Annotated in this window: 38 protein-coding genes and 1 other RNA gene; 34 read left to right on the forward strand and 5 right to left on the reverse strand. The window is 40.7% G+C overall.

Going from position 1 to position 57671, the window contains the following annotated elements:
- The first annotated feature begins 230 nt into the window (after positions 1 to 230).
- The 5 genes from HWQ44_RS14345 to queF all read left to right on the forward strand — a co-directional run bounded on the left by HWQ44_RS14345 (position 231) and on the right by queF (position 2080).
- On the forward strand, positions 231 to 497 hold the full coding sequence (locus HWQ44_RS14345; protein ID WP_292719591.1) for a YciI family protein: 267 nt from the start codon (positions 231 to 233) through the stop codon (positions 495 to 497).
- A 37-nt stretch (positions 498 to 534) separates the two neighbouring features.
- Positions 535 to 631, forward strand: an RNA gene (ffs, locus tag HWQ44_RS14350) — signal recognition particle sRNA small type.
- Between the two features lie 25 nt (positions 632 to 656).
- Positions 657 to 1043 carry a phasin family protein gene (locus HWQ44_RS14355; RefSeq protein ID WP_292719593.1) on the forward strand — a complete coding sequence of 129 codons (387 nt, stop codon included), beginning with the start codon at positions 657 to 659 and terminating at the stop codon, positions 1041 to 1043.
- A gap of 156 nt (positions 1044 to 1199) precedes the next feature.
- On the forward strand, positions 1200 to 1601 hold the full coding sequence (locus HWQ44_RS14360) for a hypothetical protein (protein ID WP_292719595.1): 402 nt from the start codon (positions 1200 to 1202) through the stop codon (positions 1599 to 1601).
- A 65-nt stretch (positions 1602 to 1666) separates the two neighbouring features.
- Entirely contained in the window at positions 1667 to 2080 is a 414-nt protein-coding gene (gene queF, locus HWQ44_RS14365; RefSeq protein WP_292719597.1) for a preQ(1) synthase, read from the forward strand.
- A gap of 174 nt (positions 2081 to 2254) precedes the next feature.
- On the opposite strand, the gene HWQ44_RS14370 is transcribed toward queF, so the two are convergent.
- Positions 2255 to 4420, reverse strand: coding sequence for a polysaccharide biosynthesis tyrosine autokinase (locus tag HWQ44_RS14370; protein WP_292719682.1), 2166 nt, complete (start codon positions 4418 to 4420; stop codon positions 2255 to 2257).
- 1491 nt (positions 4421 to 5911) lie between these two features.
- Between HWQ44_RS14370 and HWQ44_RS14375 the strand changes: the two genes are divergently transcribed.
- The 21 genes from HWQ44_RS14375 to HWQ44_RS14475 all read left to right on the forward strand — a co-directional run bounded on the left by HWQ44_RS14375 (position 5912) and on the right by HWQ44_RS14475 (position 30946).
- Positions 5912 to 7261 carry a glycosyltransferase family 4 protein gene (locus tag HWQ44_RS14375; RefSeq protein ID WP_292719599.1) on the forward strand — a complete coding sequence of 450 codons (1350 nt, stop codon included), beginning with the start codon at positions 5912 to 5914 and terminating at the stop codon, positions 7259 to 7261.
- A gap of 855 nt (positions 7262 to 8116) precedes the next feature.
- Complete coding sequence (locus tag HWQ44_RS14380; RefSeq protein WP_292719601.1) at positions 8117 to 8545, forward strand: hypothetical protein; 429 nt, start codon at positions 8117 to 8119, stop codon at positions 8543 to 8545.
- Positions 8546 to 8575: 30 nt separating this feature from the next.
- Complete coding sequence (locus tag HWQ44_RS14385; RefSeq protein WP_292719603.1) at positions 8576 to 9421, forward strand: ABC transporter permease; 846 nt, start codon at positions 8576 to 8578, stop codon at positions 9419 to 9421.
- A gap of 15 nt (positions 9422 to 9436) precedes the next feature.
- Positions 9437 to 10714, forward strand: coding sequence for a polysaccharide ABC transporter ATP-binding protein (locus HWQ44_RS14390; protein WP_292719605.1), 1278 nt, complete (start codon positions 9437 to 9439; stop codon positions 10712 to 10714).
- A 19-nt stretch (positions 10715 to 10733) separates the two neighbouring features.
- Positions 10734 to 11240: an acyltransferase gene (locus tag HWQ44_RS14395; protein WP_292719606.1), complete on the forward strand. Its 507-nt coding sequence runs from the start codon at positions 10734 to 10736 to the stop codon at positions 11238 to 11240.
- Positions 11241 to 11400: 160 nt separating this feature from the next.
- Positions 11401 to 12438, forward strand: a complete 1038-nt coding sequence (locus HWQ44_RS14400) for a Gfo/Idh/MocA family oxidoreductase (RefSeq protein ID WP_292719608.1) — start codon at positions 11401 to 11403, stop codon at positions 12436 to 12438.
- Positions 12435 to 13529, forward strand: coding sequence for a DegT/DnrJ/EryC1/StrS aminotransferase family protein (locus HWQ44_RS14405; RefSeq protein WP_292719610.1), 1095 nt, complete (start codon positions 12435 to 12437; stop codon positions 13527 to 13529). The genes HWQ44_RS14400 and HWQ44_RS14405 overlap by 4 nt, the downstream gene beginning before the upstream one ends.
- 12 nt (positions 13530 to 13541) lie before the next feature.
- Positions 13542 to 14249 carry an acyltransferase gene (locus tag HWQ44_RS14410; protein ID WP_292719612.1) on the forward strand — a complete coding sequence of 236 codons (708 nt, stop codon included), beginning with the start codon at positions 13542 to 13544 and terminating at the stop codon, positions 14247 to 14249.
- On the forward strand, positions 14239 to 15213 hold the full coding sequence (locus HWQ44_RS14415) for an NAD-dependent epimerase/dehydratase family protein (protein ID WP_292719614.1): 975 nt from the start codon (positions 14239 to 14241) through the stop codon (positions 15211 to 15213). The genes HWQ44_RS14410 and HWQ44_RS14415 overlap by 11 nt, the downstream gene beginning before the upstream one ends.
- Complete coding sequence (locus tag HWQ44_RS14420; RefSeq protein ID WP_292719616.1) at positions 15206 to 16432, forward strand: DegT/DnrJ/EryC1/StrS aminotransferase family protein; 1227 nt, start codon at positions 15206 to 15208, stop codon at positions 16430 to 16432. Before HWQ44_RS14415 ends, HWQ44_RS14420 begins: the two co-directional genes overlap by 8 nt.
- A 222-nt stretch (positions 16433 to 16654) precedes the next feature.
- Positions 16655 to 19681, forward strand: a complete 3027-nt coding sequence (locus tag HWQ44_RS14425; RefSeq protein ID WP_292719618.1) for a N,N-dimethylformamidase beta subunit family domain-containing protein — start codon at positions 16655 to 16657, stop codon at positions 19679 to 19681.
- Between the two features lie 23 nt (positions 19682 to 19704).
- A complete protein-coding gene (locus HWQ44_RS14430; RefSeq protein WP_292719620.1) occupies positions 19705 to 20697 on the forward strand; it encodes a hypothetical protein in 993 nt (330 codons plus the stop codon).
- Positions 20698 to 21274: 577 nt separating this feature from the next.
- Positions 21275 to 23581, forward strand: a complete 2307-nt coding sequence (locus HWQ44_RS14435) for a glycosyltransferase (RefSeq protein ID WP_292719622.1) — start codon at positions 21275 to 21277, stop codon at positions 23579 to 23581.
- A 63-nt stretch (positions 23582 to 23644) separates the two neighbouring features.
- Positions 23645 to 23845 carry a hypothetical protein gene (locus tag HWQ44_RS14440; RefSeq protein WP_292719623.1) on the forward strand — a complete coding sequence of 67 codons (201 nt, stop codon included), beginning with the start codon at positions 23645 to 23647 and terminating at the stop codon, positions 23843 to 23845.
- Positions 23846 to 23945: 100 nt separating this feature from the next.
- Positions 23946 to 24866 (forward strand): glycosyltransferase, encoded by a 921-nt coding sequence (locus HWQ44_RS14445; protein ID WP_292719625.1) that lies wholly within the window; start codon positions 23946 to 23948, stop codon positions 24864 to 24866.
- 85 nt (positions 24867 to 24951) lie between these two features.
- On the forward strand, positions 24952 to 25755 hold the full coding sequence (locus HWQ44_RS14450) for a hypothetical protein (protein ID WP_292719627.1): 804 nt from the start codon (positions 24952 to 24954) through the stop codon (positions 25753 to 25755).
- Positions 25756 to 25788: 33 nt separating this feature from the next.
- On the forward strand, positions 25789 to 26805 hold the full coding sequence (locus HWQ44_RS14455) for a glycosyltransferase (protein WP_292719629.1): 1017 nt from the start codon (positions 25789 to 25791) through the stop codon (positions 26803 to 26805).
- A 131-nt stretch (positions 26806 to 26936) separates the two neighbouring features.
- Positions 26937 to 28076, forward strand: coding sequence for a hypothetical protein (locus HWQ44_RS14460; RefSeq protein ID WP_292719631.1), 1140 nt, complete (start codon positions 26937 to 26939; stop codon positions 28074 to 28076).
- A complete protein-coding gene (locus HWQ44_RS14465; protein WP_292719633.1) occupies positions 28058 to 29101 on the forward strand; it encodes a glycosyltransferase in 1044 nt (347 codons plus the stop codon). Before HWQ44_RS14460 ends, HWQ44_RS14465 begins: the two co-directional genes overlap by 19 nt.
- Entirely contained in the window at positions 29101 to 30249 is a 1149-nt protein-coding gene (locus HWQ44_RS14470; protein ID WP_292719635.1) for a glycosyltransferase family 4 protein, read from the forward strand. The genes HWQ44_RS14465 and HWQ44_RS14470 overlap by 1 nt, the downstream gene beginning before the upstream one ends.
- Positions 30250 to 30406: 157 nt before the next feature.
- The gene (locus tag HWQ44_RS14475; RefSeq protein WP_292719637.1) at positions 30407 to 30946 is read left to right on the forward strand and encodes a DapH/DapD/GlmU-related protein; all 540 of its coding nucleotides are present in this window, start codon (positions 30407 to 30409) and stop codon (positions 30944 to 30946) included.
- Positions 30947 to 30998: 52 nt separating this feature from the next.
- Here the strand turns inward: HWQ44_RS14475 and HWQ44_RS14480 are convergent, their stop codons facing one another.
- Positions 30999 to 32669, reverse strand: coding sequence for a right-handed parallel beta-helix repeat-containing protein (locus tag HWQ44_RS14480; protein ID WP_292719639.1), 1671 nt, complete (start codon positions 32667 to 32669; stop codon positions 30999 to 31001).
- Positions 32670 to 33344: 675 nt separating this feature from the next.
- Between HWQ44_RS14480 and HWQ44_RS14485 the strand changes: the two genes are divergently transcribed.
- From HWQ44_RS14485 to HWQ44_RS14515, 7 genes are all read left to right on the forward strand, one after another.
- The gene (locus tag HWQ44_RS14485) at positions 33345 to 34508 is read left to right on the forward strand and encodes an acyltransferase (protein WP_292719641.1); all 1164 of its coding nucleotides are present in this window, start codon (positions 33345 to 33347) and stop codon (positions 34506 to 34508) included.
- Positions 34509 to 34547: 39 nt separating this feature from the next.
- Positions 34548 to 35786: a glycosyltransferase family 4 protein gene (locus HWQ44_RS14490; protein WP_292719644.1), complete on the forward strand. Its 1239-nt coding sequence runs from the start codon at positions 34548 to 34550 to the stop codon at positions 35784 to 35786.
- Positions 35773 to 37092 carry an oligosaccharide repeat unit polymerase gene (locus HWQ44_RS14495; protein ID WP_292719645.1) on the forward strand — a complete coding sequence of 440 codons (1320 nt, stop codon included), beginning with the start codon at positions 35773 to 35775 and terminating at the stop codon, positions 37090 to 37092. Before HWQ44_RS14490 ends, HWQ44_RS14495 begins: the two co-directional genes overlap by 14 nt.
- 21 nt (positions 37093 to 37113) lie before the next feature.
- Positions 37114 to 38295, forward strand: coding sequence for a glycosyltransferase family 4 protein (locus HWQ44_RS14500; protein WP_292719646.1), 1182 nt, complete (start codon positions 37114 to 37116; stop codon positions 38293 to 38295).
- A gap of 34 nt (positions 38296 to 38329) precedes the next feature.
- Positions 38330 to 39514, forward strand: coding sequence for a glycosyltransferase (locus HWQ44_RS14505; RefSeq protein WP_292719647.1), 1185 nt, complete (start codon positions 38330 to 38332; stop codon positions 39512 to 39514).
- Positions 39515 to 39586: 72 nt separating this feature from the next.
- The gene (locus HWQ44_RS14510) at positions 39587 to 40087 is read left to right on the forward strand and encodes a YdcF family protein (RefSeq protein ID WP_292719649.1); all 501 of its coding nucleotides are present in this window, start codon (positions 39587 to 39589) and stop codon (positions 40085 to 40087) included.
- A gap of 232 nt (positions 40088 to 40319) precedes the next feature.
- Positions 40320 to 40859 carry a WcaF family extracellular polysaccharide biosynthesis acetyltransferase gene (locus HWQ44_RS14515; protein ID WP_292719651.1) on the forward strand — a complete coding sequence of 180 codons (540 nt, stop codon included), beginning with the start codon at positions 40320 to 40322 and terminating at the stop codon, positions 40857 to 40859.
- Between the two features lie 241 nt (positions 40860 to 41100).
- On the opposite strand, the gene HWQ44_RS14520 is transcribed toward HWQ44_RS14515, so the two are convergent.
- Positions 41101 to 42498 carry a cytochrome c biogenesis protein gene (locus HWQ44_RS14520; protein ID WP_292719653.1) on the reverse strand — a complete coding sequence of 466 codons (1398 nt, stop codon included), beginning with the start codon at positions 42496 to 42498 and terminating at the stop codon, positions 41101 to 41103.
- Between the two features lie 221 nt (positions 42499 to 42719).
- The gene (locus tag HWQ44_RS14525) at positions 42720 to 43460 is read right to left on the reverse strand and encodes a cytochrome c biogenesis protein CcdA (protein WP_292719655.1); all 741 of its coding nucleotides are present in this window, start codon (positions 43458 to 43460) and stop codon (positions 42720 to 42722) included.
- A 181-nt stretch (positions 43461 to 43641) separates the two neighbouring features.
- Between HWQ44_RS14525 and HWQ44_RS14530 the strand changes: the two genes are divergently transcribed.
- Positions 43642 to 50796, forward strand: coding sequence for an AAA family ATPase (locus tag HWQ44_RS14530; protein WP_292719657.1), 7155 nt, complete (start codon positions 43642 to 43644; stop codon positions 50794 to 50796).
- On the opposite strand, the gene HWQ44_RS14535 is transcribed toward HWQ44_RS14530, so the two are convergent.
- Positions 50785 to 57402, reverse strand: a complete 6618-nt coding sequence (locus tag HWQ44_RS14535; RefSeq protein WP_292719659.1) for a HAMP domain-containing protein — start codon at positions 57400 to 57402, stop codon at positions 50785 to 50787. The two genes, HWQ44_RS14530 and HWQ44_RS14535, sit on opposite strands and share 12 nt — an antisense overlap.
- Between the last annotated feature and the right edge of the window lie 269 nt (positions 57403 to 57671).

Here is a 57671-nt window from a genome sequence, read left to right on the forward strand (position 1 = left end):
AAGATAATATTCTTATTCTTACTAAGTGTACCTCTTAACAGCAGGAAGCGCTGTATATTCAACCTCTAACCTCTAGTGATTAATCTGTAGTCTGATTGCTGTTTCTGGGTACAAAGCCATCCTTGTCGAGGCAGAGTGCCCAGATTTTTGATTAAATTGCTACTCATTTTCTCCTTAAAAATAGTAAAAACTAAAGCAGGATATCTGTTGCAACTGGAGTTAAAAAGCTTATGCCCTGGTTTGTCAAGATTGAAGAAGGCAAAGTCGATAAAGCTACCTTTGACCAATATGTACCTGCCCACAAAGCCTACATTCAGGACTTGATTGCTAAAGGACACAAAGCACGAACAGGCTATTGGGTGGAGCAAAGAGGCGGAATGTTGCTGTTTGAGGCAGCCTCAAAGGCTGAGGCAGAAGCAATTGTAGCTGATGACCCATTGGTGCAACATGGCTGTGTCAACTATCAACTTTACGAATGGCGAATTGTTATGGAATAACACACACTTACTAAATTTTAATGTTATGCTTTTAGAAGGCCTGGATCTATGCGATTGCAACACCCAAATCTTGTCAGAACCGGAAGGTAGCAGCAACACGGGAGGCTTGTAATAGGCGTAGTCTCCGGGTCGCCCTATTTTTAGGAGCGTTCAGCAACAATGCCTGGTTTTGGAGATATTGTTCAAAAAGCTTTTTACCTCGGTGTTGGATTAGCTTCTTACGCAGGTGAGAAAGCAGGGGGAAAATTAGCCCAAGTGCGATCGCAAGTCCAAAAACTGGCAGATGAAATGGTTGCCAAGGGCGAAATGAACACAGAAGAAGCCCGCCGCTTCGTTGAAGATATGATGAAGCAAGCCCAACAAGTCCAAGCACCTGGTGAAACCTCTGAGAAAACACCCCCTTCTGAACCTCGCCGCATTGAGATTTTAGAGGAAGATGAAGAACCAACGGTGAAAGAGGCATCAACTGATGAGAATGTAGATAAATTACGCCAAGAAGTGTTAGACCTGCAAGACGAGCTGAAACGATTGCAACGCGATCAATAAAAAGCATTTTTTGATCGAAACATCAGTAATAAGTGGCATATTGACATGACACTTCGCATAGAAACTTGATAAGATACATTGCCTAGTGTGTACTTTAGTGCTTCAAGCCAGATAACACAAAGCGTCCTGTTTATAGCCTGCAAAGGTGTCAAGTTTATGGAACAGTGGCAAAAAGATTTAGTAGAAATAGTCGAAACAGTGGCTGATGAAGTAGAGCGTTTCTTCCTGGGAATGAGTGAAGTGGTAGACGCCTTTTTTGAGCTAACGGAAGAAGTCACTGAGCAAGTACACAGTAACATTGTGACTGAAGTCGATCAGTATTTACAGGATTTGGCTGAACCGATGTTGGAAGCTTACTGGGAGCTGGAAGACATTGTAGCAGAAGTAGATCCAGGTTTTCCTTATTCAGTTGAACCCACAGCCGAAAAAAATCCTGCTTGCATTGGTTGTAGTCACTACCATGGTCAGGTTTATGGCGGTAATTTGTTAGTTTGTGCTATGCATCCCCACGGTTGTGAAGATGAGAATTGTCCAGATTGGGGGAAGGAAGAGTATTGAGGGGGAGTAGGGAGTTAACAAGCTACAAAATTACTAAAAGGACGTAAAGACAAGTAAAATAACCAATGACAACTAATAAATTACCTGAAAGTGGATCTCAGGCAAATCAAGAAATGATGTATGGCGAACGCGACATTGCGGAAGGTAAACTAATTACTTTTCCGAATCCGCGTGTAGGGAGGCGATATGACATTAACATTACTTTACCGGAATTTACTTGTAAATGTCCGTTTTCTGGCTATCCTGACTTTGCCACAATTTATGTTACCTATGTGCCTGATGAGCGAGTAGTGGAATTGAAGGCACTCAAACTTTATATTAATAGTTATCGCGATCGCTACATTTCCCACGAAGAGTCTGCAAACCAAATTTTGGATGATTTTGTAGCTGCTTGTGATCCGTTGGAAGTCATTGTGAAAGCAGATTTTACGCCTCGTGGTAATGTGCATACTGTGGTTGAAGTCCGGCATCAAAAGTAGGAAAACTCACATTTTATTTTGCACCAATAGCTGACAGGCTAAAGCCTGCGGCTACACTTTGCATCAGAAAAACGATATGACTAAAACCAACGAATTCTAAAAAGGACGAATAGATTTGATGTACATCAATAACTGTAAAGATTTCGAGTTTCGCCCTCTTGACTAGTCGAAACTTCAATAACTATCGATCGTATTTTTGTGAGCATTACCAACTATGCCTAATATATTCAACCGAGAAATTTTCAGGTTATCTAAAGCTCCTTTTAGGATTGAAGAATTTGTTTTATGAATCCTGACTACTATTAAAAGCCCATCAGTGTGTGGTGCTATCAGACTAGCATCGGCTAATCCTACCAAGGGAGGGACATCATAAATCACTAAGTCAAAACTGTTATGAAAATCTGCCATCAGTTGCTTCATTTTTTGAGATGAGAGCAACTTTGTCGGATCGGGTGGTATTGGCCCAGCAGTAATTATAGATAATTGGCTTATAGAAGGTAGTTTTCGTATTACTTCTCCCACAGGCAAATTTGTAGAAATTAAATTACTCAATCCCCATAGATTATTTAAATCTGATAAATCGTGAATTGTCGGTTTACGAAGATCAGCATCTACAAGTAGGACTCGTTGCCCCATTGCTGTAGCTATTTGAGCTAGATGGAGGGCAACCGTAGACTTTCCATCACCAGCCATAGCTGAACTAATAACTATGGAGCGAATCGGGCGATCGGAACTGAGTAATTGAATGTTGGTATAAAGTACCCGTAGGGCTTCTGAAAAATTAGTAGAAGAGTCACCATACTCTTGATCTGGTAAAACACCCAATTCAGCAATTTCCTGAGAAAAATAATTTGGTATATTTACTAAGGGATTTTTTTGATTCAAGGTGCGGTTTTGCTTAGTTTGAAATTGTTTTTCAAAAGGAATATTCCCTAACAATGGCTGCTTTAGCTTTGTTTTTAGTTCATCAACAGTATGGTAGGTATTATCTAGCTTTTCTATCAGTAAAACAATACCAATTCCTGAAAGGATGCTTGCAATTAATCCCAAGATCAAATTGCGTTGGATATTCAAAGAAGAAATAGGAATATCGGGTGTAGTTGGAGCTTGAAGTAATTGCCAACCTAGCTCTGTTTGGGAGATTTGAATTTGAAGATTTTCGCGGTTTGATAGAAAGCGATTTAAACTCTCATTTGCAAATTGTAATTTCCGCTGTAATTCAGTATACTGTCGTGTTAAAACTGGCAATTGGTTGCGTCTTTGTGCAAGTTTCTGTTCTATTTTGGTAAGTTCTTGACTTTGTACTTCTAACGTTTGAAGTTGCGTCGCTACTTCTGCAAACTTCACACCCAATAAACGCTGTGCTTCTTGACGTAACAAAGGTAAAAGACTAGCTCGTTTCTCTCTCAATGTTTGAATACTTGGGTTATTGTCCTGCAAACGGGTTGATTCTGTAGCAATCTGAACATCAAATTCGCGTATTTGAGTAATCAACTGTTGATATAAAGGGGCACTATTAAGTGTTGTCGTCGCTCCATTTTTTCCCTTGAGGATAGATAAGTTAGCACGAGCTTGGGCTAACTCTAGATCAATTTCTTGTCTTTTCTGAGATAATTCAACGGTTTGTGAAGCAATTTGCGTTGCTTGGGTTTCCGGTTCGTTAAAATTGTACTTTTGTCGAAAAAGTTGCAACTCTTTTTGGAGTTTGTCTACCCGATTTTGTGTAAATGGTAGTTGTTTTTCAATGAACTGAAGCCCTTGACGTAACTTGGTTTGCCTCCTGACTTGGCTGTAGTCTAAATAATTCTCAGCAATTCGCTCTAATACAACTTGAGTCTGCTTTGGATTGTTACTTTGATAGCGTACTTGTATTATCTTTGTCTCACCTAACCGAGTAATCTTCAGAGATTCGAGAAGAGAATAATAGCTGATTTCTGGATAGGAAGCTTGCAACTGTTTAAGTGTGCTTCTCATCAGTTCAGGACTTTTAAGAACCTGAATTTGGCTTTCATAATCTAGACTAGACTCCTGCGAGTTAAGGTCTTTGACAACATCCACAACTTTGGTGTCATTATTTACAGGTTCTACTAGTAGTTGAAAAGTGCCTTCATATTCTGGGGGCTTCCGGTTTAGCACTAAATTAATAACTACAATTGTCATCACAGCAATCGTTACACCTGTCATGACTAGCGCTCGTCGCTGTAAAATACTTAGAAATTCTTGAAAGCTCCTGTTGTCTCCCTGTTCCTCAGCCCACGGAACAAGTTGATTTTGAGGAAATGCAGGCACAGAATTATTACTGTGATCGGAACTGGAGGATTGGGAAGAAGAATTCTCCATCATGTGCTTAATATTCGGTAATACACTGGACAAGATTAAGTATAAAAGGTTTTAAAAGCTTCAGTGAGGTAATTTTATATAAGCAATAATTTAGCCTGAATTAGGTAGGATATATATTTTATAGACTTATGATTAAATTTCCGTATTTGTTCTTTAATACAGGTTTCTAGTTAGTGTCTATTGGTAGTATTTAATAATACGTAAAAAGCATTAAGTATTATTGGATCAGAAAGCCACTTATTACTGAGAACATTATTCTTTTTGCCTCCTGTGCCTTGAGTGAGCGCTCGCCAAACGTCCTCCGGCCTTCTTCAATAATAAATTTTAGAATTTTGTACTTCAAAAAACGACCATTTTGACAACTTAATAGCATTTGATTATTCTCTCATCAAAACGATTTATATTTGGAACCATTGGAAACACAACCAATGCTTAATTAGTGAAATTGATAGAAATTGATAGAAATTATACATATAAAGCTAAACTAAATCTCAGTGTTTTCTCAAAAACTAAGTCGGAATACTATAAGTAGGTTGGCACAATTAAACTTAACTATGTAAAGTTTGATAAATTTCTCAAAACTCTTTTCCTTTCTGTCTTCAGCTTGGCGCAGTTGCTAATGGGATAAACCCCCAGATGCTGTGGTGCTAACCCTGCGCTATCGACTTTCGCGCAACGATCGCTGATTCTCCTTCTCCCAAAGGCAGGGCTAGTGCTAAGTGAGAAGATGGCAGTGCTTCACCTCCAGCATCGTTGTTTCCTGTCTTAATCCCAACGACAAATATTTATGCCTGCTTAGATCGTTGTCGAGCAACTTGATAGCCGATAAAACGTTTATTTGATAAAGATTTTACTTAGATATATCTTAATAATATAAATTTTTAATGAAGGATTTTATTTTAGATTTATACATGGTATTGTAAAAATCTAATATAGCAATCTGTCAAAAGACAGAAAGTAAAACCTACAGTTATAAAGTTGTATGTGATGATAAAAAGAAAATATTGATAAAAAGAAAATATAATCATACTCAAATGGAAACAACAGCAATCGTTCTCAACTTTCCAGTTTTCGTTGCTGAAAAATAGAGACTACTATTGTTAAATATCTCTTGGGATATAGAGGCTACTAGTGTTAAATATCTCTTGAGATGTTGAAGTAGACACTTTAGTAACTTATAAAAGGGCTTAAACAGAAAGATACTAAAACCACTATTAACTACTTTGTTGCTGGTTATACGTATCTGTATCATATTGATGTTCGCATATCCAATGTTATGTATAAAAATGTGGTACAAGCGAAAAAGAGCAAATATACTGTTAACTAGCCTTACTAATCCTTACTAGTTATAAACTAACTAATATGTGTATATGTAAGCCTGACAAATTCTGCCAAAAGATTTTCAAGCTTTGCTAATCAAAATTAATGACTTGATTTATTTCAGTGACCTATTTAAATAAAACTTTTCCCTTCCAGACTAGGATATAGCCGATGAGACTTAATAAATGGATTAATCCCAATTTTTTACAATCCATTTCTACTCAGTTCAATGCAAAGAATCAACCTTCTGTAAAAACTGAACAATCAATTAAATTGTCTGTAATCACCCAATTTTTCCCCCCAGATTATGCCGCTACAGGGCAGTTAATTGAAGAACTAGTGAAGCAGTTAGGACTGCAAGGGGTGGATATTGAAGTATTTACAAGTCAGCCAGGATATGCCTTTAGCTCTCATACAGCCCCAGCAGTTGAATGGGCTGACCAAATCCGAATTCAGCGATCGCGCACAGCCCAACTTTGGCCAGGAAGAATTCGTGGTAAAGCAGTTAATGGCGTCCTGTATACCTTACGGGCTACACTTTATCTGCTCAAAGCTTGGCGTCGTAACAATGTATTGTTACTAACTACAGCTCCCCCATTTTTGCCAGTGATTGGATATCTGGCTTATATTTTGTTCCGATTGCCCTATGTCTGTATATTATATGACTTATACCCTGATATTGCGATCGCATTAGGTGTAATTCCAAAGCGTAACTGGCTAGTGCGCTTGTGGCGTTTGATCAACAGACAGGTTTGGTTAAAAGCCAAGGCAATTATAGTACTTAGCCCGGCGATGAAACAAAAGGTAGTAGCGCATTGTCCCGAAGTCGCTGACAAAATTTCTGTAATTCATAGTTGGGCTAACCCAGAAGCGATCGTGCCGATTGCCAAGCAAGAAAACTGGTTTGCTTGGAAGCATAACTTAGTTAACAAATTCACCGTTCTCTATTCTGGCAATATGGGTCGCTGCCATGACATAGACACCATGTTGGAAGCTGCAAAGCAACTACAAGATGAGCCAATTCAGTTTGTCTGTATTGGTGGTGGTGCCAAACGCGATGAATTAATCATAGAAGTAGATCGGTTAGGGCTGAAAAATTTTACGTTTCTACCTTATCAAGATCAGCAAGTGCTGCCTTATTCCTTAACAGCTTGCGATCTATCACTAGTGAGTGTAGATGCAACAACAGAGGGTTTAGTTGTTCCCAGCAAACTTTACTCAGCTTTAGCCTCTGGGCGACCAATAGCAGTAATTTGCTCCGAGACTTCATATCTCAGGGAACTGATGGCTGAAGCCAACTGTGGTGGGACATTTGATAATGGTGACGGTCAAGGTCTAGCGCAATTTATTCGCTTTCTCAATCGAGATCCACAAGTAGGAGAGCAGATGGGCATAGCAGGTCGCCAGTATTTGCGATCGCACTTCACACCTAAAATTATCTCTCAACAATACCTTGATGTTTTACAGCAAGCAATATTCGCTGATGGTGTGATAGCTATGTCTAAAAGCCATAGAAAATAGTTGTTTGATAACTTGTGAGTATAGATTGATGATAGGTTCCAAATACTTTTAGTCTCATCTTTGTTGAAAATAGACTCATAAAAGTCAGAATCACTAATTATCTTTTCAGGTTATTTTAGTTGCTCATTCCTCTAGAATGTAAAGCAGCTTACAGCCTTTTGCAATCAGACCTTAATCTAGAAAAAGTGAGGTAGATATAGCCAGAATTTGCCATCATTTTTTTGAGTTTAGTAGTACTTTGTCAATCTTCAAAATACAAGACCAATAGACAAAAAAATAACTTATGCTCAACCATAAAAACTTCCATTTTATAATCTAAATTTTGTGTTTGATTCTAGCAAATACTGTCACTATTATTTTTCTAGGAAAACTTTAGTTTTGAAAGGCTATATTTCATGAAAAATTAAAATTCTAACCAATTCTAATAAGAGTCCCATATAAATATCTGGCAGTTAGACTGACAACGAATTAAAACTTGCTTGTAAGCCTAAAATATTATCATGCATGTTTGAAATCACTTAAAATCTCTTGGGAATAGATTTGCTTTAGTATTGTGTTGATTTAAATTAAGATAATAGAAACATGCCAAAATATGTTATGTTTTAACACAGATTGACAAAGGTTAATGACCGCTGGTTTAAATTTTATTCATTCAAGATTTTTGAATGACAAAAATTTTCAACCTTTTATTATCAAGAAAAGCAATCTTGATAAGAGTTGTTAATCAGTGGACTGTCATTAAATAATATCTATTTCTTAACTTTAGGGGATGGGCTTCGATGGTCTTTTTGATCTCAGTTCCCCCAATGTAACCTTCCTAATTTTGCTGTCTATTTACTGAAGTGGGAGGTCAAATTGCAGAGAAGGTGTGACCGAAATCGGAAACGTTCAAAGCGACGGGCTGTCTACTGTCCAGTTCATGGCTCCTATCTAGATAGCAGGAGTCAGAAATATCAACTGTTTGCCGATCAACCAGGGCAGTTGCAGAAACGGGGTATGAGTCGGCGGAGTGCATTGATGCTGGTCGCTAGCCAAACCGCAGTTCCTTTAGAAGGAGAATGGTTAGAGGCTTTTTGGTGTGATCATTGCCAGCAAACACAGTGGTATTACATCCGCAAATCGGATGAGCGCACCTATGAAATTTCCATAGCACCACAAGAGCTTTGGCGGCAGGTAGCAGGAGTGATCGATCCTCAGGGAAACCCTTCTGTTGGAGAATTTACTCGCAGACAAGCAAAAGTGCTTAAGTATCATGACATCAAAGATTTTCAGTTTGTCAATTAATGCTTAAAAGCAGGGTATTTAATCAACATTATGAGTAGTAAAGGAATTGCCTCAAAGCCAGAGTTGATAATTGAAGCAGGACGTAGTGAGCAGCAGTATTGGAAAGACCTGTGGCGCTATCGAGAGCTATTTTATTTTCTAGCTTGGCGTGACATTCTAGTACGCTACAAACAAACAGTGATTGGTATGCTCTGGGCACTGATTCGACCATTTTTGACGATGATCGTGTTTAGCGTCATCTTCGGAAGTTTGGCAAAATTACCTTCGGAGGGATCAGCACCGTATCCAATACTGGTATTTTCTGCCTTATTACCCTGGCAATTTTTTTCCAATGCCCTAAGTGAGTGTAGCAACAGCCTAATTAGTAATGCCAACTTGATTTCTAAAGTCTACTTTCCGCGCTTGATTGTGCCTGCTAGCTCAGTGATTGTCAGCTTTGTGGACTTTCTCGTTTCTGCAATGATTCTTTTAGGGCTGATGGCCTGGTACAACTTTGTTCCTACTTGGCGGATATTATCATTACCGTTGTTTATTGGCATTGCCTTTGCTGCTTCACTAGGAGTAGGGCTGTGGTTTGCAGCTTTGAATGTGGAATATCGAGACTTCAGGTATATTGTGCCGTTTATTGTGCAGTTTGGCCTATATGTCTCACCCGTCGGTTTTAGTAGCAGCATTGTACCAGAGCAATGGCGTTTGCTCTACTATTTGAATCCGATGGTGGGCGTGATTGATGGCTTTCGCTGGGCAATTTTAGGAGGAGAGTCCAAACTTTACTGGACTGGATTCACACTATCTCTAGGACTAGTTACCTTGTTACTGGTAAGTGGCATTTGGTACTTCCGTAGAATGGAACGGACATTTGCTGATGTAATTTAGCAAGGAACTGTGCAGATGTCTGAGAATATGATCAGTGTAGAGAATTTAAGCAAAAAATATATTATCTCTCACCAGCAAGAGCAAAGAAGTAGCTACAAAGCACTGCGGGATGTAATTGCTGATGGTGCTACATCTTTTGCCAAGGCATTTATCAAACCTGGGGGCAAAAAAATGCCCAACCCAACCCAGGAAGAATTTTGGGCATTAAAAGATGTTTCTTTTGATATTCAACAAGGTGAAGCTATTGGTGTTATTGGACGCAATGGTGCCGGGAAATCTACCCTTTTAAAAGTTCTGAGCCGGATTACCGAACCGACAACAGGACGTATTGCCATTAAAGGGCGGGTAGCAAGCTTATTAGAAGTAGGCACAGGATTTCACCCAGAACTTACGGGACGGGAGAACATTTATCTCAACGGTTCCGTTTTGGGGATGAGTAAAGTTGAAATTAAAAAGAAATTTGATGAAATAATAGCCTTTGCTGAGGTTGAGAAGTTTTTAGATACCCCAGTCAAGCGCTATTCATCGGGAATGTACGTCCGCCTTGCTTTTTCCGTTGCAGCCCATTTAGAGCCAGAAATTTTAATTGTTGATGAAGTTCTGGCTGTAGGTGATTCGGCATTTCAGAAGAAGTGCTTGGGGAAAATGGGTGATGTAGCAACCAAAGAGGGACGAACAGTTTTATTTGTCAGTCATAGTATGCAAGCTATTAATCAACTCACCAAACGTTGCATATTGCTTTCTAAAGGTAACATTCAGTTTGATGGTCATACTGGCAAAGCAGTCCAATTATATCTGGCTGGACAGAAAGATGAGTCTGTATTACCAGCTTATTACCAAGCTCCTATCAACAAAACTGGCAATCACGTAGCTTGGGTAAGGGCACATACCTCTGAAGAACAAGGAATTCACTGTTGGGGAAAACCGATTACGTTTGAGTTTGCCTTACACATAGAGAAACCCCATGAAAGTCTGTCTTTTTCGTTTCAAATAGTCACTGCCCTGCAACAGTCTATTAGTATTTTTTGGTTTTTCTCAGATGCGCCTTTTCGCCATAAGCGAGGCACTCATATTTTCCGATGTGAAATACCCAAATTGCGACTTTATATGGGTTCATATACCTTAACAACATGGCTTTCTGAGCGGCGTAGCGAAACCCTACTAGAAAATCTCAGCGAGATTTGTCAGTTTGAAGTCAGTATGCACAATTTTGAGCGTGTAGATTACCCTTGGCAAGCTGATGAGTGTACTTATTTAGAAGATGCTATTTGGGAAACTGTGGAAAAGCATTAATTTTAAGGCAGATTAAGTAATGGCTGTAAATGATGATGTCAAATTAGGTAAAAACGTGAAGATTTTTCATCCCCATTTAGTGAACCTCTACGGTTGCGTTATTGGTGATGATACGAAAATTGGTACATTTGTAGAGGTGCAGAAAGATGTCACAATCGGAAATCGGTGTAAAATTTCATCCCACAGTTTCTTATGTGAAGGCGTTGTCCTAGAAGATGAAGTGTTTATTGGTCATGGAGTCATGTTTACTAATGACCTTTATCCTCGTGCAACCAATGAAGATGGCAGTTTAAAAACAGAAGATGACTGGTATACAATCAAGACTTTAGTGAAGCGCTGTGCATCTATTGGTAGTAATGCTACCATCCTACCAGGAGTAACTATTGGTGAAAAAGCTATCATCGGTTCTGGCGCAGCAGTAACTCATGATGTTCCTGATTATGCAATTGTAGTTGGAGTCCCCGCTCGTGTAATAGGGGATGTGCGCGATCGCCAGAATTTAGAAATATCCGCTAACAGTTTGTGAGAGCCTTACTTCTGTGTTTGTTAAAAACTGAAGCCTTGCAAAGATAAAGATTTTTTAAACAAAAAAGCAATTAATTTGCAATTCACCCAGAAACTATTGCCACCTTTTAGTGGGAGTGGTTGATAATACATAAAAAATAAATTCTGATTAGTTAAAAGCAATGGGAAACATCATTAATATCGGTGTAATTGGCTATGGTTATTGGGGCCCGAATCTGGTAAGAAATTTTGTAGAGATGCCAGGAGTTCAGGTTAGAACAGTCAGTGATTTTAACCCAGAACTATTGGCAAAGGTGCAAGCTCGGTATCCTGCTATCCAAGTTACAAAAGATTGTCGAGACATATTTATAGATCCTAAGATTGATGCTGTAGCGATCGCCACACCAGTTTCAACTCACTTTGAATTAGCTTTAGCTGCATTGCAAGCTGGTAAACACGTGTTGGTAGAAAAGCCAATGACAACTACCTCCGAGCAAGCAATGCGGCTGATTGAAGAGGCAGAAAAACGCAACCTAGTGTTAATGGTCGATCATACCTTTGTGTATACGGGTGCTGTCCGCAAGATGCACGATTTGATCGCCACTAATTCCTTGGGTGATATTTACTACTATGATTCTGTACGCGTCAACCTAGGACTTTTTCAGCATGATGTGAATGTCATCTGGGATTTGGCAGTCCACGACCTCTCAATCATGAGCTACCTATTACCATCTCAGCCTTATGCTGTCTCGGCTACAGGCATTAGCCATGTTCCTGGAGAACCAGAAAATATCGCCTACTTGACCTTATTCTTTGAAAAGAATCTCATTGCTCACATTAATGTCAATTGGTTAGCACCAGTAAAAGTCCGTCGCACATTGATTGGTGGTAGTCAACGGATGATTGTTTACGATGACTTAGAACCAAGTGAGAAAGTCAAGATTTACGACAAGGGTATTACAGTTAATGGCAACTCCGAAAGCATGTATCAAATGATGATTGGTTATCGCACAGGGGATATGTGGTCACCCAAGTTAGATATAACAGAAGCGTTGAAGACAGAAGGATTGCACTTCATTCGTTGTATTGAACAAGGCGATCGCCCACTTACTGATGGAGAAGCAGGACTGCGGGTAGTCAGAATTCTTGAAGCCGCAACCCAGTCTCTCAAGAAGCAAGGCCGATTAATTGAACTGAATGTGGCAGAGGTAGCAGCGTGATTCCATTTGTAGACCTAAAAACTCAGTATTTGAGCATTAAAAACGAAATTGATACTGCTGTCTTGAAAGTCCTTGAAAGTACGCAATTTGTCTTGGGGAATGAAGTCAAAGCTTTTGAAAAGGAGTTTGCAGATTACTGCAACGCAGATTATGGCATTGCTGTCAATACAGGTACTAGCGCCCTGCATCTAGCATTACTAGCAGCTGGCATCGGTGCTGGTGACGAAGTGATTACCGTACCTTTCACCTTCGTGGCGACCACAGCAGCTATTTGCTACACCGGAGCTACACCAGTCTTCGTAGATATCGATCCTGTTTCCTACACAATAGATATCACCCAAATTGAAAAAGCCATAACTGAGCGTACCAAAGCGATTCTACCCGTGCATTTGTACGGTCAACCAGCAGACATGGAGCCAATTTTGGACATTGCTCGTCGTCATGGTTTGGTTGTTATAGAAGATGCCGCCCAAGCTCACGGGGCTGAGTATAAAGGGCAACGAGTAGGTAGTATCGGTGATATTGGTTGTTTTAGCTTTTACCCTGGTAAAAATTTAGGTGCTTACGGTGAAGGAGGCATGGCGGTAACCAATAATCCTGAATATGCCCAGACTATGGGAATGCTGCGCGACTGGGGTCAAGAACGCAGATACCACCATGTCCTGAAAGGTTACAACTATCGGATGGATGGCATCCAGGGAGCGATTTTACGGGTAAAGTTACGCTACATCGAAGCGTGGACAGAAGGCAGAAGAACATACGCAGCCCAGTATGACCAACTTTTGGCAAGCTCTGGTGTCAGCATACCTGCTGTGATGCCTTACAGCCGTCATGTTTACCATGTCTACGCCGTGCGATCGCCAGAGCGAGATGCCCTACAACAAAGTCTGCAAGAACAGGAAATACAGACAGGTATTCATTACCCAATTCCTGTTCATCTCCAACCAGCTTATGCTGACTTGGGTTATAAATCTGGAGATTTTCCTCACTCAGAAGCAGCATCTAGGGAAGTGTTATCCCTGCCTATGTATGCAGAACTAGGCACAGAGTCACAGACTCAGGTTGCCAAGGCGGTAATTAGCTTAACATAACTAAGGAATTCAATGTCTGATCCAGGTAAGACTAAGATAGTCAAAGCTGTCCACGGCTTACAAGCAGAAAAGCTAGACCCTGACTTTGAAATTCAACTAGCAGAATATTTAAATACTCAATATGAACAAAAACCATTAATCGAATTATACGCACGCTTTGCTACAGGTGATGGAGACTTTGATGGGCTGATGCGGCGAGTTATTTGGCGTGCAGTAGCACGTAGATTTGGACATAACATTCGGATTGGTAATGGTGTAGGTTTTAAGCATCTCGAAACCTTTGAGATCGGGAACCAAGTATTTATTGGTTCACAAAGCTATATTCAAGGAAGGTTCGATGGTACTTGCATTATTGGTAACCACGTTTGGATTGGCCCACAGAGTTACTTTGATGCCCGTGATTTGATTATTGAAGATTATGTAGGATGGGGGCCAGGTGCAAAAGTACTGGGTTCAACTCATAGTGGATTGCCAATTGATGTTCCCATCATCCAAACAGACCTAGAAATTAAATCGGTAAAAGTGGGAACAGGAGCCGATATTGGCATGAATGCGGTGATCTTGCCTGGGGTAACAATTGGCCAAGGCAGCATTGTTGGTGCTGGCGCAGTTGTCACCAAGGATGTACCACCATTTGCGATCGTCGCTGGTGTCCCTGCTAAGTTTTTACGCTGGCGGGAAGGATATGAACCATTGGAGAGTAAAGAATATGCAAAATAAGCGAATTTTAATCACAGGTGGTGCAGGTTTAGTTGGTTCCCATATTGCCGATTTGTTAGTCAATGAAGAAGTCTCAGAGATTATTGTTCTAGATAACTTCACCCGTGGACAACTGAAAAACCTTGCTTGGGCAAAAGAACATGGCCCTTTGGTAATTGTAGAAGGCGACATCCGGGATCAAAAACTCTTGGGTGAAGTTATGCAAGGCGTGGATATAGTCTTTCATCAAGCAGCAATCCGTATTACCCAATGTGCCGAAGAACCGCGTTTGGCATTAGAAGTTTTGGCTGATGGCACTTTCAACGTTTTGGAAGCAGCAGTGAAAGCTGGGGTAAAAAAGGTAGTTGCTGCTTCATCAGCCTCAATCTACGGCATGGCTGAGGAGTTTCCCACCACTGAATCTCATCACCCCTATAACAACCGTACTATCTACGGTGCAGCTAAAGTCTTTAATGAAGGGTTATTACGCAGCTTTTATGATATGTATGGGCTGGACTATGTAGCATTACGCTACTTTAACGTCTACGGCCCGCGCATGGACATTTACGGTGTATACACTGAAGTACTTATTCGCTGGATGGAGCGTATTGCTATAGGTAAGCCACCACTGATCTTTGGTGATGGCAAACAGACAATGGACTTTGTGTATATCGAAGATATTGCCAGAGCAAATATTTTAGCTGCCAAAGCCGATGTTACGGATGACGTATTTAATATCGCCAGTAATGTGGAAAGCAGCCTGAACGACCTAGCCTATAGTTTGGTTGAGGTGATGGGGTCAGATTTACAGCCAGAATATGGCCCAGAACGCAAAGTCAACCCTGTAGCCCGCCGACTGGCAGATGTGAGTAAAGCCAGACAATTGCTGGGTTTTGAGACGCAGATTTCTCTAGAAGAAGGATTGCATCGGCTAGTGAGTTGGTGGCGCAAAGAGAAATTGGCAAAGGAAGCAAGCAATGTCTGATAAAATGCAGTCTATCCCGATCGCTAAACCCTGGATGGGTGAAGCTGAGGCTGAAGCAGCTAGCCGTGCGATCATGTCTGGGTGGGTAACACAAGGGCCAGAAGTCGCCGCCTTTGAGCAAGAGTTTGCAACTTACGTAGGAGCAAACTATGCTTGCGCTGTCTCTAATTGCACTACAGCACTGCATCTAGCGCTGTTAGCTGTAGGTGTGCAACCTGGGGATGAAGTGATTACCGTCAGCCATTCTTATATTGCTACTGCCAACAGTATTCGCTACTGCGGTGCAATCCCAGTGTTTGTGGATATTGAACCACAGACATACAACATCAATCCGATGTTAATTGAGGATGTGATTAGCGATCGCTTACAGCGTGGCATAGGCGATCGCATCCGTGCCATTCTGATCGTCCACCAGATCGGGATGCCTTGCGATATTAAAGCCATCTTGGATATTGCCCACCGTTACAATTTGCCAGTTATTGAAGATGCCGCTTGTGCGATCGGTAGTGAAATTCTCTGGGATGGAAACTGGGAAAAAATTGGCAAGCCGCATGGAGATATCGCTTGCTTTTCTTTTCACCCCCGCAAAGTCGTCACCACAGGTGATGGTGGGATGCTCACCACCAATAATCTGGAATGGGACAAACAGTTTCGCCTCTGGCGGCAACATGGAATGAGTGTCCCCGATACTGTACGCCACGGTGCAAAACAGGTAATATTTGAATCGTACCCGATGCTGGGTTACAACTATCGCATGACTGATATTCAAGCAGCAGTCGGGCGAGAACAACTCAAACGTCTTCCAGAGATTGTGGAACGCCGACGTTATTTGGCACAGCAATATCAGGAAAAGCTAGCAGATGTACCGGGATTAAAGTTACCAACTGAACCAAATTGGGCAAAGAGTAACTGGCAGAGTTTTTGTGTCCGGCTAACAGAGAAATACGACCAGGTACAAGTCATGCAGGAAATGCTAGATGCTGGTATTTCCACGCGACGCGGCATCATGTGCGCTCACCGTGAAGGTGCTTATCAAAGTGAAGCTTGGTTATGTGGAGTTGAGCCAAAAGCTTGTGAGTGTGAAGTTGGAAAGTGCGATCGCCTTTGGGAGAGTGAGCAAGCACAAGATCATACTGTCTTACTACCCCTGTTCCATCAAATAACCCAACAGGAACAGGATTATGTGGTGAAAGTTTTGAAAATGGCTTGTCAGATTTAAAGAAAAAAATTCCTTTCAAGGAAATTGCTTCCAGTAGTGCCTCTGATTTGCACGACAAACTGATACCAATTTGAATAATTTTTGCTGTGACACACTAATTCTTCGTCGAGAAGATTGTTGTGCCTCTACCTATCTGTGACATTCTTTTTTCAAATTGGTATGAAAACTTCTCGTGGCAACGTTTTTATCATCGATAGTAATTAAATTTTATAGGAAATAGCTATGACTATCCTCTTTACCAATCAAGTCCCAAGCATTTCAAACTACACTGATAATGTTCCCTATGAATTAGGGATGAAATTCCACAGTGCTACAGGGGGACAGATTTCTGCCATTCGCTTCTGGAAAGCCCCTAGCGAAACAGGAACTCATATTGGCAAGATATGGACGGCAACAGGAACGCTCTTGGCAAGCGTCACTTTTACTAACGAAACAGCTTCTAGCTGGCAGAATCAGGCTCTGGGCACACCACTTAACATTCAAGCTAATACGACTTATGTAGTTTCTGTCAACGTAAACACCTATTACGTCGCTACTTATGATCAACTGGGCAGCCCCATTGTCAATGGGGATCTTAGCTCAGTGGCAGACGATAACAATGGGGTGTTTAATGGGACTCCTGGAGCCTTTCCAACAGGTTCTTACCGGAATACTAACTATTTTCGTGACATCGACTTTGTAGCTGTTTCCCTGCCGACGATTACAAAGATCAGCGGCGACAATCAGACTGGTGCAGCCGGAACTTCCTTGCCCACCCCCTTTGTTGTTCAGGTCAAAAATGGTGCTGGCAATCCTCAATCAGGGGTAACAGTGAACTTTGCTGTTACTAGTGGCGGGGGATCAGTCTCACCTACGAGTGTCGTAACCGATGTCAATGGACAGGCTAGTACCACCTTAATGCTCGGAGCTAACCCTGGAGCGACAAGTCCTGTAACTAATACTGTAAGTGCCACAGCAAACGGAGTCGGTAGTGTTACTTTCTCAGCTAGTGCCAACCCATCGGGGAACAGCCAAAATATCTTGACAACTCAAGTGCCGAGCATTCCAAATGCCACTGATAACGCTTCCTATGAATTAGGTACGAAATTTCGCAGCGCTAAAGGAGGCCAGATTACTGCTATTCGCTTCTGGAAAGCTGCTAGCGAGACAGGATCTCATATTGGCAAGATATGGACAGCAACGGGAACGCTCTTGGCAAGCATCACTTTTACTAATGAGACAGCTTCTGGCTGGCAAGAGCAGCTTCTAGAAACGCCACTTAACATTCAATCTAATACGACTTATGTGGTCTCTGTCAACGCAAACGCCTATTACGTAGCTACTTATGATGAACTGGCCAGTTCCATAGTCAATGGCGATCTTAGCTCGGTAGCAGATGGCAACAATGGGGTGTACAATTCGAGTCCGAATTCTTTTCCAACTAGTTCTTACCGGAATAGTAATTATTATCGCGACATCGCCTTTGTCGTTGGCAGTACTTTAATTAAAGTCAGTGGAGACAATCAGATTGGCGCGACGGGCGCAGCTCTGCCCAACTCCCTAGTCGTGCAAGTTTTAAACGCTCAAAACAATCCTCAGTCAGGGGTAACGGTGAACTTTGCCGTTACCAATGGCGGCGGATCAGTCTCGCCCGCTAATGTAGTAACTAATGCTAGCGGTCAAGCAAGTACGACCTTGACACTGGGATCAGTACCCACGGCCCCTGGAGGGGTAGTAGTAACAGCGACGGTAGCAGGTATCGGCAGTATAACCTTCTCGGCTTCAGCAACTCCGGCGAACCCTAATTCTATCTATCTGGAAAACCTAAATCCTGGCACGACTAACTGGAAGCTTAACAACCGGGGTAGTGGCGAGATCGCCGGTTATGCCTCGGCTACCAGTGTCAATAAAGGCGGCTCTCTGGACATTAAGGTTTCTCTTGGACAAGCTGGACAATATACTATCGATGTCTACCGCTTGGGTCACTACGGTGGCACAGGAGGAAGATTGATAGCAACCAGCGGCCCGCTCAATGGCACGACCCAACCTGCCTGTACCAAAGACTCCGATACCGGACTGTTAGAGTGTAACTGGACAACTTCCTACATATTGCAGGTAAACAATAACTGGACTAGTGGTATTTACGTTGCGAAGCTGACTGACCAAGCAAGTGGCAAAGTAGCGCATGTGTGGTTTGTCGTCCGTGATGATAGTAGTACTGCCGATATCCTATTCCAAAGTGCCGTTTCTACTGTACTGGCCTATAGCTCAACAGGGGGTCAAAGTTTATACAGTATGTACAGCGTTGGTGGCCAACGGGCTTTTAAAGTTTCCTACGACGCGCCGTTTTCCCAAGCAACCGATCAACAGTCCAACCAGCCTGACACACCTCTGCAATGGGAATACAACATGTTGCGCTGGCTGGAATCTCAAGGTTACGATATTACCTACACCGATAGTATGCAAGTTCATACTGATGGACAAAAATTGCTCAATCATAAAGTATTTCTGTCTGTAGGCCACGATGAGTATTGGTCTAAAGAAATACGCGATCATGTCGATACTGCCCGCAATACCGGAATTAATTTGGGATTTTTCTCTGCCAATACTGCTTATTGGCGAGTGAGATTTGAAAATTCTACCCTCGCTGCTGGGCAAGTAAAGCCCAACCGGGTGATGGCCTGCTACAAACAAGATTGGTCATTGGATTCAGTCGCCCAGCAGCAAGGCCCATCAGCAGCCACCAATAAATTCCGCAGCGTCCAGAACCAGCGGCCGGAAAACGCCTTGTTAGGAGTCATGTACGGTAGTGACTACAGCAATGTCTACGGCGGTGCTAATTTTGTCGTCACCAACAGCAACGATCCTTACTATGCGAACACGGGACTTCAGAATGGGGATCAGCTGACTTTATTAGTGGGCTATGAATGGGATTTTGTGGTTAATAATGGGTCTTCTCCTGCCGGACTGGTTACCTTGTCTCAGTCACCAGTCGAACCCTCTAGCTTATTGCCAAACTTTGACGAACCGCCTGGAGAAGAAGCCCTCCCTGCCAACCAAGATTTTACCAAATCCTACTCAGCCCGCTACACGGCTAGTAGTGGGGCTAAAGTCTTTGCCTCCGGCACAATTCAGTGGGCGTGGGGATTAGATAGCGACGGTATCAGCCCAGGTCGCGAAGATATTCGTGTCAAGCAAATAACTGTCAACATCTTAGCAGATATGGGAGCTAAACCCCAAGCACCAAACGCAAACCTCATTGTTCCTTAAAATATCCTACAAGGAGTACAAGAATGACACCACTGCAACGTCGACAATTTGGCAAGTTAGTAGCTGCCAGTTTGACTTCCACTGTTATTGCCGACATCTCTAGTAAGGCATTTGCTCAGAACAGCGAGTCAAGCAAAGAGATTCTTTATGGAGTAAACGTCCTTAGTACATCCAATACTCGAAACAGAGAAGACCAAACTCCGCCAGTGGAGCTGAATACTGCTAATGTGCCGATAGGAAAAGTTATCTCTGCTAATCTGCTAGATCCGAAGCTTCTTTCTAAAGTTAATCTGCCAGTTCTGTCCGTTGAGAATCTATTGCCTGTACCAAAAAAACCTCGGGCCTTATTTCTACCTGACTCTGACCGGGTTACGAAAGCGATAGTACTTGGAGATAAGACTCTTGTAATCTCTACAACCTCCAACACAAGAAATGGTTACTTCAACCATCTTATTTATTCTGTTGGAAGTCCTGCTAACCGTCAATTCAGAGCAAAAAAAGTACTAGACTTCAAGAGTTCTAATCAAACTGTTGAAAGTTTGCTAGGTCTTCCTAATAATCAGCTTCTGTGTATAGTAGGAACTGGGGGCGTTCCGCCTTTTACTTTGACAACGCTCGATTTCAAAACTGGTAAAATTCTTTCTAAAAATGATCTGGACTTACCTCCACTGCCGGATAAGCATCGATTCGCTAACCTATGCCAAGATCCCAAAGGAAATATTTTCGCAACTGAGATCAGCTCAGAAGGTATCCCCATTTTAATCTCGATTAACTTGCAGGATAAAGCTATACTTACTGGCAAGGTCAAAATTAAAAGACTGACCAGGCTGACTATTGAGGGACGCCCTGTCATCAACGATGTTAAAGACTTGGGCTTCTCTTCTTCTGGCCAATTGTACGCACTCGCTGCTGACAGTAGTAGAAAAAATAATGTCCTGTATACAGTAGACGTGAAAACTGGCAAGATGGAAGTAGTGAAGAACTTTGCATCTGAAAAGTTTGTGTTCTCTCTCTAGTACCACAACGAGGCATGGAATACCTTTCTGCTGAAAATTTTCCATGCTCATGTGAGAAAATAGGTGAGATGTAGAACCATAAATATTGTAAGAAGAGATATAGCCAACTGATTCATAAACAAGGGAGCATGAATGCCAATTTCCAAAGTAAGTAGCAGCACATCTCCTAGAATTAGGGGTTCAGTGCAGAGAAAATATGAATTGCGATCGCTTTGGGAATTGCTTTTTCTTGTTGAACAGATGAAACTGCTCAGGGAATATGTTAACCATTGATACTTTTAATGTGTGCGATCGCTTAACTGTAAGTGAACAAGCCCAGGAGTTTGCCATTATTTTACCGCTGTTTAACCATATGAATGAGCGATAGTTCATGTAGTTAATAAATTAAAAAAGCTTTGTCAACATAATTCATCATAGTAACCCACTAAAGAAATGCATGGGGTTAAAATCTCGATGCAAAGCATTTTTATTTCTCCATTAATAAATCAACATGCTCTGTCATTAAATTATGAATTAATAATTATTTGGTCATTTGATATCGTAAGTATTTTCCACAATTAGGCTAGCAAATAAATTTATGGATAAAGTTATTAAGCCAAGGCTTATATTTTTTCAATGGGAAAATAAAAGTCTATCTAAGTTTGTGCTTTTGCACAGACAACAGCACATTAATTGCCTATCAGAGTTCTTTGAAATAATTGTTATTCATGAGAATTGCGACTACCAGGAAATATGTGAAAAATACCAACCAGACTTAACACTTTTTGAAAGTGGTGTTAACTATAGAGGTTGTCAACGACTTGAAATTAAAAATACTAATGCTTACTCCGAAATACCTAAACTAGGATTTCATAATGGAGACTCTTGGTGCGAAGCCCGTGCTGGCTTTATCTCTGATATGGAAAATTGGGGTATAGAAACATTCTTTACTATTTGCACTACTACAGCTGAACACACACCAGAAATTGCTGACAACTTATTTGTTTGGCCAAATTTTATAGATATCGAGACATATCGAGATTATGGAGAATCTAAAATTATCCCCGTACTATTTAGTGGATACACACATAACCTGTATCCTTGGCGGCGACAAATCTACAAAACTGTTTCTCAATATTATCCTTCACTAGTTTGCCCTCACTTAGGATACGATCAGAGGTTTACACGACGGATGTTGTATGGTGAACAGTACGCTCGTACAATCAATGCTTCTTATTTTGTACCAACATGTGGAACAATAGAGAAAGAGATTGTTCGCAAACACTTTGAGATCCCAGCTTGCAAATCTTGTCTGATTACAGAAAAAACTGCGTCTATTGAAGCCAGCGGATTTATAGATATGCAAAATTGCATATTTGCTGATGAGAATGACGTATTAGATAAGATTGACTATTTGTTTCAAAACCCAGAAGAACTAGAGATGATTATTAACGCTGGGTATGATCTTGTTCATTCTAGACACACTTTAAAACAACGAGATCAGATTTTTCAATGGTTTAATCTTTATAAAAACCTTAAACCGAATCAAAAAATTATTCAAACAGATCCTTTTAAGCCACTTAGTATTGTAGAACAATTATCTGGAATTAATAATTCACATATCATCGGCAATGGATTAATTATAAATCTTCTACGCCAAGGAGATGAAAAAATGTCGGCTTGTAAATACGAAGAAGCAGAGGGTTCATATCTAAAATGCGTCAATTATATTAATTGGATGCCTGAGCCAAAACTGCGATTAGCAATATGTAACCTTTATAAAGGGGATTCAGAGACAGCGCTCTATTGGATTACTCAACCCATTAAATATATTCTTGAAGAGTACCAAGCCTCAGATCCCGATCCAGTAGAGTGGGCTTATTTTATTATTTCTTTACTTTGTCATGGAAAATTAAATGATGCTATTAAAACTGCTCACCAATTTCCATGCCTTTTTCATCCCATTCTAAATCGTACTCGTTGGGCTATTCATTTACTTAACGATAGAGAAAATAACGATACATTACCGGATTTAGATAAGTCTAAGTATCGCTCTAGCGTTCACCAATTACCTGACCAAAGTTTAGATGATTGGATTAATCATCTGTGTATTATGCTCGCCTCCTGTCAGCAGTTTGTTTTAGAAAAAAAACTAAAAACTTTGTCTAGTTCAAAAAATAAATTTAAAATACAAAATGTTAATAATAATCTTAATAATCAAAAAACTAGATTTACTAAATATTATTTACAATATCCTAAATTAAACACCAAAAAATGGATACAATCTAAAATAAAACCAATAGCTGCTCAATGCTTACACTATTTAGAAAGTATTTTTGGTGAGTTTCTTCCTTATAAATTATCAAAAATAAAATATGATGAATTTTTCTTAGCTATTAGAATAATAGCAACAAGTGATAATGTTAAGTCAGCTTTATTGATTGGAGCATCTAATGGAGAAGCAGAAACTGAAGCCTTATTAGCAGGTATCCGTGAAAATATTAATAGACCAACCCTATTTTGCATAAGCGTTTTATCCACTACAAAGCACTATTATGACGATGGTTATATTAAATGTAATGAAATATCGTCTATATCTAATGAAATCAACAATAATCTTAAAAAAATAAAGAAAGAAAATAAGATTGATATCTTTGATTTGGTACTAATTAACAGTTATCAATCCCAGATTGGTATTAAGTTAGAAGAATTGTTGGGCGCAGAATTTATTATCCTAAAAGATATAAATACCTTTGAAAATTACAAAAATTACCACAGAGTACTAGCAAATGAGAATTATACCTTAGTTTCTCATAATCCTTCTCACCGAAATGGATATGCCATTTTTCAAAAAAGTAATAATCATGGGCAAGCTTTAATTGAAAGAATAAGTCTGCATATGTAATGCAATACTTTTAATCAAAGTTACTAATTCAAGATAAAAGTTTTACATAAATGGTAAAAATTCATGAATTTACTGTACATCAATCAATCTGATATTAGTGGTGCTGGAGGAGCAGCGATTGCGTGGCGGCTGTACCCTTTAAGCCTAGCTAGGGCTGTTTCATTCCACAAGGGCAAGAAATTGATTCACAGTGATGATTGCATTAGAGATGGCTTTTATTGCAAACTCCAACGTGGGTTTGAAGAAAATCCTCAAGTCGATTAAAGTTAGGTATTAAGCTTTTTTATAAGATGATATTCTCATAGTTATCTCAAAAATCGTTTGCTAACTCCTTAAGTTAAGTTAATTTAAAGTTAAATCCACAATGGAACCATATTTAAGTCTTATCATTTGCACTCATAATCCTCAATGTGACTATTTAGATAAAGTTCTAAAAGCATTACAGGCTCAAACGTTACCTTTAAAACAATGGGAGCTTTTACTTATTGATAATGCCAGTGATGAGCTTCTATCCTCAAAAATTGACTTAAATTGGCATCCCCAAGCTCGCCACATTCGAGAAGAACAATTAGGTTTAACTCATGCTCGACTACAAGGTATTAAGGAAGCAATAGGTGAAACTTTAGTCTTTGTAGATGACGATAATATCTTAGACATAGATTTTTTGGAAAAGGCATTGCAGATTAGAAAAGACTGGCCAATTCTGGGAGCATGGGGAGGACAAATCATACCATACTTTGAAGAACCACCTCCAGAATGGACAAAGCCTTATTGGCCACTGTTAGCTATTCAGGAATTTGATCGAGATCGATGGTCAAATTTATCGCATCAATATGAAATTGTTCCCTATGGAGCTGGTCTGTGTGTACGTAAAATAGTTGCTGAAAAGTATGCCAATTTATTGTGCCATCAACCTGAACGAGCAAAGATGGATCGCAAGGGTAAACTACTTATCTCCGGTGGAGATATTGATTTGGCGTTGACAGCATGTGATATTGGCTTAGGTATAGGACAATTTACATCTTTAAAGGTGACTCATTTAATTCCAGGCTTTCGTCTTCAAGAAGATTATCTATTAAGGTTAATGGAAGGGGTAAATTACTCAGTAATTATGTTGAAGTATTTCCGAGGCCAAATGCCAAGCAGAATTTCTTGGCGAAAAAAGTTATTACAATATTATGCTAGCTGGCGAATGAATAATAAAGACCGCCGCTTTTATCATGCTTCAAGGAAAGGTGAAACTCTAGCTATTAAAGAAATTTATGAAATAACTAGTATTAATTGATTATATGAAAACAGATATTTAATTCGCTCATTACTCAATGAAATTACTAAGTATTCAACACGCTAGATAAAAATTTTGGAGAAATATGAAAGCAACAATTAAAGAAAGTAGAGATAAAAATATTCCATTATTTAGCAAATATTATATATATAAAATACTCAACTTTTTTCTCATTTTATTTTTTAGCTTATTTAGCCCCAAATGGCTGCTACGAAGTGCTCTGCAAAAAACTCAGATAAAATATTTAAATCTAGGTGGATATCGTTCAACAGAAGACTACTTGAATATTCAACTTTCTCCTGTTGAACTCTATGGAATTCCGACAACCCAATACACTACAGTGTCTCTGCATTATGATGAAGTGCAAGGAATTATAGAACAGCAAGTACGCAAACTAACCTTTCCTGTTATCAGTCTACATTACAACATTCTTAAAGGCTTGCCATTAGATTCTGATTCTTTGTTAGGGATTAATATGAGTCATATTCTGGAACATTTCACTCGTGAAGAGGGGTTAAAAGTCTTGAAAGATTGTCATCGAGTTTTAGTACCAGGAGGTGTATTACGAATTAGCTGCCCAGATTTGTTGGTTTATGCCAAAGCTTATATCGCTCGTGATTCCGGTTTTTATAATAGTACTGCAATTCGGATGGCTTGCTGCTATGAAGATTTGAACACTTATGGAGATAAATTTATTAGTAAAGCTTACGATAATGAAAATGGTCATAAATGGTTTTATGATGCAGAAAGTGCTATTTTTTTATTAAAAACTGCGGGTTTTCTAAAAGTAGAAGAACGTCAACTTCATGATAGCTCTTTACCGAATATTGAAAATATAGAACCAGAGCATCGCCAAGCAGAAAGTTTTTATATTGAAGCAATAAAATAATTATAAATTTGTTCAATTTATTTAGCAATCAACATGTCCAAAGTCTCGGTTATCATTCCTAACTACAATCGAGCCGATCTGATTAGAATAACACTTGAGAATATATTTTCCCAGACGCTCAAGCCAACAGAAGTTATTGTTGTGGATGACGGTTCAACAGATAATTCAGTAGAAATTATTCGCTCTTTCGGTTCAAAAATAACTTTAATTTGCCAAAAAAATCAAGGGCCAGGAGCAGCTCGGAATGCAGGATTAAAGGTTGCAACTGGAGATTATATACAATTTTTTGATAGTGATGATCTATGTTCTTTGAATAAAATTGAGTGTCAAGTCAAGGCATTGGAAGCATCTAGCGCTGATATAGCTTACAGTCCTTGGGCTAAAGTTTACATAGACCCTCAACAGATTCGTTTTGAAAATCATGTATTACAACAGAGACAGTTACCTCTTAGCAAAAACCCTATGATCTGGTTTTTACAAACTTGGAATATTGTTTTTCAAGCCTGTATGCTGAGACATTCATTTATCAAGCGAGTCGGTGCTTACAGAACTGACTTAATGCCTTCGGAAGATTCTGAGTTTCTGTTTCGTTTGCTATTACACAATGCCAAACTTCAATTTGTTCCTGACTGTCTTGTGCTTTATCGCTTGCATTCGATGGGACAAATTACTGCTAGTGGTACAACACAAAATCATAGAATTATAGATTGGAATAATTTTTTAAGTATCATCGAAGTTCAATTAAAAGAAAATTCCCTCCCAATTGACCCGCTTACTAAGCTGGTATTTGAAGCTGGAATATATCAATCCTTAAAATATTTGAGCAATATTCCAGATATTTCTCAGGATATAGCTATAAACAAGCGTTCTCATTACTCTCCACTCAGAAAAACAATATATGGAACACTCAATTTCTACAGGCGTATTGAAGCAGGTTTACGCGGTAGAGTAACTGGTTCACGGTACTTATATCCATATCAAACTTCCTATCCTACTGAATCTCAGTATCAACTTATTCGGGATATGGGGTATGAGCCTGTACTTAGCTAACAAAGATTAAGCTTTAACAGATTAGGTTTAAAAAGTTTTTGCAAGGAGAGTAGTTTTGCCGTGAAGAATATTTTCTGGCAATCTACTGAACAGTACCGAAAGTAACCACTTAATTTTTTTGGAAATATTTTATGAAATTTGGTATTGTTGTAACTACTATTTATGGTGGTGAGTTCATCAACGAGTATTATGACCACTTACTCACCAATGGTGTTCTAGATAAAGTCAATTTCTACGTAGTGGGCGATCTCTCAACGCCAGCTAGTTGCAGAGAGCAGGTGGAGAAGTATACAAAGCAGGGGCTACCTTGGTATTATTTCGGCCCAGAGGAGCAAAATGAGTTTCTCAAGCCTTTCCCGAAACTTGCTGCTGAAATTCCTTGGAAAACTGATAATCGTCGTAATATCGGGTTTCTGATGGCTTATCGCGATCGCTGTCATACAATTATTGCCATTGATGACGATAATTATCCCCTAAAGGATTGGTCTTTTTTAGCAGGACATTCTGCGGTCGGTCAAGAAGCTTCTCTACTGACAGCTGTAGGACATAACAACTGGTTCAATTTATGTTCCATGATGGAGGTTCAATGTCCTTCTTTAGGAAGTGGAGAAACAGTTTATGCCAGAGGTTTTCCTTATCAACGTCGTCATATTGCCTGTTCCCAAATTAATGCCGAAATTTCTACAGGAATTGTTGCTATCAATGCAGGTCTTTGGTCTGGTGATCCAGATGTTGATGCTGCAACTAGATTGGTAACTCGCTGTATTGCCAAGGAAAAATTTACCAGTGATTATTTACTGGCTCCAAATACTTTAATGCCCATTAATACTCAAAACACTGGGATTATTCGAGATGCTATCCCAGCTTACTATTACGTCAAAATGGGTCATCCTGTTGGGGGCATGAAACTAGACCGTTTTGGTGATATATTTAGCGGTTTCTTTGTGCAAAAGTGCGCCAAAGCAGTGGGTCATAGTATCAAAGTTGGCTCACCCGTTGTTGAGCATCGTCGCTCTCCTCATAACCTCTACAAAGACCTTTGGAATGAGTTAGCAGGTATGGTCGTTATTGATGACATGTTGCCTTTACTAGAAAGTCCATTGTCTCCTTCTCAAAACTATAGTGATGCAACAGTTGAATTAGCAGAGCGAATTGAGGAATGGTCAGCAAAGCAGGAAGGGTTTCTCTGGGATGATTCCTTAAAAAATTATTTCAAAAATGTTGCTAGTAATATGAAGCTATGGGTAGAGGTATGTCGCCAGTTAAATTAATGTTTACACTTGTCACTACTGTATTAAATGACCGGGAAGGATGTGCTGCTTTCTTTATCCAAATGGAAGCACAGACTTATCTACCTGACGAAATTGTGATTGTAGATGGTGGGTCAAAAGACGGTACTTGGGAATTTTTGCAAAAATACAAACCCAATCAACCTTACTCCCTGCGTGTCATTCAAGAAATTGGCTGTAATGTAGCTCGCGGTCGAAATTTAGCGATCGCCAAAGCAAAATACGACATAATTGTTTCTACAGACATTGGTTGCACTTGGGAAAATCAATGGTTGGAAGACTTAGTTAAACCCCTATTTGCGGATAGTAAACTAGAAGCAGTAATGGGCAGTTGGCAAGTTCGTCGTGAAGACCTAAAAAGTAATTGGGCAAGGTCTGAATATACCTTACTTAAGGGACTAAAATTTATTGCCAATCCCACCTCTCATGCTTCTTCACGCTCAATTGCCTATCGCAAGTCTTTATGGGAGAAAATTGGTGGATATCCAGAAGATTTAACCTTGGCAGGGGATGATATGGTATTTGCTCTCCTGTTACATCAAAAAACAAATTGCGTGACTTCTGCCCCCATCCCACGTTGTTACTGGGAGCGTCCTGTAACATTGAAATCTTTTTGTAAAGAAGCTCGCCGGAATTTTCGTGGTGGTGGAGAGGCAGGTATTTGGTTAGATTATGGACTTATGGTAGGTGGAAGGCTATTACTGGAACCTTTACTACTGTTCATCGGTTTAGTCTGTTTACTTTTTGCTTTCCCAATTTGGATTGGGTCACTTTTTCTGATCGGTTTTCTAGTTAGTGTGGGACTAAGATTACTGCGATTAGCACCAACTATATGGCGTTTTAAGGCATACGAAGACTCAGATATATGGTTGCGGATTTTTGTTTTTGAATACCTGACTAAATTTTGGAGTGTAGTCGGATATTGGGAAGGGTTTTTGTCTGGATTTAAGCATTGCCAGGAATGCAGACAAAGACTTCATAGCGTAAAACTAAAAACGGTTCTCTGATGAAACTTCTCTACTACTCGCCAGCTAGTTATGGTGGTATTGCTGATTATGCCCATGAACAAGCGAATGCTTTAGTTGATTTGGGAATAGATGTTATTTTACTGACTACTCCTAAATACCAAATCTGTAGAGGAGAGAAATATAAAGTTGTTCCCATCTTGCAGGAAATAGCTTTGACTCAACCACTACCTCATAAACTTTTAAAAACAATTTATTCTAGTAGCGTAATTCTAAATAATTTTACTCAATTAGCTAATTTTATTGAAAGACATAATTTTCAATATGTTGTACTTGGTTCTTATGTAGAATATTTAGCACCTTTATGGTCTGGTCGCTTGAGGCGGCTAGTAAAAAAAGGGGTTGTCTTTGCTGCTATCGTACATGATCCTGTACGTGATTTTGTTGTTGGCCCTCGTTGGTGGCATCGTTGGTCGATCGCTTGTGGTTATTCGTTTCTTTCCCAAGCCTTTGTCCATGAATCTATTAACCTGGATACAGTTCGACCTATGCCTCAACTACAAACAACTGTGATTCCTCAGGGAATATATCACTTTGCTGATGCAAATAAGTCGCGGCAACAAATGCGAGTCAGTCTTGACTTGCCACTTGATACTAAAGTTCTGCTGGCTTTTGGACATATCAGGGATAACAAAAATCTCGATCTCGTGATTCGGGCAATGGTTAATTTTCCTGATTTATACCTATTAGTAGCAGGTAAAGAACAGTCATCAGCACAACGACCTGTAGCTTTTTATCAAGAGTTAGCCCAAACATTAGGAGTTGCAGAACGATGTCGTTGGGAAATACGATTTATTGCAGATACAGAAATTGGTAACTTTTTCGTAGCTACCGATATTACTATATTGACTTACAGTAGTATTTTTCATTCTGCCAGTGCTGTTTTGAATACTGCTACTAATTATCGTCAAACTTGTCTTGCCTCATCTGGTGAAGGTTCTTTACGCTCTGTAATTCAGAAGTATGATCTGGGGATTTGGGTTGAACCAGATAATGTAAATGCAATTGTAAAGGGGATTAAAAAAATATTAGAAAATCCTCCTAATCCTCAATGGGATAAATATTTACTGGAAAACTCTTGGCATTTAAATTCTCAAATAGTTTTAAATTCTTTCAAAAGAAAAGCATAATTACTTGCTGAACTTACACGAATTTGACATAACAGGTGATTCTCGAATTTCCTTGTTGCGTGAGCATGGTTATACCATTAAAGGTGGTGAAGATGCCACTGTTAACTGTACTATTATTTCAGCATACCGAAATTAAGTCACTTTATTTGATACACCCTTGAACTTGAAAATTTTTGCTGGCAGCGTTTTAAGTTACAGCTATAATCATCTGATTGGAAACTTGCCATCCCGTAAAATCCGCATGACTTATCTAAAAAGTTATTTAGCAGCGGTGGGACAAAGCACTTCTGTACAAATGAGATGTCAGTTTCTCAACGGTAGAAAAATTTATTTGGGCGATCGCAACGTCATTAATTTCGGCTGCTTGTTTGATGGTCGCCACTACCAGATTCGGACTGGCTGTGATGTCTCCATTGGCCCGGAAGCTTCAATTTTAACACTGGGGCACGATCCCCACTCACCAGAATTTGCAGACAAGGGTGGGGATGTGATCATTGGCGATCGCGTCTGGATTGCTTACAGAGCGATTATTCTACCAGGAGTGACGATTGGCGAGGGAGCAGTTGTCGGTGCTGGTTCAGTAGTGACAAAGGATATAGAACCATATACTGTGGTAGCTGGTAATCCAGCCCGATTTATCAAGAAGCGATCGCCAGATTTAGACTACGCTTTAAACTACCAACCGTGGCTATTTTGAAAAGTCTAGGCATCTAAAATCTCAGCTAGTTTGATAATAATAAACTGAGCATTCAGCTACTGTAAGAGATTTCATACCACTTCTGGCTAGATTTTTTAAATTTCAGCCTGACTTTCTCACCTTGCCCACTCAGCAATCTGTCGCTTTGGCATTGAATAGTATCAGAATTTTTAGGTAGTTTTACTTTTTTGTTAATACTTCCACCGGTCACTAATACTTCTTGTCCGTCAACATAATGACTAATACTCATGCTTACTGTTGTAACTGCGCTGCTAGTGTCGTTATTTAACACTAATTCTTCACACTTGGGAGTAACTATATAGGGTGTTTCTTGTCCCCACCATAAAATGTAAGCTCCTTGAGCATTACGTCTTTCGACGTTGATATATTGATTCTTTCTGAATAGAGGACGCTCATTAGTAAGATCAGATGATTGCTCAGGCGTACGGCAATTTTTAAAAATATTATTTTCTATTACTATATTTTCCAAATCTGCATAATACAAAATACAGGCAATTTTTGGAGCATTAGTGGCCGCTTGATGGTAATTATTTTTGATTACTACGTTAGATAATTTGCCAAAAAGGTAAGCCGTGCTTACTGGTTTTTGTTGCCCATATATTTCGTTTTGATAGAATTGAATATTTTTATTTACGCCACTAGTCAATAAAGCGTTTTTCACATCAAAGAATTTATTTTTTGTCACAACGAAATTGCTTGCCCCACCAAAAGGACAAATACCTGAAGGAGAGTTATAAAAATTACAGTTAGTAATTGTTACTTTCCGGCCTGATGGAAATTTACCTTGCGCTATAACTAAGCCATGACCTATAGAATCTTTAAAGGTACATTTATCAAAATAATAAGACTTGTTTGGTGAGATAGGTGCATTTTCAACCCAGGCAGTTGCAGTATTAATAAATTCACAATTAGTCACAGTTAGATTAGCATCTACACTTAGCATTGAACCATTAGAATTTGCTAATTTTGTATTTGATATGGTAAGTTTACCAAGCCAGAGTCCACCATTGTAAATTACCTCTCCTCTAAAGTCATGTACGTAAACAGAATTAATAGTAATATTGTCTAAATACTTATCGAAATCTAAACATATACCTTTATGAGTAATGTCCCACCCATCTCCAGTTTTTGGGTTAGCAGGCCATGAATTATCACCAGTGAATCCAGTTGTACCACCTTGTAATTCTAGATTTTTGATTGTAATGTTTTTCCTTGGGTAGAGCGAATTGTCAGTGCCTTTAATCATAATCCCATGGCCTCTGACAACTTGTCCTTTTATCAAAGACCAAGAACCTCTACTCTCAATAATAGTCTTGCCAATACCATCACCAAGTAACGTAATGTTGTCATAGTTTATGACAATTGAAGATGGTGAATCAACAGTTAGATTTTCTGGCGCTACTTGGTAATAGCCCTTCGGTATATAGATAGTTCCTCCACCTTTTTGGCCAACAGTATCAATGGCTTTTTGAATTATTTTTGTATTAGCTGCAATGATATAAGCTTTGTTAGTCTTACCACTCACAAGTTTTCCAAATGTATAAACATTCACAAAAAGATTTGGTAGTGTTTGAGCAAGTAAAATCTTATTGTAATTTGTGCTTTTCTGCGCTACTCCTGATGATGTATTAGTCAGTAGTGTATTTAGTGTAGTTACTGCCGATCCAAAACCTGCATAGATTAAAAAAGTACGACGATCCATTATTTAACTTCCTAATAATTTCAAAACAAATAAATTTTATATTTTCATGTTGACAAATTAAGTCTGTCTTATGATGCAACTTTATATTAGCAACTTTCAAAAATGTCTTAACCAAATCAGAATGGGTGCATACCAGTTTTTATTCTCTAGACGTAAAATAAAAACTTAATCTCTGTAGAATGGATGGTTTGACAATCAGTACTTTGGCTCCACTCAAAAAAGTGGGATGCCCCAGTCATAATTATCTAAAAAACTACATGAATTGTTAAAAATGCACAAAAAACCCACTTACTTGAAAACTGCTGTATATATTTAGGTATATTTAGTAAAATACACTAAATATACATGATAATTAGCAGATTAAATCTTATACCTTTACTTCATTACCCTGCTAAACTTACCAATTCTTCAATATCATAATGCTGTGTGGAATTTTCTTATAAGAGGAATTTCACTGAAAACTTTAGCATAAACTTAAAATTCTACAAAATCAATTAGGTAAATTTACATTAGTACACACTGATAGTATAAGAATTTACTAATTTCTAGAAATAATAAGCTTTTTGCAAATACTAAGTTAAACCCCATCTATTTTGAAACCTGGAGTTTTTAAGGAAGTATATTATTCGGTCGTGGCTTGAGTTCTGAGCTTTACCCTAATTCCAAAAAACTACTATGACAGAATTACAAAAACCAGAATTCCAAAAGCAGATCATATCTCTAAATCTCCGAAGTCTTGATGCCTTACGTGGCTTTTTGGCTATTTATGTATTAGCTGGACATTGTCGCTGGCTTCTCTGGATAGGCAATATTGGATGGTCTCAATATCCCCACTCTTGGTATGCAGAGATTCTGGTTTACGCTTCTGCAAGCTTACGATATGGGCACGAAGCTGTAATAATTTTCTTTGTTCTTAGTGGTTTTTTTATTCATTTAAGGGTATCTAAGCAGTTAGCTCAAAGTAAAACTTCTCAGCTAAATATCAGAAATTTCTTCCATCGTCGCTGCCACCGCTTAGTACCTCCCTACATACTTGCTCTTGCTTTAACAACTATTTTAGATTTAGTCGGTCGTTTTTTATATCCCATACTTTATACTTCTTTGACTGGCGATATTTTACTCGATCAAAATTTTCTCAGAAAGGAATTTTCTGTTACTTCTGTTCTTCCTGCACTATTCATGTTACCTAGTAGCATGGGAAAAGACTTTGGTAGCAATGGCCCTCTTTGGTCTCTGGCTTATGAAGTTATCTACTATCTACTTTATCCTTTGTGGTTAAAACTTCGTTATTTCGGAGCATTGCCTGCTTATGGGACAGGAGTAATTGTTGCAGTTTTAGGACAATTATTCTTCATGCCAAGTTTTGCTACTCAAGTCCTAATTCATTATCCAATATGGTTAAGTGGTGCATTAATCGCAGAAATTATATCTCAAAAAAAACTTATATTTACAAAAACAAATATTTGGATTAGCGGATTATTGTTATTAGTAGCTTTTCTCGCTACACACTTGACTCTAGCATCGCCATTACTAATTTTGGTCTATGCTGTACTAGGTTCTAGTGTAGTTCTGTTAATCACGAGTTTACCGTTATCAATTTGCCAACATCCTGTTCATAAATATTTCGAGATTATAGGCATAGAATCCTATACTATTTATATTTGTCATTTCCCTATTCTTACATTTATTAGTGCTTGGACATTTGAAGTTTTAGATGGTCGTCCAGCACATGGATTCTTAGCCCTGGGGGGAGGATTATTTACTTTATTGATTTGCCATATTTTATTCCTATTATGTGAACGTTATTTTCTGCACTCCAGATTGAAGATAAACGACTAACTATTAAAGATGTAATCACTTAAAAAATGTATTTTATGTATGATTGAAAATTTTTCGTCTTGGATTTGTTGTCAACTAGGAGCGCGTGAGCATTATGCCATTCCCCGATCGCTACACAAGGCTGGACTACTAGCGCACTTCATTACAGATGCATGGGTTCCGCCCGATTCTATACTAAATGGACTACCTAAACCTTTGTTAGCTAATCTACGGGAAAGATTCCATGCAGATTTAGCCCCAGCCTCTGTTCACGCCTTTACTGGTTCTTTAATTGGCTTTGAAATAGCTCAAAAAATTCAAAAAAAGACTGGATGGGAACAGATCATTGCACGCAATGACTGGTTCCAAGAAAATGCAACCCGCGAACTACACAAGCTTGACGACTATCTGTCTAGTCTCAATTCTCGCCCGACGTTTTTCGCCTACAGTTACGCTGCTTTAAAACTATTCCGCTACGCCAAGACTAAAGGTTGGCGCACTGTCCTTGGTCAAATCGATCCGGGGTCATTGGAGGAAAAGTTGGTTATGGAAGAACACGCCAGACATCCTACTTATCAATCGAACTGGCAACCAGCACCATCTAACTACTGGACTAGATGGCATCAAGAATGTTTGTTAGCTGACAGAATCGTAGTTAACTCGCTGTGGTCAAGTCAAGCCTTACAGCAAGTAGGTATACCTGAGCATAAAATTAACATCATTCCCCTTGCATATCAACCACCTGAACAAGTGGATGATTTTGTGCGAACTTACCCCCCTATTTTCTCAAATGAACGTCCCCTACGGGTGTTGTTTCTGGGACAAGTAATTTTACGAAAAGGTCTTGCTGCAATACTAGAAGCTGCTGAACTCCTGAATCACCAGCCTATAGAATTCTGGATGGTTGGTTCTCAAGGCATTTCTATACCCCAAGCATCTCATGGTAAATTACAGTGGATTGGTTCAGTTTCTAGAAGTGCTACAGCTATGTACTATCAGCAGGCAGATGTTTTGCTGTTTCCGACTCTTTCTGATGGTTTTGGACTGACTCAATTAGAAGCTCAAGCTTGGAAAATGCCAATTATTACTTCCAGATTTTGTGGTGAGGTGATCAAAAATCAAGTTAACGGATTGATTTTATCCGAAGTTAGTGGGCAAGCGATCGCTCAAGCTCTCGATTTTTGCTTAAATAATCCTTGGCAATTAGAAGCCTTCGCTAAAAAATCTACCGACACTTCTTGTTTTAGCCTGTCGCAATTACAGCAATCTCTGCAAGCTCTACCTTATGCTGTTGTTTGAATTTCCCGATTTAGCCTTCATCCAAATTGGATTAATCATTTTTAGTGGGATTTGGATGCTGTGGCGAAATGACGAAGTTCCGCTATTTATCACGAGTTTTCTATTTTACATTAGCTCCTATCGATATTGGGCAGTCACCAGCGGCTTTGGGAAGTGGGTTAGCCTTGGTAATTTAGGCGGCTTTAATTCAATCACAACAGAAGCAGCTCTCGTTGCCTTAAATTACATGGCCTTTGGGGAAATTTGCTTAATAGCAACTTATATGTTGTGCCAGAAGCAATCTTTGCCAGTTATTAAACCTATTGGCGATCGCTCCTTTTTGCTGTGGCTGTCTCCTAAAGTCATCAATTTTGGCTTAATTTGCTTACCTGTAGTCTTGTACGTTCGCGCTCGGATAGGTGCACAATTAGCAGCAGGACAATCCTTAGCTTTTGATGTTAGTGGCTACTTATACTTGTTTCCAATGGTTTTAGTAGGGATTGCTACCTTAATCCTTTGTGTATGGAAATTTGGCGGGTTTTCCTCACTTCACACTAAAATCATGGCTTTTTCTATTCTGGTTGGTGTATCTTATTACACATTTAGCCCTACTAGTCGCTTCCAATTTTTGGGATGGATGCTTGCAAGTGCGATCGTTTTGTCGTCTTCCTATCGACCAAAAACTCGTCTGATTCTTTTCACTATTATTGCTGTCTTAGCTATTAGCATGTTTGCGGTGGCTGGTGCGATGCGAAATACAACTTTAGCAGAAGATGCAGTCAATCAGGCAGCCTTTGAACGGGCATTTAGTGCTGAAGATGCGAATATGCTTGATGGTTTTGTCATGATACAGCAAGTGTACCCTGAACGTTTAGATTACTCTTGGGGTATGGAGCATTTAGAAATTGTGATGCGTCCTATTCCGAGAGCTTTGTGGCCAGAAAAGCCAGTGGGTGGTTATATGAATAAACTTAATATTACTACTAATAAAGGCAAAGGAACTCTTGGAATTTCACCATCATTAATAGGTTCATTTTATGCAGAAGGTGGAATTATAGGAATTATCTTTTTCTCAATTGTTTACGGCAAAATTTTTGCTTCTATAGTCCGTTATAGTACAAAAATCCATCCCTTTGCCAGCATTTTGGTTAGAGCGATTTTATGTGCCTGTTTGATACCCCTTTTACGTGGCGGAGACTTACCTGGAATTTATGCCTGGTTTGGCATGGCTTTTTGGCCATGTTTTTTACTTCTCTGGATCAAACGGAAATATTTTAGACAGAGTTATTTGTCAACATGTCATTTTTACTTGAACAACTCAGTTTGAAAATTATAAATATTAATAGCTATGCATATAGTTGTGATTTTCTACAATATTGGAGGTTATCACGCAGCACGATTGCGTGCTGCCTACGCAGCCTGTCAACAAAAAGACTGGAAACTCAGTGCAATTCAAATTACAGACAATACTCAAGAACATCCTTGGGGTGATGTAGAGCAAGAAATTACATTTCCTCTAAAAACTTTGTTGCCAATAGCTACAACATCTTCCTCAATTCCTCGCAATCAAGAATCTACTGTCCCAGCATCTTTATTACCCTCTTATTTAGACACTTTACAACCGGATATCCTTGCTATCCCTGGTTGGGGATTTCCGATATCTCGTGCTGCACTTGCCTGGTGTCAAAAACATAATGTTCCCAGCATTGTGATGAGTGAGAGTAAATGGGATGACGAAAAGCGGCAGTGGTGGAAGGAGCAGTTGAAATCTTGGCTTTATGTCAAAAAATATAATGCTGCCCTTGTGGGTGGTAAACTACACCGTGACTATCTAATTAAGTTAGGCTTGCCCTATGAGCGGATTTTTCTGGGTTACGATGCAGTTGATAATGACTATTTCACCCAACGCGCAGAGATAGCAAGACTAGATCCTGTTCAGGCTAGGCATAGACAAACAAAAATTCCAGCCAAACCTTATTTTATTGTTGTCACCCGTTTAATCAAACGCAAAAACGTATTTCGGCTTGTAGAAGCCTTTGCTGCTTATCGCCAACAGATTGGACATGAACAAGCTTGGGATCTGGTAATTTGTGGTAGTGGAGAAGAAGAATCTTCTATCCATAATTTGATTGTTGAACAAAAGTTGTCAGATTGTGTTCATTTGCCTGGTTTTATTACTTACCAAGCAATTGGAGATTGGTATGGCTTGGCTAATGCTTTTGTACATCCTGCGTTGCAAGAGCAATGGGGCTTAGTATTGAACGAAGCATGTGCCGCTGGGTTGCCAGTTCTATGTAGTCGCACTGTAGGAGCCGGGTATGAACTTGTTGAGAATGGCAAAAATGGTCTGTTATTCGATCCACAAAGTGGGAAAGATATGACTCGTGCCTTGTTAACTATCCATCAAATGGATTCAGACTCCAGAAGCAAAATGGGATACTTCAGCCAAAAAATTGTAGAGAATTATGCTCCTAAAAAGTTTGCTGAGGGTCTTTTAAAAGCTGTTGATATAGCAATAATATCCAGATAAAATCTCAAATTAAAAATTTTCTATTGATTAAGTTATGAAAATTTTATTTATTGCTCCTTACATTGGAGCAACTTATGGTGGAACATCTAAAATTGTTACAGAGCTAGTAGAAGCAATTGGTTGTTTAGGTGTTAGTGTTGATCTGGTGACAACACATGCTAATGGCTCTAAGAATTTAGACGTACCACTGAATGAATGGATTAATCAAAAATGTTATCGAGTGCAGTATTTCGATTGCTGGTATCGAGATGATTTTATCATCAGTCCCTCTTTGATTAGCTGGTTATTTAAAAATGTAAATAATTACGATATAGTGCATAGTCAAACAGTTTTTGCCCCGATGATTTCAGTTGCCCACTCAATATGTAAATATTTCCATATTCCATATATTGTAACTCCTCATGGGATGCTAGAACCTTGGGCATTGTCGTACAAAGCATGGAAAAAAAGAATTTATTATAAAGTATTTGAAAATCCTGCCATCCAAAATTCTAATGCTATCCAAGCTACGTCTAGTTTTGAACTAAACAATATCAATTCTCTCAAATTCCAGAATACTGTTTTTGTTCCTAATGGAATTCGCCGCCAAGAATTTGAACCGCTCTCGAATCCAGAAATTTTTTATCAGCAGTTTCCAGAGACTAGAGGTAAAACTCTGATTTTGTTTCTTGGTCGGATTGACCCTAAAAAAGGTCTAGATTTACTAGCTCCTGCTTTTGCCAAAGTTTATAATCAGTTTCCTCACACACATTTAGTTGTGGCAGGCCCAGATAATATCGGATTTATGGACAAAGCTCAGAACTACTTTTTGCAGGCAGATTGTCTAGATGCTGTTACCTTCACTGGTATGGTAAGTGGAGCATTAAAATATGCTGCTTTAGCTGCTGCTAATTTGTATGTTGCCCCTTCTTACTCAGAAGGTTTCAGTATATCTATTTTAGAAGGCATGGCTTCAGGATTACCCTGTATAATTACAACTGCTTGCAATTTCCCGGAAGCTGCCAAGGCTGAAGCTGCTCATGTTGTTGAGATTAATGTTAATGCTATTGCTAATGCTTTGATTGAGTGCTTAAGTAATCCTCAGCAGGCTACAGAAATGGGCGATCGCGCCCGTGAGTTTATTTTCCAAAACTATACCTGGGATCGTGCTGCTGACAAGTTAATTCAGGTTTATAAATCTGTGATTGACAAAAAACCTTTGCCGGAATTTCTAGGGTAGACTCAAGTGAAAAAATCTAGACTTGCGAAAGTATACCGTTTTATCTGTTTACTAAGTTTAAGTCTTATTTTGGTGCTATTGAGCATCATACCTGTGCGTCTAGCGATCGCCATCAACCAAGCACCCCAACCTCAAGCTTTCTTTATTTTAGGGGGCGATCCAGCTAGAGAAAAATTCACTGCTGAACTAGTCCAATGGTATCCATCCCTAGAAATCTGGGTGTCCTCTCCTCCAAATCCTCAGAAAACCATTGAAACTTTCCAAAATGTGAATGTTCCCAAGACGAAATTAAATATTGACATGGGTGCTGTCGATACTGTAACTAACTTTACCTCTCTGATTGCTAACTTTAAACAACGGCAACTTCAACATCTATTTCTAGTTACTTCAGATTTTCACATGCCCAGAGCCAAAGCGATCGCCACCTTCGTCCTTGGTAGCCAAGGTATTACTTTTACTCCCATCTCCGTACCATCCAAGCAAACTGACTCAGAATCCCTCCTCCGTATTATTCGCGATATTATTCGCTCTCTCCTTTGGATTATCACAGGTCACACGGGAGTCAGCCTTTAACTAATTACTAATTCGTAATTGTTGGCGAAATAATCGCGCGTAATTATCTTTTTTGGTGGTTTAATCTGTTGGGATCTAAATCCTTAACTAATTCAACGGGTCGCGCCCAAGATTTCCCAATTTTAGCTAAAGCTTGTTGGGGAAGAAATTTTTTACGATTTGGTTGGGGTCTGAATCCCCATTCAAATCTTCTCAATCTCCAGTCCCTAGTTCAACCTACTTTTCCTCCTATATGCGTCTAGATCAATATACTGTTGGCAACTATACTCCAGGCGCACCATACTGGAAGCAACTTCTTTGGTATTTTGTGGGGTCGCCCTTAGTTGAAAGTTATTGGCTTCCAGTTTCAGCTTTGAAAATTTGGATACTCCGCAGTTTTGGGGCTAAAATCGGTCAAGGTGTCCGCATTAAACCTGGAGTCCGGGTAAAGTTTCCCTGGCGGTTAAATCTTGGTAATTTTGTTTGGATTGGGGAAGGTGCGTGGATTGATAACGTTGCTCCTGTCACCATCGAAAGTCATGTTTGTCTGTCTCAAGGGGTCTATCTCTGCACTGGAAATCATGACTGGAATCATCCCGATTTTAAATTGATTTATGCTCCAATTCACATTCAAGAGAGTAGTTGGATTGCTGCCAAGTCGGTAATTGGGCCAGGAGTCACAGTTGGTCAAGGAGCAGTACTAACTTTAGGTGGTGTTACTGGGAAATCACTAGAGCCAATGACCATTTATGCAGGGAATCCGGCTCAACCTATCAAGCAACGAAAGCTTTGATATGTCCCCTCATATCATGTTCGAGTAAAGACTTATCATTTAGACCGCAGGGGGCAGGGGGCAGGGAGCAGGGAGAAAGAGGTTTTCCTGACTTTTGCACGGATGCGGTAATCATAAGTAATTAACCGGACTTGATATCAAATATCTGTTGCGTTTACCGTAAAGCCCAACAAATTCCAGAGTAAAATAAGAATAATCTAAGTTATCCAAGTTATCATTTATTTTCTGCGTTCCTTCGCGTTTAAACTTCAATCGCCGTCTCTTTCTCCTGACCTTTTTGCTGTGAACTTAGCTGATCTAAAATCTCTAAAACCTCTTGTTCAAAAGCAACTTGGGCGCGATTAGTTTTGCCACCCACATATAAGCGATCGCCTTTTTGCAATGCCCATATTTGCGAGTGAGAAAAGTAACTCATCACCACACCCAGCATAAGTAAGCCAAACCCTGTGTAAACAATTGGTATGCCTGGATCGGCTTTAATTTGTAAGCCAGTGCTACCAATAACATCCAAAATTTTCAGCTTCACGCCATTAATTTCGGTGAACATTCCAGCGCGGACTGTATCTACAAGTTTGCCAGTGGCATCATAAATTAATACCATTCCTTGTAAGTCTTTGGCTAACAAGGAGACACCCTCACTCAAATCCGGTTTAGTTGGAACCCAGGTTCCCCAAATGCGTCCGTTACCGTTGGTGTTCAATTGCGCCATCGGTAGCTGAAAAATCGGGCTGTTGTTAAATTGGACGCGAACACCTGCAATTCCCCAATCAGTTTGATAGAAAGTTACGCCATGATAGCGCAGAGGTTCGTTGACAAAAATTTTCTTATGGTCAACTTCCTTTCCCTGATTATCCAAGACAGACATATCCGAATAAAATTGATCGATGCCGCCAGATGGAGTGTAATCAATCCAAAAACGATTGACTCGCACAGACCAATCTTTCGAGATTTTTGCGGCTAAAGGCCCAGCATCGACAATATTTGTCACTTGAAATGTATCGCCACTGGCAACCATTTCCTGAGCGAGAAACCCAGTCATCGCTCCCCAAATTCCCCCTAGTAGAATACCGACAATGCCAATATGAACGATAATTGGGCCGATGCGTCCGACTATTCCTTTGCGGGCGTAAAGGAGATTTTCTTTTTCTTGATCTGGAAAAATTTTATAGCGGTGTTTCTCTAATATCTGGTTTAAAGAATCTAGGGAACCAGTATCTAGTTCTGCACTTAAAGCTAACTTTTGAAATTGCCGTGGTTCGTCGTAATATTTCCAGCGCTGGGCAGCTTTTAAGGCTGGTAACTGACGAGTAAAAGAACAAGCAGTAAGGCTAGTGCCAAATAAGATGAGTAATGCCAGAAACCACCAGGTACGATATACGTGGTCTAATCCAACTACCTGAATTACCTTCCAAGTTAAGAAACCAAATAAAGCTGGATGTTCTGGGTAGTTGGCTTGGTAAAATGCGGGTGACTGACTTTGCTCGATTACAGTACCAGTGGAGCTAAAGATTGCAATCAATAGCAGTAGTGCGATCGCTAGTCGTAAGTTGGTCAGTACAGGCAAAAGCTCTTGGCGTAAGAACTTCCCAGGTAATGCCCACCATTTTAATTCTTTGGACGCTGAATCTTCTAAAGTCATTATGTGTAAAATGCTAATACAGGTATTGAAAAAGGGACTGGGGATTAGGGACTGGGGACTGGGAAAATTGTTCGGGGATTCAGACCACTAGCCATGTTTTGTTCGCGCTGCGTTCGCACGAGAAGAAAACTCTTCCCAGTCCCCAGTTCCCAGTCCCGGAGTGCCATTCCTAAGAGACTTGCTGCGCCGAAGTCGGGGAATCCTGGCGCGACCCCTTGATATTAAAAACTGCCGAGGGGAATCCGAGAAATTAAGGAAAATACACCGAATCCTACCAATAGCGCCCCACTAACTGGGTTAATCCAACCAGACCAGCGACGCAATTCCAGTAATTTTTTAATTGAAGCTGTAAAAGTACCCGCCAAAATCAACGGCGTTACATAACCGGCTGTGTAAGAAAGTAGCAAAACAGCGCCTAAAATTAAGTCTTGTGTATTGGCAATCCAACCTAGTAAGCTGGCTAAAACAGGGGTGCTACAAGGGGATGCGACTAAGCCGAAAGTCAGTCCCAGCAAATAGGAACGTAATCCGGCTGGCAAATCTGGCGAAATCCAATTCGTTTCGCCTAATGATGGAAATTGCAGAGGTAGTGCTTCTAATAAGTTCAGACCCATGAGAATGGCGATAATGCTGACGATAATCGGCAAACCAATTCCCACTTGACCATAGACTTTTCCTATCAAACCTGCTAAAATTCCCATTCCCGCCAATGTGGTTGCTAATCCGAAAGCAAACCAAGTTGATTGAGCAGCTGCTTGCAAGCGGCTTTTGGCCTCATAACCGCCGATGTAACCAATGGTAATTGGCAGCATGGAAAGCATACAGGGTGTGAGACTGGTGAGCAAGCCAGCTGCAAAGATGATACCAATACTCACCACGCTAAGGTGTGTCAGTTGGTTAGAAACGAGGCTGTTGGCAAATTGTTCTAGTTGGTAAATTTGGGTTTGCAGGTTATCAAACATGGGGAGTTTCTGAGCGGGAAATGCTTACTCTGCTTGAATTTTAGCTTACTTTTGGTTTTTGAGTCAGCAGAAGTGATTATCCGAACCTGATATCATCTAAATTTCATCTGCCCAAAGAAATGTATCTAAAATACAATTAAGCTCGGATTATCCCTGAAGAAGCACGGCTGGAGTATTTGGCATGATGATTGCATTACCCGGATTTAAAATTGTCACTTTGTTAAAAGCAGGGGTAAAAGCAGTCATATACCGGGGAATTAAGGTTAAAGATCAGTGTCCGGTAATTATCAAAGGGCTACATCCAGAACAGTGTACGCCCAATAATATTGAACAACTCAAACATGAGTATGCGATCGCACAAAGGTTAAATACCGCCGCCGCAGTCAAAGTCTACGCCTTAGAGATGCATCAGGGAATCCCTTATTTAATTATGGAGGATTTTCAGGCGCGATCGCTCGACCAGTTTCTAGACCAATTTCAACAGCCTGTGCCGTTTCTGAAGATTGCTATTGAAATCACTAGTAAACTCGCACAAATCCACACTCATCATATTGTCCACAAGGATATTAAGCCGCAAAATATCTTAGTTAACCCCAAAACTAATCAGGTCAAAATTGCCGATTTTGGCATTGCTGCCTTCATTCCATACCAGCAGCAAATAGTTAGCAGTTCCAGTCGCATTGAGGGCAGTCTACCTTATTTGTCACCTGAGCAAACTGGGCGAATGAATCGAGGAATTGACCATCGTAGCGATTTGTATTCACTGGGAGTCACCTTTTATGAGATGCTCACAGGTCAACTACCATTTCAAGCTAAAGACCCCTTAGAGTGGGTGCATTGTCATATTGCCAAATCTCCGTTATATCCGAACAAACTGAACTCTGATATTCCTCAAATGCTCTGTGACATCATTATGAAATTGTTGTCGAAAGTTGCAGAACAGAGATATCAGAGCGCTTTAGGTTTGCAATTTGATCTAGAACGATGCTTAAAGCAATTAGAGACAACTGGACAAATCCAATCCTTTATTTTGGGTGAGCAAGATATCTCAGAGCACTTTCAAATTCCTCAAAAATTGTATGGGCGAGAACCAGAGATTGCCAAGCTTCTCCAAGCATTTGAACGAGTTGTTAGCCAAGGGAAACCAGAACTCGTGCTAGTTTCTGGCTATGCTGGCGTTGGTAAATCTTCTCTGGTGAAGGAGATTCACAAGCCTATTGTCAGAGAACGCGGCATTTTTATCTGTGGTAAATTCGATCAGTACAAACGAGATATTCCTTATTCCACCAGTGTTCAAGCTTTTCAAACACTCGCTCGACAAATTTTAACTGAACCTAAAGATCAACTTGCTACCTGGAAAAAGCGAATACAAGCAGCATTAGGGAACAATGGTAGACTAATCACAGATGTAATTCCAGAAGTTGAACTAATCGTTGGAGAACAGTCTCCTATACCAGAGTTGGGGCCTGCCGAATCTCAAAACCGATTCAACTTGGTGTTTCAAAACTTTATCAGCGTCTTTGCTCAAAAAGAGCATCCACTCACTCTTTTTTTAGATGATATGCAGTGGGCTGACACCGCTACTTTAAATTTAATTCAAACTATTATTACTGGCTATAGTATCCAGTATCTCTGCTTCATTTTGGCCTATCGAGATAACGAAGTTGATGTTGTACATCCCTTCAATTTGATGATAGAGAAGGTTCGCCAGTATGGTGCAAAGATAACTGAAATTCTGCTTAAACCGTTGAATCTTGTCTATGTCAATCAGTTAATTGCTGATACTTTACATAGTTCAGCAGAACAAGTAGAACCCCTTGCCAAATTGATTATCCAAAAAACTGATGGAAATCCTTTCTTTGTCAACGAATTTATCAAAACACTGCATCAAGAGAATCTGCTGAATTTTGACCCCCCTCAATCCCCCCTTAGCAAGGGGGGAAGTAAAGGAGGGTGGCAATGGGAACTAGCTGAGATTGAAGCTCAAGGGATTACAGATAATATTGTCAATCTGATGATTAGGCGGATGCAAAAACTGCCACTTGCAACTCAACAGGTGCTTAAATTAGCCTCCTGTATCGGTAATCGCTTTGATTTAGAAGTTTTGGCACTTGTTGGGGAACAATCTATTGAAGAAACAGCAAATGCACTTGTTGAAGCAGTTTTAAGAGGATTAATTATTTCCATTGAGTCAGATAAAAGTGTTGATAAAAACTATCGTTTCTACCATGACCAAGTTCAACAAGCTGCTTATGCGTTAATTGCTGATGAATCAAAGTCGGCTATTCACCTGAAGATTGGGCAACTTTTACTAAAAAATGCTAGTCCTGAACAAGTAAACGAGCAAATTTTTGATCTAGTCAATCAACTCAATCTTGCTGTCGCTCTGATTATTGAACAAATAGAAAAAGATGAATTGGTACGATTGAATTTAATCGCTGGTAAAAAGGCAAAAGCTTCCACAGCCTACACTCTTGCGAAAAGTTTTTTTAGCGTGGCGATGAATCTTTTGGCTGAAAATGCCTGGATGGAACAATATGAACAAACATTTACTTTATTTAGAGAACAGGCTGAGTGTGAATTCTTAACAGGAAATTTAGAGCCAGCGGAAGAATTATTTGAGCTACTATTGCTCAAATCAGAATCTTATATCGACAAATCTAATATTTACATGCTGCAAATCAGACTCTATCAAGTTGCAGGTAGGTATGAAGAGGCGCTGACATTGGGATTAGAAGCTTTAAAGCTTTTTGGAGTGAGATTTCCTGATTCAAATGAGCAAGTGCAAAGTGCGATAGCGAAGCGCAGCAGCGTTGGCAAAGCCTCTCGTAGAGAAGCGCTGATCGCAATTGAAAAAAACCAAGTATTAATCAATTTAGGTGATAGACAAGTCTCTGATTTAATTGATGCTCCAGCGATCCAAGATCCAAATATTAAGACACTGATTAGTCTGTTGACGACTTTGGGCCCACCTACTTATCTCGCTAGGCCTCATCTCTTTCCCTTAGTCGTACTTAAAGCAGTTAACTACTCACTCAAGTTTGGTAATACAGAAGATTCCTGTTTTGCTTACAGCATGTACGCCATGTTGTTAGTTTCCATCTTCCATGATATTCCTACAGGTTATGCATTTTCTGAGATGACAATTCAATTAAATGAAAAGTTGCATGACTTGAAACTTAGAGGAGTTGTTCTACACATTCATGGAAGTCATATCAACGTTTGGTGTAATCATATTGCCAGCGATATTCCCTTTTTAGAACGGGGATTTATCGGCTGTGTAGAAGCAGGTGATGTGACGATGGCAAACTACAACGGCTATCAAGGCTCTTGGCAAATTATCCAGTTAGGCTATCCACTTACAGAAACATATAAATCTCTAGAAAAATACACTGCATACGCTCGTCAGTCTAAACATGATGCCGTCTATCAGACAATCAGATTACAGCAGATGCTACTGATGAATCTGCGCGGACTCACTTACCAAAATCTAACTCTAAATGATGATAGTTTTGATGAATCACGCGCATTGTCTGTAATTACAGATGCAGGTTTTGTTAGTGGAATTATTTTTTATCACATTATCAAATTAATCATATTTTTTACATATAGACAGTATACAGAGGGGCTTAATTGTGCCTTAGAATTATCAAAATATCCAGTTACGACACTGGCATTACCAATTGAAACAGATTATGTTTTATATTACTCACTGACTCTAACGGCTCTTTATCCAACAGGATCTTTTCAAGAGCAAGGACAGTTTTTGCAAACCCTAAAATCTCATCAGCAGCAATTGCAATACTGGGCTAATCACTGCCCTGAAAACTTTTTACATAAGTCTCAGTTAGTAGCTGCTGAAATAGCTCGAATTGAAGGTAGAGATTTGGAAGCAATGCGTCTGTATGAACAATCAATTGCTTCAGCCCGTAAGCAGGGATTTGTGCAATATGAAGCTTTAGCTAATGAGCTAGGTGCTAACTTTTACTTGGAGCGAGATTTTGAACTAATTGCCAAAATATACTTGGAAGCAGCTAAAAATGCCTATATGCGTTGGGAGGCATTTGCTAAAATTAAGCACCTCGAAGAATCCTATCCTCAGCTATTACCACAACAACAGCTTGTCTCTAATGGAACGTTTATCACCACAGGTGAGCATTTGGACTTTTTGTCAGTAGTTAAAGCCTCTCAAACTATATCTAGTGAAATTGTATTTTCGCGTTTGTTGAAGACATTAATGCAAATTGTCATTGAGCAAGCAGGAGCAGAAATTGGTTATTTGTTGCTGGAACACGATCAAAATCTGGTGATTGAAGTAGAAGCTAAAGTTAATCCCCAAGCAGAAAAGCTCAATGTTTCTCGACCTGTATTAGAGGGTGAAATTTCTCAGTTTATTCCGCAATCAATGCTAAATTATGTTCAGCGAACTCAAGAAACAGTGATTTTGCAGAATGCTACTGAGCATAATTTGTTTTCCAAAGATGAATATGTAATTCAAAAGCAACCTATATCTGTACTTTGTTTGCCGATCGCCCGTCAGTCAAAATTACTTGGTATTTTATATTTAGAAAATAATCTGATCTCCAGTGCCTTTACACAAGACAAACTTTCTGTACTGGAAATTTTGACAGTTCAAATTGCTATTTCTCTAGAAAATGCTCGTCTTTATCAAGGTTTAGAAGACAGTCAAGCACAACTCAGCTTGGCATTAAAATCTGCCAAAATTGGTGTTTGGAGTTGGGATATTGCTAGCGATCGCTTTGACTGGGATGAGCAGATTTATCAACTATTTGGGTTAACACCTGAAACCTTTGCTGGCACTTCTGAAGCACTTTTAGCTCGTCTGCATCCAGACGATCGGGGCTTGCTGGCTCAATCGTTGAGTCGAGCTATTAACGAAGGTGTGGAGCATAATTTAGAATATCGAATTATTTGGGATGACGGCAGTATCCGCTACGCAGCCTGTCGGGGAAAAGCCTTTTTCAACGAAGCGGGTATTGCCACACACATGAGTGGTGTTGTGCTTGATATCACAGATCGCAAACAATCTGAAGCCGAACGTATCCAACTGATTCAAGAGCAAACCGCCCGACAGGAAGCAGAAGCTAATCAACAACGAGCTGGGTTTTTGGCTCAAGTCAGTGCAACCCTCGCTTCTTCCCTTGATTACGAAAGCACCCTAGCAAGCGTGGCCAACTTGGTTGTGCCTTATTTCGCCGATTGGTGCAGCGTTGATCTGCTGCAAGACAACCAATCAATTAATCGGGTAGCAGTTGCTCACCGAGATCCAGGGAAAGTTAAACTCGGCTGGGAACTTCATCAGCGTTATCCGAGAAAGTTGGATGAACCTCAAGGTGTGCCGAAAGTGCTGCGTACAGGAATTGCTGAAATGGTAACTGAAATTCCAGATGCAGCTTTAGTAGAAGGCATCCCAGACGCAGAACATTTAAGGATTATACGTGAACTTGGTTTAAAGTCCTGTGTAATCTTGCCCTTGATGGCACGTGAAAGAATTTTTGGTGCAATTTCCTTTTTTACTGCGGAATCAGAACGCCGTTACGGCACGGCTGACTTGTCATTAGCGGAGGATATTGCCCATCGAGCAGCGATCGCAATCGATAATGCCCGCCTTTACCAAGAAGCGCAGCAAGCACAAAAAACGGCAGAGCGAGCGTTAGAGCGCATTGCCCGTCTTCAATCCATCACAGCTGCCCTTTCAGAATCCCTGACACCAGCCCAAGTATCTGAAGTGATTGTAGAGCAGAGTATGGCTGGCTTGGAAGCTAGTTGTGCCCTCGTCGCCTTGGTGAAAAAAAATAAACCTGAACTGGAAATTGTCCGTGCGGTTGGCTATAACCAAGATTTGATAGACGCTTGGCGTCATTTTGCCATCGATTCACCTTCTCCCCTAGCAGAAGCTGTGCGAACTGGGAAACCTGTTTGGGCTGAAACAACAAAAAATCGGGTAGATCGTTATCCACATTTGACTGAAGCGTACGCCCAATATGATTTTAAAGCCTGGATTTCTATTCCATTGATGGTAGAAAGTTGGGTAGTTGGCGGTATAAGTTTGGGATTTGCCGAGCCTCAACAACTTAGTGGAGAAGATCAAGCATTTATCTTGGCTGTTGCTCAACAATGCGCCCAAGCGATCGCTCGCGCCCATCTCTATGAAGCCGAACAAACGGCACGAAGCGCTGCTGAAAGCGCAAACCGCATTAAAGATGAATTTCTCGCTGTCTTGTCTCATGAACTCAGAACACCGCTTAACCCAATTTTGGGTTGGACAAAACTGATGCGAACCCGCAAGCTCGATCAAGCAACAAGCGATCGCGCCCTAGAAACCATTGAACGCAATGCCAAGTTACAAACCCAATTAATTGAAGATTTGCTCGATGTTTCCCGCATCCTTCAGGGTAAACTTAACCTCAACTTCTACCAGATTAATTTGGTATCAGTGATTGAAGCTGCGATCGAAACAGTACGTTTATCGGCGGAGGCTAAGTCTATCCAGATTCAGACAATTCTCGAATCTGGTGTGGTGCAAGTTTTAGGCGATGCCAATCGATTGCAACAAGTCTTTTGGAATATCCTTTCTAATGCGATTAAGTTTACTCCCATCGGCGGACAGGTAAAAATTAAATTAGAGCAAGTTGACTCACAGATACAAATCCGTGTAACTGATACAGGGAAGGGGATTGTACCTGAGTTTTTACCTTATGTCTTTGATTATTTCCGTCAAGCAGATAGTGCGACAACTCGAAAATTTGGCGGTTTAGGTTTAGGATTAGCGATCGTTCGTCATCTCGCAGAACTTCACGGGGGAACTGTGCAAGCAGAAAGTCTGGGTGAAGGACAAGGAGCAACTTTCATCGTCAGACTTCCATACTTACAGGATGAAAGCAAAAAAATCAAGAATGCAAAAGATAACTCCTCACTGGTGGCGGATCAGTCTTCGCCGCTATCTGGCTTAGAGATTCTGGTGGTGGATGATGATGCAGATATGCGAGAATTTTTGCCTTTCATGCTGGAGCAGTATGGTGCAACTGTTACCGTTGTCGCCTCAGCCATTGAAGCTTTAACTGCATTGAGTCAATCACAGCCAAATTTGATCGTCAGCGATATTGGGATGCCAGAAATGGATGGCTATATGCTGATGCGACAGATAAGGAGTCTCAAACCAGAACAAGGGGGGACAATTCCCGCGATCGCTTTAACTGCTTATGCTGGTGAGATGGATCATCAACAAGCGATCGCTGTCGGATTTCAACAGCATATTTCTAAACCCGTAGATCCAGAAGAATTGGTGAAAGCGATCGCATCATTAACGATATAGCCAAACACGCAACAGCGACAGCAATTGCTCAGTATCTACAGGTTTAGTAATGTAGTCTGATGCACCGGCTTCAATACACTTCTCGCGATCGCCTTGCATGGCTTTAGCAGTCAGTGCAATAATCGGCAAAGATTTAAATTGATCGTTTTGGCGGATTATGCGTGTTGTTTCGTAACCATCCATTTCTGGCATCATTACGTCCATTAAAACGACATCAATATCTGGTGTATTTTCTAACAGGGTAATCCCCTCTCTGCCATTTTCAGCATATATAACCTCTATTTGATAACGCTCCAGCATACTGGTAAGGGCGAAGATATTCCGCATATCATCGTCTACAATTAGCGCTTTTTTGCCAGTGAGTAAGTAGTCTTGTGAATGCAGTTGTTCGAGTATTTGGCGCTTTGGTGCTGGTAAATTTGCTTGGACTCGGTGTAAAAATAATGCTGTTTCATCGAGGAGACGTTCGGGCGATCGCACATCTTTAATGATGATTGTCTCGGCAATCCGTCTGAGTTCTGTTTCTTGAGCTTTGCTAATTTCTCTACCTGTGTAGACAATAATTGGTAAAGTTTTGCCGTTAGGTAAAAGCTTTATCTGCTCAATCAGTTCAAACCCAGTCATGTCGGGTAGCCCTAAATCGAGAACCAGGCAATCAAAATGCTGGGTGCGAATAGCTTCTAGAGCTGCTGCACCGTCAGCCACAGCAGTGGTTGAAACATCGCTGTTACCAATCAACTCAACAATACTCAGCCGTTGAGTATCATCATCTTCGACTACCAATAAATTTTTCACCTGACGCTCAACAAAACCTTTAATTTTGGCCAACGCCTCGGATATTGTCTCGCTGGTTAAGGGCTTTTGCAGATATGCGATCGCACCTAGTTGCAAACCGCGCTGTTTTCCTTCCTCAACGGTCATGATATGTACGGGAATGTGACGGGTATTTGGGTCATGTTTGAGACGATCTAATACCGTCCAACCATCCATTTCTGGCAACCGGATATCTAGCAAAATGGCTGAAGGTAGGAATTGCTGCGCTAACATCAAACCTGTACTACCAGTTTGGGCAGCTATCACCTTGAATCCTTGTTGTTGCGCCATATCTAGTAGGATACGCGCAAAATTAACGTCATCTTCGACAATTAGTAACACGCGATCGCCTCTTTCAATCGTAGTGCGATCGTCATTAATCAGTGCTGAGTGCTGAGTGAGGAGTGAGGAGTGGGGAGTAAGGAGTGGGGAGTAAGGAGTGGGGAGTAAGGAGTGGGGAGTAGGGAGTAGTGTTGATGTTGATTCAGGACTCAATTGTGGTAAGTAGAATGTAAAGGTGCTACCTTCACCGGGTTGACTAATGAGTTTAATTTCGCCACCGAAGAGACGGGCGATTTCGCGGCTAATTGATAAGCCCAATCCGGTGCCGCCGTATCTCCGACTGGTAGAGCCATCGGCTTGCTGGAATGCCTCAAAAATCACTTTCTGTTTTTCGGGGGCAATACCAATGCCTGTATCGCTGACTGAAAAGCCGATGACAATCTGAGCGCGATTCAAGTTTTGATGGTCAGAACTCCAGCCCTGCTTGGCCACCGCAATCTGTAAGCGTACCTCCCCTTTCTCTGTAAATTTAAAAGCATTGGAGAGGAGATTTTTCAACACCTGTTGTATGCGTTTGACATCTGTATAGATGCTGATTGGTAGTTCAGGAGTAAATTCAATTACGAAAGCAAGTCCTTTACTCTGAGCGATTTGCCGGAAGGTACGCTCAATCTGATCGCCCAACTCTACCAATGGCATTTGGGTCATATCAATGGACATGGTTCCAGATTCAATTTTAGCGAGATCCAGAATGTCATTGATTAACGCCAACAAATCAGTACCGGCTGAGTAAATTGTTTGGCTGTATTCGACTTGCTTGGCGGTGAGGTTGCGATCAATGTTATCTGTTAACAACTTCGCCAAAATCAACAAGCTATTTAACGGTGTCCGCAATTCATGAGACATGTTGGCAAGAAATTCTGATTTGTATTTTGAGGAGAGGGCGAGTTGTTCAGCCTTGTCTTCTAAAGACAGTCTTGCTTGTTCAATTTCCCGATTTTTGCGCTCGACTTCTTTCTTTTGCATCGCCAACAACTCTGCCTTTTCTTCTAATTCAGCGTTGGTTTGTTGCAGTTCCTCTTGCTGTCCTTTGAGTAAATCTTCGGAAGTTTTGAGTGATTGGGCTTGTTTTTCTAAGCGTTTGTTGGTTTCGCGGAGTTCGCTTTGCTGGGTTTGGAGTTCTTCAGCCAAAGATTGCGACTGCTTGAGTAATTCTTCAGTTCGCATCGATGCTGCGATCGTGTTGAGGACGATCGCGATACTTTCGGTAAGCTGGTCGAAGAATGTCAGATGAATTTCGCTAAAGCGGCGGAAGGATGCTAATTCAATCACTGCTGTCACTTGTCCTTCAAAGAGTACAGGTAACACCACGGCATTTAGGGGCGTGGCTTCTCCTAAACCAGAGGCAATTCTGACATAATCGCTGGGTACTTCCGTCAGCAGAATTCGCTCTTTTTCTAAAGCGCATTGTCCCACCAAACCTTCACCCAATTGAAAGCGGTTAGCCAGATGTCTGCGTTCACGGTAAGCGTAGCTACTAATTAGTTTCAAATACGGTGAATGTTCAGCAGACTCCATGAGAAAGAATACGCCGTGTTGCGCCCCTACCAAGGGTGCTAGTTCTGAGAGAATTAGTTTAGATACGGTTTCCAAGTCTCGCTGACCTTGGAGCATTCGGGTAAACTTGGCTAAGTTAGTTTTCAACCAGTCTTGTTCGGTGTTTTTCTGCGTTGTCTCCCGCAGGTTGGCAATCATCTGGTTGATGTTGTCTTTGAGTATCGCTACTTCTCCTAATGCTTCGACGGCAATTGAACGAGTTAAATCACCTTTAGTTACAGCTGTAGCAACTTCTGCGATCGCTCGCAACTGAGTTGTTAGTGTAGCAGCAAGTTCGTTCACATTATCCGTCAAATCTTTCCAAGTTCCAGCCGCCCCCGGCACTCTCGCTTGTCCGCCTAACTTCCCTTCAATTCCCACTTCCCGCGCCACTGTGGTTACTTGATTGGCAAAGGTCGCTAGAGTATCAATCATCTCGTTGATTGTCTCTGCCAAGGTTTCAATTTCTCCCTTGGCATCTAGCATCAGTTTCCGTTTCAAGTCACCGTTAGCAACTGCGGTTACAACTCTGGCGATACCGCGTACTTGTGCTGTGAGGTTTCCCGCCATCGAGTTAACATTGTCCGTCAAATCTTTCCAAGTCCCCGCAACACCTTGAACTTGCGCTTGTCCGCCCAACTTCCCTTCAGTTCCCACTTCCCGCGCCACCCGCGTTACTTCACTGGCAAAAGAACTGAGTTGATCTACCATTGTGTTGGTGGTGTTCTTCAAATCCAAAATTTCGCCTTTGGCATCGACGGTAATTTTCTTAGAAAGGTCGCCATTAGCTACCGCCTTAGTAACTTCCGCGATGTTGCGAACTTGTCCGGTGAGGTTCCCCGCCATTGAGTTAACGTTGTCTGTTAAATCTTTCCAAGTCCCAGCTACTCCTCTGACGTAAGCTTGGACGCCCAATTTACCTTCCGTTCCGACCTCACGGGCAACTCTTGTAACTTCCGATGCAAAAGAATTCAGCTGATCCACCATTGTATTAATGGTATTTTTAAGTTCCTGAATTTCACCTTTTACATCGACGGTGATTTTCTTAGATAAGTCGCCGTTTGCTACCGCCGTAGTCACTTCGGCGATGTTCCGCACCTGTGCCGTCAAACTTCCCGCCATGAAATTTACACTGTCGGTTAAATCCTTCCAAGTTCCGGCTACACCTTTAACTTCCGCTTGTACGCCCAGTTTCCCTTCAGTTCCCACCTCACGGGCAACTCTTGTAACTTCCGATGCAAAAGAATTTAACTGATCTACCATTGTGTTAACGGTGTTTTTCAACTCTAAAATTTCACCTTTGACATCAACGGAGATTTTTTTAGATAAGTCGCCATTAGCTACAGCTGTGGTGACGGCGGCAATGTTTCGCACCTGTGCCGTTAAGCTTCCCGCCATGAAATTCACGCTGTCGGTCAAGTCTTTCCAAGTGCCAGCCACGCCGCGCACATCAGCTTGCACACCCAGTTTACCCTCACTTCCCACCTCACGCGCAACTCTTGTGACTTCACTGGCGAAGGAGTTGAGTTGATCCACCATAATATTGATGGTATTCTTAAGTTCCAGAATTTCGCCTTTGACAGCAACAGTAATTTTCTTAGATAAATCACCATTGGCGATCGCAGTTGCAACTTCGGCAATGTTTCGCACTTGGTCGGTGAGGTTCCCTGCCATTGAGTTTACATTGTCGGTCAAGTCTTTCCAAGTGCCTGCAACTCCTCTAACTTCTGCTTGCACACCCAGTTTGCCTTCTGTACCCACCTCTCTCGCAACCCGCGTCACTTCCGATGCAAAGGAGCTAAGTTGATCCACCATTGTATTAATAGTGTTTTTTAACTCCAAAATTTCGCCTTTGACATCAACGGTGATTTTCTTAGATAGGTCGCCATTTGCCACAGCAGTAGTCACTTCAGCAATATTCCGCACCTGCGCCGTTAAGCTTCCCGCCATGAAATTCACGCTGTCAGTTAAATCTTTCCAAGTACCCGCGACACCGCGCACTTCTGCTTGCACACCCAGTTTACCCTCACTTCCCACCTCACGGGCAACCCTTGTCACTTCTGATGCAAAGGAATTGAGTTGATCCACCATTGTGTTAATGGTATTTTTCAGCTCCAGAATTTCACCTTTGACATCAACAGTGATTTTCTTAGATAAGTCGCCTGTTGCAACCGCAGTAGTAACTTCGGCAATATTTCGCACCTGTGCCGTCAAGCTTCCCGCCATGAAATTCACGCTGTCGGTCAAGTCTTTCCAAGTGCCAGCCACACCACGCACATCAGCTTGCACACCCAGTTTACCTTCACTGCCCACCTCACGAGCAACCCGTGTGACTTCCGATGCAAAGGAACTGAGTTGATCCACCATTATATTGATGGTATTCTTGAGTTCAAAAATTTCACCTCTGACATCGACGGTGATTTTTTTAGATAGATCACCATTTGCGATCGCAGTGGCAACTTCGGCAATATTTCGCACCTGTCCGGTGAGATTACCCGCCATTAAGTTAACGTTATCGGTTAAATCTTTCCAAGTCCCCGCTACTCCCCGGACTTCTGCTTGCACGCCCAACTTGCCTTCAGTTCCCACCTCACGGGCAACTCTTGTTACTTCACTCGCAAAAGAATTAAGTTGATCTACCATTGTGTTGATGGTGTTTTTCAACTCCAGAATTTCGCCTTTGACATCGACAGTGATTTTCTTGGAAAGGTCGCCATTTGCCACAGCCGTCGTAACTTCGGCAATATTCCGTACCTGTGCCGTCAAGCTTCCCGCCATGAAATTCACGCTGTCAGTCAAGTCTTTCCACGTACCCGCTACCCCGCGCACTTCTGCTTGACCGCCCAATTTACCTTCAGCCCCCACCTCACGGGCAACTCTTGTTACTTCACTCGCAAAAGAATTAAGTTGATCCACCATGATGTTAACGGTGTTTTTCAACTCTAAAATTTCGCCTTTGACATCTACAGTGATTTTCTTGGAAAGGTCGCCGTTTGCTACTGCCGTTGTCACTTCCGCAATATTACGGACTTGGGCAGTCAAATTACCTGCCATCAAATTAACGTTGTCAGTGAGATCCTTCCAAGTTCCTGCTACACCTTTAACTTCTGCTTGTACGCCCAATTTCCCTTCAGTTCCCACTTCACGGGCAACTCTTGTTACTTCACTCGCAAAAGAATTAAGCTGATCCACCATCGTGTTGACGGTGTTTTTGAGTTCCAGAATTTCGCCTTTTACATCGACAGTGATTTTTTTGGATAAGTCACCATTTGCGATCGCAGTAGCAACTTCGGCAATGTTGCGAACTTGGCCAGTGAGATTACCTGCCATCAAGTTAACGTTATCAGTCAAATCCTTCCAAGTGCCAGCCACCCCTTGTACTTGGGCTTGGACACCCAATTTACCCTCAGTACCCACCTCACGGGCAACTCTTGTGACTTCTGATGCAAAGGAACCGAGGCGATCCACCATCGTGTTGACGATATTAGCAGTTTGGAGAAACTCACCTTGGAGGGGTCTGCCATCAATTTCTGTGGCGATCGTTTGGGATAAGTCACCATTGGCAACAGCCCGAATCACCCGCGTAGTTTCAGCTGTTGGTTGAACTAAATCTGTAATCAGAGTATTGACAGAAGTAACACAATCTGACCAAGATCCTCGAACATCTCCGAGAGAGGCGCGATCGGCAATTTTGCCTTCTTTGCCGACAACATTACCAATTCGCTGTAGCTCCGCCGCCATTCGCTCATTTTGATCAATAATATCATTGAGCGTATCAGCGATTTTTCCCGCCACACCAGTATGGTCTATGGGCATCCGAGCCGAAAAGTCACCCTGTTTAACAGCATTCAGCGTTCTCAATAGCTGATTTAAATCTAGATTGTCGCTGTCTCTAGTCAACTGTTCGGTTGCCATAGCCTTATCCTTAGGTTTATAATTTGATAATTTTTTTGTATTTTTTCGCCCCGTACCTACTTGGGGTACTTTGAGGTAATGTTTAACGGTTCTTGACCTTTGGGCAATAGTTAAGTGAATTTAACCCCATACACCTGCTATTTAAATAGTAGTGCTGCTAGCCCTCTGAAAGAGTATGATAATCAATCATAGCTAGCTGGCAAATATTTCTCCAGAAAAGGGACGAGTAAAGTAAATTGGGGAATTTAATGTTTTATCAACTTTGGCAC

The sequence above is a fragment of the Nostoc sp. JL34 genome (assembly GCF_017114945.1).
Taxonomy (GTDB): Bacteria; Cyanobacteriota; Cyanobacteriia; order Cyanobacteriales; family Nostocaceae; genus Nostoc.

What these genes read in the sequence shown, in the direction of transcription:
- HWQ44_RS14440 (WP_292719623.1), top strand. Translation starts at nt 23,645, where the DNA reads ATGAATTTACTGTACATCAATCAATCTGATATTAGTGGTGCTGGAGGA.
- HWQ44_RS14460 (WP_292719631.1), top strand. Translation starts at nt 26,937, where the DNA reads ATGAAATTTGGTATTGTTGTAACTACTATTTATGGTGGTGAGTTCATC.
- HWQ44_RS14445 (WP_292719625.1), top strand. Translation starts at nt 23,946, where the DNA reads ATGGAACCATATTTAAGTCTTATCATTTGCACTCATAATCCTCAATGT.
- HWQ44_RS14390 (WP_292719605.1), top strand. Translation starts at nt 9,437, where the DNA reads ATGTCTGAGAATATGATCAGTGTAGAGAATTTAAGCAAAAAATATATT.
- HWQ44_RS14525 (WP_292719655.1), bottom strand. Translation starts at nt 43,460, where the DNA reads ATGTTTGATAACCTGCAAACCCAAATTTACCAACTAGAACAATTTGCC.
- HWQ44_RS14450 (WP_292719627.1), top strand. Translation starts at nt 24,952, where the DNA reads ATGAAAGCAACAATTAAAGAAAGTAGAGATAAAAATATTCCATTATTT.
- queF (WP_292719597.1), top strand. Translation starts at nt 1,667, where the DNA reads ATGACAACTAATAAATTACCTGAAAGTGGATCTCAGGCAAATCAAGAA.
- HWQ44_RS14375 (WP_292719599.1), top strand. Translation starts at nt 5,912, where the DNA reads ATGAGACTTAATAAATGGATTAATCCCAATTTTTTACAATCCATTTCT.
- HWQ44_RS14530 (WP_292719657.1), top strand. Translation starts at nt 43,642, where the DNA reads ATGATGATTGCATTACCCGGATTTAAAATTGTCACTTTGTTAAAAGCA.
- HWQ44_RS14535 (WP_292719659.1), bottom strand. Translation starts at nt 57,402, where the DNA reads ATGGCAACCGAACAGTTGACTAGAGACAGCGACAATCTAGATTTAAAT.
- HWQ44_RS14515 (WP_292719651.1), top strand. Translation starts at nt 40,320, where the DNA reads ATGCGTCTAGATCAATATACTGTTGGCAACTATACTCCAGGCGCACCA.
- HWQ44_RS14385 (WP_292719603.1), top strand. Translation starts at nt 8,576, where the DNA reads ATGAGTAGTAAAGGAATTGCCTCAAAGCCAGAGTTGATAATTGAAGCA.
- HWQ44_RS14455 (WP_292719629.1), top strand. Translation starts at nt 25,789, where the DNA reads ATGTCCAAAGTCTCGGTTATCATTCCTAACTACAATCGAGCCGATCTG.
- HWQ44_RS14420 (WP_292719616.1), top strand. Translation starts at nt 15,206, where the DNA reads ATGTCTGATAAAATGCAGTCTATCCCGATCGCTAAACCCTGGATGGGT.
- HWQ44_RS14500 (WP_292719646.1), top strand. Translation starts at nt 37,114, where the DNA reads ATGCATATAGTTGTGATTTTCTACAATATTGGAGGTTATCACGCAGCA.
- HWQ44_RS14465 (WP_292719633.1), top strand. Translation starts at nt 28,058, where the DNA reads ATGTCGCCAGTTAAATTAATGTTTACACTTGTCACTACTGTATTAAAT.
- HWQ44_RS14370 (WP_292719682.1), bottom strand. Translation starts at nt 4,420, where the DNA reads ATGGAGAATTCTTCTTCCCAATCCTCCAGTTCCGATCACAGTAATAAT.
- HWQ44_RS14415 (WP_292719614.1), top strand. Translation starts at nt 14,239, where the DNA reads ATGCAAAATAAGCGAATTTTAATCACAGGTGGTGCAGGTTTAGTTGGT.
- HWQ44_RS14470 (WP_292719635.1), top strand. Translation starts at nt 29,101, where the DNA reads ATGAAACTTCTCTACTACTCGCCAGCTAGTTATGGTGGTATTGCTGAT.
- HWQ44_RS14345 (WP_292719591.1), top strand. Translation starts at nt 231, where the DNA reads ATGCCCTGGTTTGTCAAGATTGAAGAAGGCAAAGTCGATAAAGCTACC.
- HWQ44_RS14435 (WP_292719622.1), top strand. Translation starts at nt 21,275, where the DNA reads ATGGATAAAGTTATTAAGCCAAGGCTTATATTTTTTCAATGGGAAAAT.
- HWQ44_RS14520 (WP_292719653.1), bottom strand. Translation starts at nt 42,498, where the DNA reads ATGACTTTAGAAGATTCAGCGTCCAAAGAATTAAAATGGTGGGCATTA.
- HWQ44_RS14360 (WP_292719595.1), top strand. Translation starts at nt 1,200, where the DNA reads ATGGAACAGTGGCAAAAAGATTTAGTAGAAATAGTCGAAACAGTGGCT.
- HWQ44_RS14355 (WP_292719593.1), top strand. Translation starts at nt 657, where the DNA reads ATGCCTGGTTTTGGAGATATTGTTCAAAAAGCTTTTTACCTCGGTGTT.
- HWQ44_RS14410 (WP_292719612.1), top strand. Translation starts at nt 13,542, where the DNA reads ATGTCTGATCCAGGTAAGACTAAGATAGTCAAAGCTGTCCACGGCTTA.
- HWQ44_RS14425 (WP_292719618.1), top strand. Translation starts at nt 16,655, where the DNA reads ATGACTATCCTCTTTACCAATCAAGTCCCAAGCATTTCAAACTACACT.
- HWQ44_RS14495 (WP_292719645.1), top strand. Translation starts at nt 35,773, where the DNA reads ATGCTGTTGTTTGAATTTCCCGATTTAGCCTTCATCCAAATTGGATTA.
- HWQ44_RS14505 (WP_292719647.1), top strand. Translation starts at nt 38,330, where the DNA reads ATGAAAATTTTATTTATTGCTCCTTACATTGGAGCAACTTATGGTGGA.
- HWQ44_RS14480 (WP_292719639.1), bottom strand. Translation starts at nt 32,669, where the DNA reads ATGGATCGTCGTACTTTTTTAATCTATGCAGGTTTTGGATCGGCAGTA.
- HWQ44_RS14430 (WP_292719620.1), top strand. Translation starts at nt 19,705, where the DNA reads ATGACACCACTGCAACGTCGACAATTTGGCAAGTTAGTAGCTGCCAGT.
- HWQ44_RS14400 (WP_292719608.1), top strand. Translation starts at nt 11,401, where the DNA reads ATGGGAAACATCATTAATATCGGTGTAATTGGCTATGGTTATTGGGGC.
- HWQ44_RS14485 (WP_292719641.1), top strand. Translation starts at nt 33,345, where the DNA reads ATGACAGAATTACAAAAACCAGAATTCCAAAAGCAGATCATATCTCTA.
- HWQ44_RS14490 (WP_292719644.1), top strand. Translation starts at nt 34,548, where the DNA reads ATGATTGAAAATTTTTCGTCTTGGATTTGTTGTCAACTAGGAGCGCGT.
- HWQ44_RS14395 (WP_292719606.1), top strand. Translation starts at nt 10,734, where the DNA reads ATGGCTGTAAATGATGATGTCAAATTAGGTAAAAACGTGAAGATTTTT.